General features: G+C 42.0%; 52 protein-coding genes. 26 read left to right on the top strand and 26 right to left on the bottom strand.

The genetic code is table 11. The features are described 5' to 3' along the window. Positions 1-92 precede the first annotated feature (92 nt). Positions 93-1,550 carry an Asp-tRNA(Asn)/Glu-tRNA(Gln) amidotransferase subunit GatA gene (gene gatA / locus VB620_RS17480; protein WP_323197423.1) on the bottom strand — a complete coding sequence of 486 codons (1,458 nt, stop codon included), beginning with the start codon at positions 1,548-1,550 and terminating at the stop codon, positions 93-95. A 403-nt stretch (positions 1,551-1,953) separates the two neighbouring features. On the opposite strand from gatA, the gene VB620_RS17475 reads away from it, so the two are divergent. Further along, complete coding sequence (locus VB620_RS17475) at positions 1,954-2,775, top strand: SDR family oxidoreductase (protein WP_323197422.1); 822 nt, start codon at positions 1,954-1,956, stop codon at positions 2,773-2,775. Between the two features lie 137 nt (positions 2,776-2,912). On the opposite strand, the gene VB620_RS17470 is transcribed toward VB620_RS17475, so the two are convergent. The 3 genes from VB620_RS17470 to VB620_RS17460 form a co-directional block, all read right to left on the bottom strand. Beyond that, a complete protein-coding gene (locus VB620_RS17470; RefSeq protein ID WP_323197421.1) occupies positions 2,913-3,275 on the bottom strand; it encodes an aspartyl protease in 363 nt (120 codons plus the stop codon). Further along, positions 3,272-3,589: a hypothetical protein gene (locus tag VB620_RS17465; RefSeq protein WP_323197420.1), complete on the bottom strand. Its 318-nt coding sequence runs from the start codon at positions 3,587-3,589 to the stop codon at positions 3,272-3,274. The genes VB620_RS17470 and VB620_RS17465 overlap by 4 nt, the downstream gene beginning before the upstream one ends. Positions 3,590-3,918: 329 nt before the next feature. Beyond that, positions 3,919-4,395 carry a helix-turn-helix domain-containing protein gene (locus VB620_RS17460; protein WP_323197419.1) on the bottom strand — a complete coding sequence of 159 codons (477 nt, stop codon included), beginning with the start codon at positions 4,393-4,395 and terminating at the stop codon, positions 3,919-3,921. A 1,054-nt stretch (positions 4,396-5,449) separates the two neighbouring features. On the opposite strand from VB620_RS17460, the gene psb32 reads away from it, so the two are divergent. Next, entirely contained in the window at positions 5,450-6,181 is a 732-nt protein-coding gene (psb32, locus tag VB620_RS17455; protein WP_323197418.1) for a photosystem II repair protein Psb32, read from the top strand. A 60-nt stretch (positions 6,182-6,241) separates the two neighbouring features. Here the strand turns inward: psb32 and VB620_RS17450 are convergent, their stop codons facing one another. The 3 genes from VB620_RS17450 to VB620_RS17440 form a co-directional block, all read right to left on the bottom strand. Next, a complete protein-coding gene (locus VB620_RS17450) occupies positions 6,242-6,625 on the bottom strand; it encodes a DUF4346 domain-containing protein (RefSeq protein WP_323197417.1) in 384 nt (127 codons plus the stop codon). An 81-nt stretch (positions 6,626-6,706) separates the two neighbouring features. After that, positions 6,707-7,402 carry a potassium channel family protein gene (locus tag VB620_RS17445; protein WP_323197416.1) on the bottom strand — a complete coding sequence of 232 codons (696 nt, stop codon included), beginning with the start codon at positions 7,400-7,402 and terminating at the stop codon, positions 6,707-6,709. Positions 7,403-7,574: 172 nt separating this feature from the next. Then, entirely contained in the window at positions 7,575-8,909 is a 1,335-nt protein-coding gene (locus VB620_RS17440; protein ID WP_323197415.1) for a TrkH family potassium uptake protein, read from the bottom strand. A gap of 134 nt (positions 8,910-9,043) precedes the next feature. Between VB620_RS17440 and VB620_RS17435 the strand changes: the two genes are divergently transcribed. The 4 genes from VB620_RS17435 (at position 9,044) to VB620_RS17420 (ending at position 12,829) form a co-directional block, all read left to right on the top strand. Further along, complete coding sequence (locus tag VB620_RS17435) at positions 9,044-9,886, top strand: methyltransferase domain-containing protein (protein WP_323197414.1); 843 nt, start codon at positions 9,044-9,046, stop codon at positions 9,884-9,886. Between the two features lie 237 nt (positions 9,887-10,123). Continuing rightward, positions 10,124-11,062 carry a homogentisate phytyltransferase gene (locus VB620_RS17430; RefSeq protein WP_323197413.1) on the top strand — a complete coding sequence of 313 codons (939 nt, stop codon included), beginning with the start codon at positions 10,124-10,126 and terminating at the stop codon, positions 11,060-11,062. Positions 11,063-11,066: 4 nt separating this feature from the next. Next, complete coding sequence (locus VB620_RS17425) at positions 11,067-11,543, top strand: tetratricopeptide repeat protein (protein ID WP_323197412.1); 477 nt, start codon at positions 11,067-11,069, stop codon at positions 11,541-11,543. 254 nt (positions 11,544-11,797) lie between these two features. Continuing rightward, positions 11,798-12,829 (top strand): hypothetical protein, encoded by a 1,032-nt coding sequence (locus VB620_RS17420; protein WP_323197411.1) that lies wholly within the window; start codon positions 11,798-11,800, stop codon positions 12,827-12,829. Positions 12,830-13,094: 265 nt separating this feature from the next. On the opposite strand, the gene VB620_RS17415 is transcribed toward VB620_RS17420, so the two are convergent. Further along, positions 13,095-13,634: a pentapeptide repeat-containing protein gene (locus tag VB620_RS17415; RefSeq protein ID WP_323197410.1), complete on the bottom strand. Its 540-nt coding sequence runs from the start codon at positions 13,632-13,634 to the stop codon at positions 13,095-13,097. A gap of 157 nt (positions 13,635-13,791) precedes the next feature. Continuing rightward, positions 13,792-14,619: a carbohydrate ABC transporter permease gene (locus VB620_RS17410; RefSeq protein WP_323197409.1), complete on the bottom strand. Its 828-nt coding sequence runs from the start codon at positions 14,617-14,619 to the stop codon at positions 13,792-13,794. Positions 14,620-14,795: 176 nt separating this feature from the next. On the opposite strand from VB620_RS17410, the gene VB620_RS17405 reads away from it, so the two are divergent. The 5 genes from VB620_RS17405 to folE all read left to right on the top strand — a co-directional run bounded on the left by VB620_RS17405 (position 14,796) and on the right by folE (position 19,713). After that, positions 14,796-15,491, top strand: a complete 696-nt coding sequence (locus tag VB620_RS17405) for an aldehyde oxygenase (deformylating) (RefSeq protein ID WP_323197427.1) — start codon at positions 14,796-14,798, stop codon at positions 15,489-15,491. A 229-nt stretch (positions 15,492-15,720) separates the two neighbouring features. Beyond that, the gene (locus tag VB620_RS17400; RefSeq protein ID WP_323197408.1) at positions 15,721-16,758 is read left to right on the top strand and encodes a long-chain acyl-[acyl-carrier-protein] reductase; all 1,038 of its coding nucleotides are present in this window, start codon (positions 15,721-15,723) and stop codon (positions 16,756-16,758) included. An 80-nt stretch (positions 16,759-16,838) separates the two neighbouring features. Then, positions 16,839-17,819 (top strand): acetyl-CoA carboxylase carboxyltransferase subunit alpha, encoded by a 981-nt coding sequence (locus VB620_RS17395; protein WP_323197407.1) that lies wholly within the window; start codon positions 16,839-16,841, stop codon positions 17,817-17,819. 371 nt (positions 17,820-18,190) lie between these two features. Beyond that, a complete protein-coding gene (locus tag VB620_RS17390; RefSeq protein ID WP_323197406.1) occupies positions 18,191-18,913 on the top strand; it encodes an SDR family oxidoreductase in 723 nt (240 codons plus the stop codon). A gap of 92 nt (positions 18,914-19,005) precedes the next feature. Next, on the top strand, positions 19,006-19,713 hold the full coding sequence (gene folE / locus VB620_RS17385) for a GTP cyclohydrolase I FolE (RefSeq protein ID WP_323197405.1): 708 nt from the start codon (positions 19,006-19,008) through the stop codon (positions 19,711-19,713). 163 nt (positions 19,714-19,876) lie between these two features. Here folE and VB620_RS17380 read toward each other — a convergent pair whose 3' ends face one another. Continuing rightward, the gene (locus tag VB620_RS17380) at positions 19,877-20,524 is read right to left on the bottom strand and encodes a phosphoribosylanthranilate isomerase (RefSeq protein WP_323197404.1); all 648 of its coding nucleotides are present in this window, start codon (positions 20,522-20,524) and stop codon (positions 19,877-19,879) included. Positions 20,525-20,648: 124 nt separating this feature from the next. Here VB620_RS17380 and psaK point away from each other — a divergent pair, with 124 nt between their 5' ends. Then, positions 20,649-20,900: a photosystem I reaction center subunit PsaK gene (gene psaK / locus VB620_RS17375; protein ID WP_323197403.1), complete on the top strand. Its 252-nt coding sequence runs from the start codon at positions 20,649-20,651 to the stop codon at positions 20,898-20,900. Positions 20,901-21,357: 457 nt separating this feature from the next. Further along, the gene (locus tag VB620_RS17370; RefSeq protein ID WP_323197402.1) at positions 21,358-22,554 is read left to right on the top strand and encodes a site-2 protease family protein; all 1,197 of its coding nucleotides are present in this window, start codon (positions 21,358-21,360) and stop codon (positions 22,552-22,554) included. Between the two features lie 28 nt (positions 22,555-22,582). On the opposite strand, the gene VB620_RS17365 is transcribed toward VB620_RS17370, so the two are convergent. The 4 genes from VB620_RS17365 to VB620_RS17350 form a co-directional block, all read right to left on the bottom strand. Then, on the bottom strand, positions 22,583-22,801 hold the full coding sequence (locus VB620_RS17365; RefSeq protein WP_323197401.1) for a hypothetical protein: 219 nt from the start codon (positions 22,799-22,801) through the stop codon (positions 22,583-22,585). Positions 22,802-22,833: 32 nt separating this feature from the next. Continuing rightward, the gene (locus VB620_RS17360) at positions 22,834-23,154 is read right to left on the bottom strand and encodes a helix-turn-helix transcriptional regulator (RefSeq protein WP_323197400.1); all 321 of its coding nucleotides are present in this window, start codon (positions 23,152-23,154) and stop codon (positions 22,834-22,836) included. Positions 23,155-23,279: 125 nt separating this feature from the next. Beyond that, positions 23,280-24,026, bottom strand: a complete 747-nt coding sequence (locus VB620_RS17355) for a lipoate--protein ligase family protein (RefSeq protein WP_323197399.1) — start codon at positions 24,024-24,026, stop codon at positions 23,280-23,282. Positions 24,027-24,056: 30 nt separating this feature from the next. Then, the gene (locus VB620_RS17350; protein WP_323197398.1) at positions 24,057-24,524 is read right to left on the bottom strand and encodes a YbjN domain-containing protein; all 468 of its coding nucleotides are present in this window, start codon (positions 24,522-24,524) and stop codon (positions 24,057-24,059) included. Positions 24,525-24,803: 279 nt separating this feature from the next. Here VB620_RS17350 and VB620_RS17345 point away from each other — a divergent pair, with 279 nt between their 5' ends. The 9 genes from VB620_RS17345 (at position 24,804) to truB (ending at position 35,876) form a co-directional block, all read left to right on the top strand. Next, entirely contained in the window at positions 24,804-25,853 is a 1,050-nt protein-coding gene (locus tag VB620_RS17345) for an aromatic ring-hydroxylating dioxygenase subunit alpha (RefSeq protein WP_323197397.1), read from the top strand. 14 nt (positions 25,854-25,867) lie between these two features. Then, positions 25,868-26,212, top strand: a complete 345-nt coding sequence (locus VB620_RS17340) for a type II toxin-antitoxin system RelE/ParE family toxin (protein ID WP_323197396.1) — start codon at positions 25,868-25,870, stop codon at positions 26,210-26,212. Beyond that, positions 26,199-26,501 carry a helix-turn-helix domain-containing transcriptional regulator gene (locus VB620_RS17335; RefSeq protein ID WP_323197395.1) on the top strand — a complete coding sequence of 101 codons (303 nt, stop codon included), beginning with the start codon at positions 26,199-26,201 and terminating at the stop codon, positions 26,499-26,501. The genes VB620_RS17340 and VB620_RS17335 overlap by 14 nt, the downstream gene beginning before the upstream one ends. A gap of 212 nt (positions 26,502-26,713) precedes the next feature. After that, a complete protein-coding gene (locus VB620_RS17330) occupies positions 26,714-27,829 on the top strand; it encodes a serine/threonine-protein kinase (protein WP_323197394.1) in 1,116 nt (371 codons plus the stop codon). A gap of 154 nt (positions 27,830-27,983) precedes the next feature. Further along, positions 27,984-30,017, top strand: coding sequence for an NAD-dependent DNA ligase LigA (gene ligA, locus VB620_RS17325; RefSeq protein ID WP_323197393.1), 2,034 nt, complete (start codon positions 27,984-27,986; stop codon positions 30,015-30,017). Positions 30,018-30,160: 143 nt separating this feature from the next. Next, complete coding sequence (locus tag VB620_RS17320) at positions 30,161-31,342, top strand: GNAT family N-acetyltransferase (protein ID WP_323197392.1); 1,182 nt, start codon at positions 30,161-30,163, stop codon at positions 31,340-31,342. Between the two features lie 179 nt (positions 31,343-31,521). Then, positions 31,522-32,439: a DMT family transporter gene (locus VB620_RS17315; RefSeq protein ID WP_323197391.1), complete on the top strand. Its 918-nt coding sequence runs from the start codon at positions 31,522-31,524 to the stop codon at positions 32,437-32,439. Between the two features lie 539 nt (positions 32,440-32,978). Next, complete coding sequence (locus VB620_RS17310; protein ID WP_323197390.1) at positions 32,979-34,718, top strand: alpha/beta hydrolase; 1,740 nt, start codon at positions 32,979-32,981, stop codon at positions 34,716-34,718. A 285-nt stretch (positions 34,719-35,003) separates the two neighbouring features. After that, complete coding sequence (gene truB / locus VB620_RS17305) at positions 35,004-35,876, top strand: tRNA pseudouridine(55) synthase TruB (RefSeq protein ID WP_323197426.1); 873 nt, start codon at positions 35,004-35,006, stop codon at positions 35,874-35,876. Positions 35,877-35,952: 76 nt separating this feature from the next. On the opposite strand, the gene VB620_RS17300 is transcribed toward truB, so the two are convergent. The 5 genes from VB620_RS17300 to VB620_RS17280 form a co-directional block, all read right to left on the bottom strand. Further along, positions 35,953-36,249 (bottom strand): hypothetical protein, encoded by a 297-nt coding sequence (locus VB620_RS17300; protein ID WP_323197389.1) that lies wholly within the window; start codon positions 36,247-36,249, stop codon positions 35,953-35,955. Positions 36,250-36,360: 111 nt separating this feature from the next. Further along, a complete protein-coding gene (locus VB620_RS17295) occupies positions 36,361-38,436 on the bottom strand; it encodes a TonB-dependent receptor plug domain-containing protein (protein ID WP_323197388.1) in 2,076 nt (691 codons plus the stop codon). A 166-nt stretch (positions 38,437-38,602) separates the two neighbouring features. Then, positions 38,603-39,217 carry an anti-sigma factor family protein gene (locus VB620_RS17290; protein ID WP_323197387.1) on the bottom strand — a complete coding sequence of 205 codons (615 nt, stop codon included), beginning with the start codon at positions 39,215-39,217 and terminating at the stop codon, positions 38,603-38,605. Between the two features lie 132 nt (positions 39,218-39,349). Then, positions 39,350-40,006 carry a sigma-70 family RNA polymerase sigma factor gene (locus VB620_RS17285; protein WP_323197386.1) on the bottom strand — a complete coding sequence of 219 codons (657 nt, stop codon included), beginning with the start codon at positions 40,004-40,006 and terminating at the stop codon, positions 39,350-39,352. A 550-nt stretch (positions 40,007-40,556) separates the two neighbouring features. Further along, positions 40,557-40,709: a hypothetical protein gene (locus tag VB620_RS17280; protein ID WP_323197385.1), complete on the bottom strand. Its 153-nt coding sequence runs from the start codon at positions 40,707-40,709 to the stop codon at positions 40,557-40,559. Between the two features lie 237 nt (positions 40,710-40,946). Between VB620_RS17280 and VB620_RS17275 the strand changes: the two genes are divergently transcribed. Next, positions 40,947-41,684: a L,D-transpeptidase gene (locus VB620_RS17275; protein ID WP_323197384.1), complete on the top strand. Its 738-nt coding sequence runs from the start codon at positions 40,947-40,949 to the stop codon at positions 41,682-41,684. A 79-nt stretch (positions 41,685-41,763) separates the two neighbouring features. Here the strand turns inward: VB620_RS17275 and VB620_RS17270 are convergent, their stop codons facing one another. The 5 genes from VB620_RS17270 to VB620_RS17250 all read right to left on the bottom strand — a co-directional run bounded on the left by VB620_RS17270 (position 41,764) and on the right by VB620_RS17250 (position 47,144). Then, on the bottom strand, positions 41,764-42,306 hold the full coding sequence (locus VB620_RS17270; RefSeq protein WP_323197383.1) for a late competence development ComFB family protein: 543 nt from the start codon (positions 42,304-42,306) through the stop codon (positions 41,764-41,766). A 107-nt stretch (positions 42,307-42,413) separates the two neighbouring features. Then, the gene (locus tag VB620_RS17265; RefSeq protein WP_323197382.1) at positions 42,414-43,352 is read right to left on the bottom strand and encodes a M23 family metallopeptidase; all 939 of its coding nucleotides are present in this window, start codon (positions 43,350-43,352) and stop codon (positions 42,414-42,416) included. 243 nt (positions 43,353-43,595) lie between these two features. Further along, on the bottom strand, positions 43,596-44,294 hold the full coding sequence (locus tag VB620_RS17260) for a DevA family ABC transporter ATP-binding protein (protein WP_323197381.1): 699 nt from the start codon (positions 44,292-44,294) through the stop codon (positions 43,596-43,598). A 222-nt stretch (positions 44,295-44,516) separates the two neighbouring features. Next, positions 44,517-45,689, bottom strand: a complete 1,173-nt coding sequence (gene devC / locus VB620_RS17255) for an ABC transporter permease DevC (protein WP_323197425.1) — start codon at positions 45,687-45,689, stop codon at positions 44,517-44,519. A gap of 249 nt (positions 45,690-45,938) precedes the next feature. Next, a complete protein-coding gene (locus tag VB620_RS17250) occupies positions 45,939-47,144 on the bottom strand; it encodes an ABC exporter membrane fusion protein (protein WP_323197380.1) in 1,206 nt (401 codons plus the stop codon). Positions 47,145-47,453: 309 nt separating this feature from the next. Here VB620_RS17250 and VB620_RS17245 point away from each other — a divergent pair, with 309 nt between their 5' ends. The 3 genes from VB620_RS17245 (at position 47,454) to prfC (ending at position 50,441) form a co-directional block, all read left to right on the top strand. Further along, positions 47,454-48,071, top strand: coding sequence for a TetR/AcrR family transcriptional regulator (locus VB620_RS17245; protein WP_323197379.1), 618 nt, complete (start codon positions 47,454-47,456; stop codon positions 48,069-48,071). Positions 48,072-48,260: 189 nt separating this feature from the next. Next, a complete protein-coding gene (locus tag VB620_RS17240) occupies positions 48,261-48,566 on the top strand; it encodes a hypothetical protein (protein WP_323197378.1) in 306 nt (101 codons plus the stop codon). A gap of 249 nt (positions 48,567-48,815) precedes the next feature. Continuing rightward, complete coding sequence (gene prfC, locus VB620_RS17235; RefSeq protein WP_323197377.1) at positions 48,816-50,441, top strand: peptide chain release factor 3; 1,626 nt, start codon at positions 48,816-48,818, stop codon at positions 50,439-50,441. Positions 50,442-50,690: 249 nt separating this feature from the next. Here the strand turns inward: prfC and VB620_RS17230 are convergent, their stop codons facing one another. Next, positions 50,691-51,554: a universal stress protein gene (locus tag VB620_RS17230; RefSeq protein WP_323197376.1), complete on the bottom strand. Its 864-nt coding sequence runs from the start codon at positions 51,552-51,554 to the stop codon at positions 50,691-50,693. A 45-nt stretch (positions 51,555-51,599) separates the two neighbouring features. Further along, positions 51,600-53,018, bottom strand: a complete 1,419-nt coding sequence (locus tag VB620_RS17225; protein ID WP_323197424.1) for a SulP family inorganic anion transporter — start codon at positions 53,016-53,018, stop codon at positions 51,600-51,602. Between the last annotated feature and the right edge of the window lie 579 nt (positions 53,019-53,597).

Here is a 53,597-nt window from a genome sequence, read left to right as displayed (position 1 = left end):
CCCCACACCCCCCACACCCCCCACACTCCCCACACCTCCCACACTCCCCACACCCCCCACACTCCCCACACCCTGCACCTTTCAGACGGAAATTAAAGCTTTGGCTGATTAATTAACCAATTAGTAGATTGCTCATAAGCATAAGCAACCTGAAATAGTTGATCTTCTCGCAACACCTGACCAATCAGCTGCATTCCAATGGGTAATCCTTGTTCATCAAAACCACAAGGGAGACTTAAGGCTGGTAAACCGGCGAGATTTACTGGAATCGTCATCAAGTCATTCAAGTACATACTTAGGGGATCACTAATTTTAGATCCGGCTTTAAATGCTGTGGTGGGAGCAGTAGGAGAAACTAAAACATCAACAGTTTTAAAGGCATTTTCAAAGTCTTGTTTAATCAGGGTGCGGACTTTTTGCGCCTTGAGATAGTAAGCATCATAATAGCCAGCTGAAAGAGCATAAGTGCCAATCATAATCCGGCGTTTAACTTCTGTACCAAAACCAGTGGAACGGGTACGAGTATACATAGATAGGAGATTATCTGCATCTTCAGCGCGGAAGCCGTATTTCACACCATCGTAACGAGCTAAATTAGCTGATGCTTCCGATGGGGCAATAATGTAGTAGCTAGGTACGCCATAGCGGAAATTGGGACAGGAAATGATATGCACTTCTGCTCCCAAACCTTGTAAAACATCGATGGCTTTAGTCACAGCTTGTTCCACAACTGAATCCAAACCATCGCCAAAGGTTTCTTTAATCACTCCTATTCGCAACTTTCCTTTGGGTCTAAAGTTGGGTTTTAAGTTACTGATGTAATTGGGGATGTCCACTTTCAGACTAGTAGAATCTTGAGGATCATAACCTGCGATCGCATTCAGGGCGATCGCCGCATCTTCCACCGTCCGTCCCAATGGCCCCACTTGATCCAAAGATGAAGCATAAGCGATGACACCATAACGAGAAACCAGCCCATAGGTAGGTTTAATTCCCACCACACCACAAAAAGCCGCAGGTTGGCGAATGGAACCCCCAGTATCAGTACCCAGAGACACCACACATTCATCAGCCGCCACCGCCGCCGCCGAACCCCCAGAAGAACCACCGGGAACCCGTGATAGATCCCAAGGATTAGCCGTAATTTGGTAGGCAGAATTTTCTGTGGAACTACCCATCCCAAACTCATCTAAATTGGTTTTGCCGATAATTACAGCCCCGGCATCAATCAATTTTTGTGTCACAGTTGATTCATAAGGCGGCACAAAATTTTCTAAAATGCGAGAGGCGCAAGTAGTCGGAATCCCCTGAGTACATAAATTGTCCTTAATCCCAATAGGAATCCCCGCCAGCAGTCCTATTTCTTCCCCAGCAGCGATTTTGGCATCCACAGACCGAGCCTGCTCTAACGCCTTCTCTGTCGTTACGTGTAAAAAACTGTGTAATTTCGGTTCTAATGCTTGAATACGCGCTAAAGCTTTTTCGGTAATTTCAACAGCAGAACATTCTTTTTTAATTAACTGTGCGTGCAACTCGCGGATGGATGCCATGATTGCTCTCTTTTTGATTCAAGTTATTGATTTTATTACATTTTCCAGGGTACTGGGTATTACCGCTACGCGGAAGTCAAAAGTCAAAAGGCTTTTGTTTTGTAATTTTTAACTTTTGTACTAGTATGCTTACTTACCCCGTGCTGTACTAGGGAAACTCTGGAGTATGGGATTAAAAAAAATTTGCTAACTTTCCGGAATAGTCGTGGCTGTAGTGGTACTACTTATCAGTACGGCGATTTATACAGAATTTTTATAACTCTTCGGGGAACATATCCCCATCTCTTGGTATCACAAGCCCGGTTATTATGACCGGGTTTTTGTGTGCTATGCCTCTGGCGGGCGCTTGTGCGATCGCTCTCTATAGGATTAGCATAAATTTAAACTATACTTAGGATCAGCTATGAGTGCTGTAACCGCCTCAGTCGAAGATTTAGTGCTAATTGCTGGTGCTACTGGTGGTGTAGGTCAACTTGTCACCGCAAACTTGCTAGGAAAGGGGATGAAAGTTCGTATCCTCACCCGCAACGCGGCCAAAGCCAGAAAAATGTTTCCCGAACCAGTAGAAATAGTCGTAGGTGACATCCGCGACATCAGCACACTTCCCCCAGCCATCCAAGATATTAACTACATTATCTGTTGTACTGGGACTACGGCTTTTCCCTCCGAAAGATGGGAATTTGACCCCCCACCTAACTTCCTCGAATGGGGAAGAATTTTGATTGACTCGGAATATCGCAATACTAAAGCCCAGAACAACCCCCAAAAAGTAGACGCTGAAGGTGTCAGGAATTTAATATCAGTGACACCTCCCCATCTCAAACGCTGCGTTTTCGTCTCTTCTGTGGGAGTTCACCGTAAAAACCAGCCACCTTTTAATATTCTCAACGCCTTTGGTGTATTAGATGCTAAAGAAAAAGGAGAGCAAGCCATCATCAATTCAGGAATACCCTATACAATTATCCGTCCAGGACGCTTAATTGATGGTCCTTACACATCCTACGACCTCAACACCTTACTCAAGGCCAAGACAGGCGGAAAACAAGGCGTAGTGGTGGAGACTGGTGACAATCTTTCGGGAGATGCTAGCCGCATAGACGTAGCTGCTGCTTGTGTAGAATCTCTGTTTTACCCTTCTACAGCGAACCAAGCTTTTACTTTAGTTAATAAAGGAACAAGACCACCTGTGATTAGCTGGGAAACAATTTTTTCTCAACTTCGATAGTTTGTAGTGAGGACTTCAGTCCTCTCCTCCCCCACAAAATCCTCATATACCCCACGAGGAAGAACATCATCCAAGCGCAGTTGAAGACGAGGCAAAAGCGGCGAATTAATTAATTGATTCATGCGATAATGAAGCGATTATTCTAGTGTTAACTCCCCTAACGATATATCCACGACCAAGCGTCGATTTTTTAACCACCGGCGGCCAAGTAATATTTCTGGTAGTCCTTCTCCTACATGGACAGGAATATCAAAATCTTTCCCGTCAATTCGTACTTTTCCTAAATAAATGTCAAATTCTGCATCTCCTTGGGCGGTGAGCATTGTTTGCTGTTCTACATAAATCCAATCAAGTGCTTCTAAATCTTGGTTATTAATTGCTAACCACCAGGAAAAACCTGTATCAAACAGTGCATCTACTGGTATTTCTAATCCGTCAGCAGTTATCAATTCTATTTCAAAAAATAATTCATCCTCATCACCAAAGTTGCCCAAAATCATATCCTACCGCACACCCCAGTTTCATTAATCCGGAAAACGTGTAGCCTCATATTCGGGTATTTTGCGTGTGCTTTCTGTGCAACTATAAAAGCATCTTCGTGAAGGAAGTATTCGCCACTTTCAGGTTCAACTGCCATGTACCAGTTATAGTGAGTTGTCATTAATTCTGGTTGTACCTGAGCAAAAATTGACTGACAACGCTGTTTAAATGCTTGGCGTTCAGCTTTCCATTGGGTTTTTTGGTGTTCTGTCCACTGAATTTCCGGAAAAATCCTTCCCCGGTGTACTCTACGAGTTGACTTCGCTTCAGTCATAGTTAATTCTCTGTTGAGTGCAATATTTATATTTTGCAATATTTCTCACTTGGGTGAGCGATGGTGATCAAACTTCACTCAGCCCAATATCTACAAACAATATGCTTTTAGTTAGTTGATTCTATAGGACTATTATTTGATTTTTGAACAGACACGTAGGGTGTGTTAGCGATAGCGTAACGCACCAAAGCCTTAATAATCGTGCGTTACGGATTTCATCCTAACGCACCCTACAATACTTAATTTTTTCATAAATCAAACCGGATTCCTATATGAGGCAAATACATGGAATCTCCTGGTAGTCTCCTAAATAACTTATGTTGCTATAACTATTTTGCTGTGTTGAAACATGATTTAGCTGTTGTGGAAATATGGGATAATCGAGTGGACTGGATGCGATCGCTATCTTCATCTGAAGTATTGCCTTTTTTTATTTTTAAATTCTTTTTACGAATTTCACTCAACTTAGATGGATCTTTCCACGTGCTAGGAAGAGTCAACTTGTAAACATTAGTAGTTCCTTGGCGTACTTCTTTTTCTATCATTCCAATTTCACACAAAATTCTTAGTACATCTTGAGCTTTTCTGTGACTCATACTACATACCTCTGCAATAGTTTTCTGCTTTGCAAAACATCCTTTTGCTGTTCCATCCTTTTTTTTTCCTTCTCTACGGGCAATATGTCCTAAAACACGAAATTCATAAACATCTAACCCATAATCATCTAGATCAGACCTGACAAAAATTACATTTTTATCATCAGTCATCGGTTTCCATATTTTTTCTGGTTTGGTTTTAGGAGACATAAGTATTCATTAAGTATAGATTACTACAATTAGTATATTAAGTTTTATTACATTTTTTGCTCATTTTATGAGTTTTGCATTATATTTTTTGCCCTACCATTGAGGCTATGCATTGACTTATTGCAATCAATGTTATCACAATGATTAGGAATTGCATTATAATTTATTAACTTTATACGCATTTTAAGACATAGGTGGGTATGCATACCTCAACATAGGATGCCACGTATATAAAAACATGGGATATACGCACAAAAACACATAGGGGTACGCATGAAAAGAATAGGGAGATACGTATATAGTTCGTAGGCTAGGTGCGTATACCATGCATACCCTGCTCCCTGTAACCCTTACTATAGATACTTTTAACTATGTAAATTGCTGATTTTGGAGTTATGCTAATCACAAGCGGTGATAAAACAAAATCTCCGCCCTCTCAAGATTCTCACAGAGATGACGGAGATAGTTCAAAAAACCTAATCTCAGCGTAACATGACTTCTATTAACAAAAAAAGAACCGAATCTCAGTCACCTAACGAGTCTGGAGTATCTATAAACTTACGCTTTTCCGAAACAATGATGGCTATGGTAGTAAGCTTGTGCATTTCATTTGGTACGGGAATAGCTCTCAGCAACAGTTTTCAACAAAGTCAGATTAATAACTGCACACTAGGACAACCATTTAGTACATCAGTTCTTTCTGCACCAAAGCCCTTACTGGGAAAGGATAAGTAGGTATTAATCCGAGGTACACGACGCGACAATTGTGTATCTCGGCTCAATCCTAACAGTGGCAGCTTTTGGAATTTTAACTTTATGACGTTAAGCGTCGAAGAGGTTAATTTTCGCTCGCAGCAAGCTGAACTGTATAGGGTTAAACACAAGATAAGCCACTGGCGCGATCGCTAATCGCCAAGACTAGCTGTAAGATATATGGTTACAGGAAAAATAGACTGCTGCGTATAGCCAAAATTGAATAGATGTGTAAATCAGGTGATTTTGACCTTGGTTGTGTAGTATTTTTGGTGCAAGGCTGTCTTAAAGAAATCATCCGATGAAAAAGATACTTAAACAAAAGTTTAGTGTGAAAAAATACCTACTTCAGCTAATTGCGCCCTTAGTGATGGTGATTTTAGCTTCCTCAGTGTTTGTCTCACCTGCATTGGCTACAGGTGTATATCAAATCCCCAATCTGACCGCAAACAACTGGGTTTTAGATCAAGGTGAAATTATCAGTCGCATCAACGAAGGTAAAATTAGCAGCACTTTTGAGGATTTAGCCAAAAAAACCGGAAACGAAGTCAGATTTGTGACTATTCGTCGCCTCGATTATGGTGAAACACCAGAAAGTTTTACTCAAGAACTGTTTGAGAAGTGGTTTCCTACCCCCGCAGAACAAGCTAATCAAACCTTGCTGGTACTGGATACTGTGACTAACGGTACTGCTATTTTGACTGGTGAACAGGTGAAGCCGTTGTTGACTGATGCGATCGCCGAGAGTGTAGTTTCAGAAACTTTGGGTATACCCATCCGAGACGGCAACAAATATAACCAAGCATTTGTCGATGCTAGCGATCGCCTACTGGCTGTCCTCTCTGGAGAAGCAGATCCAGGACCACCGGAAGTTACAGAAACAGTACAGGTAGAAGGTACTTTTACCAAAGCCGAAGATACTGATCAAGGTAATGCGACGGCTTGGGTAGTAGGACTGTTAATAGCTGCTACCATTATCCCGATGGCGACCTACTTTGTTTACCAAGTAAATCAACCATCATCTAATGGATAAGTTTATCAGTTATCAGTGAACAGTTATCAGTTATCAATTACCAACTAACTGTTCACTGATTCAATCCTGAATATACTCTTGACCAGTGACCAAAGCCACTTCAGCCCTGAGAAATTCGCGCCCCAAATAAGCCGCATGATCTAACTGAGTGAGTGGACAAGGCTGAGTATCTTCAAAAATTTTGACACAAAGTTCCTTAGCCGTCCTTCCACTAAAAACCGTTGTATGAGTTCTTTCCACTTTTCCCTTAGCAGGAATTACCTTCCCGGTTTCTGGATCGACGGCTAAACCTTGATCATCAATTACATTTGTGAAATGCTTGGCATAAATTAACCCCGCAGATCGATCTAAATAGATAATGAAATATCCGCCGGAGTCAAGGTCAATATAACGTTGAGAAAGTTTATTATCAATTCCCGCCAAATCTTCGAGTATTAAATCCATAAATATGCTCAAAATCAAACTTATCTGTACAGGTTTTGTACACCCATATTAAGTGTAATTCCTATCTTGCATTGATCTGATTTAAATTGGCAAGCGATTAATATCTTTATTATGGCCAATCACTACCATTGCTGTACCCCGTTCTAGACGCTTAGTAGCTTCGGGATTAATTTTAAATTTACCATCCTGACTCACAGCCAGTAAATTCAAGCCATAACGGTTACGCAGTTGCAGTTCAGAAATAGTACGTCCGTGAAATTCATCAGGTACAATCATCTCGACAATACTGTTATCTGGGTCGAGATCAAATCGGTCTAAAATAGATGGTTGGGTAAGCGATCGCGCTAAGGCTGAACCAGCTTCATATTCCGGAAAAACTACGTGATCTGCACCTACTCGTTTCAACAGCTTACGGTGAACTTCACTAGAAGCTTTCGCCACTACATGAGGTACACCACCCTCTTTGACATTCAAAGTAGTAATAATGCTTTCTTGAATATAGTTACCAATGGCGATGATTACCGTATCAAATTCAAAGATTCCTGCTTCTTTAAGTGCGGCTGGTTCAGTAGAGTCTAGTTGTAAAGCATGACCAACCATCTCTTCATGTAATGCTTCTGATACCAGCTTTTCATCCACATCTGTTGCTAGTACTTGGTAACCCAATTTATGCAATGTTGAACATACCGATCTACCAAAACGACCTAACCCAATTACCGCAAATTGGTGGTTATCTCGACGCAAACTGCGAAAAAAGCCTATCGATGACAGATTCACATTTGTTATCCTTATTTTCACTGCCTGGAATCAGGGGAAAAACTATTAAACTAGAATTTGTTAAAAGTTTTAGTTTTTGCCTATTCACTGATATTTTATCAGTTCATGCTACTGACATTGATGGATTAATTAGTGATTAATGAACAACCCATAACCTAATTTAGCTCATCAGCTATCCCACAAGTAAATTTTCTTCAGGATAGTGAATTCTACTAGGGAGGGGGTCTCCTAGTATAGCCGCCATCAGGAGTAAAACACCGACCCGTCCCACATACATGGTGACAATTAAAATCAGTTTTGCTGGTATAGAAATACTACTAGTTATCCCCGTAGAAAGACCTACAGTAGCAAAGGCCGATACAACTTCAAACAGCAGTTGAATAAAAGTGAATGTGGGATCTGTGAGGGAAATTAAAATTGTCGAGAAAAGTACCACAGCCACGGAAGCAACTACAACACCAACAGCTTTTAAAATTAAAGATATTGCTATTTTCCGTTCATATAATAAAACGTCTTCCTTTCCTTGTAAAATTGATTTAGTACAACTGGTGAGAACTCTCAATGTTGTAGTTTTTATCCCTCCTCCTGTCCCACTGGGGCTAGCACCAACAAACATAAAGGCAATGGTAATAAATAAACCAGCCGTAGTCATTTGACTGATATCAATGGTATTAAATCCAGCAGTTCTAGTTGTAACTGATTGAAACCAAGCGGCTAGAAACTGAGTAGGTAAATTAAGTAAGCCAAAGGTTTTGGGGTTTTTGATCTCTATGATCAAAAATGCGATTGTCCCGGAGAATAACAGGAGTAAAGTGGTGCTACAAGCGACTTTAAAATCTAAAGAGAATATCGGGTTTGTGGTTTTTCTTAGCAAGCGATCGCGGAACCACAAATAAACTTCTAAGATTACCTGATAACCAATACCACCAAAAATCACCAACATGGTAATAGTGAAAACCACTAACCAAGAAGACTGATATCCCATTAAACTATCTGAGAATAAACTAAACCCGGCATTATTCCAAGCCGAAATGCTATGAAAAATTGCCAGCCAAAGTCCTTGACCCCAGCCAAAATCAGGAACAAATGCCGGGAGAAGTAACAAAATGCCTGTAATTTCAAAAATCATCGTTGTGGCAATAATTGACCGGATAACTTGAGAACTACCACTCATTCCCCGTCGGTCTAAAGTTTGCTGAATGGCGATTTTTTGCCGCAGGTTAAATTTCCGCCCCACTAGCATAATCAGAAAGGTGGTAGTTGTCATGTACCCCAAGCCGCCAATTTGAGCTAACAGCAGAATACACAACTGACCCCAAAAAGAAAAATCCGTCCCAGTATCAACTACTGCTAACCCTGTGACGCAAACGGCAGAAGTGGAGGTAAATAGCGCCACAATTGGGTCATTCCAAGTACCACTGCTACTAGAGAAAGGCATCATCAGCAGGAGAGTCCCCACGGTGATTACAGCTAAAAACCCCAAGCAAACTGTGCGAGAAACGGTCATATCAAAATAAATACTTACAAATTCTTCTAGGGAACAGCCCTAGAAGCAAAACACTCTTATTCAATTAAAAACACACATGGTAGCCTACCAGTATGTTTATTTAAATTCGGCATTGTTTTAACACTGCTTTCGTCATGAGTGAAACTCTTTACCAACAAATACAGCAATTTTATGATGCTTCCTCTGGTCTGTGGGAACAGATTTGGGGGGAACATATGCACCACGGTTATTACGGCGCAGATGGTACGCAAAAAAAAGAGCGCCGCCGGGCGCAAATTGATTTAATCGAAGAAGTGCTGAAATGGGGAGAGGTGGAAACAGCAGAAAATATTCTGGACGTAGGTTGTGGTATTGGTGGTAGTTCTCTTTATTTAGCCGCCAGGTTAAATGCCAAGGCTACGGGGATTACTTTGAGTCCTGTACAAGCGGCTAGAGCCACCGAACGCGCCCAAGATGCTGGTTTGAGTGCTAGAACTCAGTTTCAAGTCGCAGATGCCCAAGCAATGCCTTTTCCTGACGATTCTTTTGATTTGGTCTGGTCTTTGGAAAGTGGTGAACATATGCCAGATAAAACTAAGTTTTTGCAAGAGTGCTATCGAGTTTTGAAGCCTGGTGGGAAGCTGATGGTGGTGACTTGGTGTCATCGTCCTACGGATATAGCCCCATTAACGGCAGATGAACAAAAGCATTTACAGGATATTTATCGGGTCTATTGTTTACCCTACGTGATTTCGTTACCGGAATATGAGGCGATCGCTCGTCAACTTCCTTTACACAATCTTCGCACTGCTGATTGGTCTACGGCTGTCGCTCCTTTTTGGGATTTTGTGATTGATTCGGCTTTCACTCCCCAGGCGCTTTTTGGGTTACTCACTTCTGGTTGGGAAACTATTCAAGGTGCATTATCTCTGGGATTAATGAGTGATGGTTATAAGCGTGGGTTAATTCGCTTTGCTTTGTTGTCCGGAAGTAAATAAGGGGACGGGGATTTTTAAGGAATAAAATATCTGGATAAACGAACCACAGAGACGCAGAGAACACAGAGAAATGAGGAATAGAGAGGTTTTTTGTGTTGGGTTTTTGGATGTTTTTTTATTTGGAAGTCCCCATTTACTATTCAATACTTGTTGATGAACCTCTCCCCTCAGCCCCTCTCCTGCAAGGAAAGGGGAGATAGTTCCTCCCGATACCCAATCCTTTATCTAGAATTTTTTATGAGTGAAATTTCTGGTCGGTCTTCTAATTTTCAAGGTAATTGGCTTTATGCTTTTTGGAAGTTTTCTCGCCCGCATACGATTATTGGCACGAGTTTGAGTGTCTGGGGCTTGTATTTAATTGCTGTTGGTGTGACATCAACTGGTTTTTCTGCTGTGCAACTTGTCTCTGTAATGGGTGCTTGGATTGCTTGTTTATGTGGCAATGTTTACATTGTGGGGTTGAATCAATTAGAGGATGTGGAAATTGACAAGGTTAATAAACCTCATTTACCTCTAGCATCAGGGGAATTTTCGCAGCAGCAAGGCCAGTTAATTGTCATTACGATGGGGGTTTTGGCGCTGGTGGTGGCTGGGCTAACTGGCCCTTTTTTGTTGGGGATGGTGGCTTTGAGTTTAGCTATTGGTACGGCTTATTCTTTACCACCAATTCGCTTGAAGCAATTTCCATTTTGGGCGGCGCTGTGTATTTTTTCGGTGCGGGGAACTATTGTGAATTTGGGGCTATTTTTGCACTTTAATTGGGCATTAGGAAAAATTGCCGCTATTCCGCCGGCCGTTTGGGTACTGACGATTTTTATTTTGGTGTTTACCTTTGCGATCGCCATCTTCAAAGATATCCCGGATATGGAAGGCGATCGCCTTTACAATATCACTACCTTTACTATCCAACTCGGACCCGAAGCTGTATTTAATTTGGCGCTGTGGGTGTTAACAGTTTGCTATTTAGGAATAGTTGTAATTGGTGTGCTGCGGTTTGCTGGTATTAACCCGGTATTTTCAGTGGTTAGTCATCTCGTAATCTTGGCGGGGATGTGGATGCGAAGTTTATCAGTAGACTTGGAAGATAAAAGTGCGATCGCCCAATTCTACCAATTTATTTGGAAACTCTTTTACCTCGAATATATTATGTTCCCCATTGCCTGTCTTTTACCATAAAACCATGTTGGAAAACTTTCAAAACACGGATATTTTCGCCATAATTCCTGTGGCGATCGCCATCACCATTCTTGCTTATTTCTCTTGGAAAACTTTGAATACCTCCAACTCCTTTCAAAAAGGGGTAAAACTTTATGAACAAAAAGACTATCAAGGTGCAGAAGCCGCATTTCGCCAAGTGATTGCTAACAACTCCACTAATGATGTCGTTCGCTTGTTATTAGGAGATATTTTAAAAGCACAGGGTAATCCCAAAGACGCAATAGAACTATATCAGGAAGTGATTCGTAGCAGTCCGAAAAATCCTGATGCTTACCTGCGTTTAGCTGACTTTTTTATGGAAGAAAATCAGCCAGAACCAGCCAAAACTAATCTAGAACAAGCAATAGCATTGTTGCAAAAACAGCGACAACCTGAAAGAGCGAAAAAAGTCCGTCATTTGTTAGATAAAATCACCGCTAAAACTGGTAATAACATTTAATTAGGACTTACGCAAAAACTCTCTCAAACCCTCTTGACTTCGTGTTCTTTGTGTCCTTTGTGGTTCGTTTTTTCATAATTTCGCGTAAGTCCTGTTAATAAATCTAGGATTTATTCAGGAAATAAAAAATCCCCTCTTCTGAATTAGGAGAGGGTGGGGGTGAGGCTTAATCTGTGACAAAATATGTAATAATTAAGCCCATTGCGCTCCGCGCAGAGCCGAAGAAAATCGCATACACTAGTTAGCTATCAATTGTGCAAGATACCGAATCTATCAACGACCTGGCTGCGGCGTTACAACAACCAGCCGACCTCAGCTTTGAACTACCAGATCCAGAAGATGAAGAGATTTTAGACTCAGACTTTCAACAACAGCTGGATGTAGCATGGCAGGTATGCGATCGCTTTGACCTGCAAACCGAAATCTGGCGGGGGCGCATCTTACGGGCTATCCGCGACCGAGAGAAAAAAGGTGGCGACGGACGAGGTACGGGATTTCTCAAATGGCTCAAAGAACGAGAAATTAGTAAAAGTCAAGCTTACGCCTGGATTCAACTAGCTAATAGTGCTGATACTCTCCTGGACGAAGGAAGACTAGACCCAGCATCAGTGAATAACTTTAGCAAACGGGCATTTATCGAAACCTCCAAAGCCGTCCCAGAAGTGCAACAGATGGTGAGTGAAGCCGCGCAAAAAGGCGACCAGATCACTAGAAGAGAGGTCCGCCAACTCACCGACGAATGGACAGCCATGTCCTCGGAGTTACTTCCGGAATCGGTGAAGGTAAAAGCCGCCGATAACTCCCTTCCCTCGCGCTACATTGCCCCTCTGGTGAAGGAAATGGAAAAACTACCAGAATCACATCAGAAGATGATTCACACCGAAATTGATGCCAATCCCGACGTTGATACTCTTAAACAAGCAACTTCAGAAGCGCGTCACCTAGCGAAATATCTCAAATCTGCCGCCCAAGTCCAAGCACTGACACAGGCAGATATTGACATCGAAACAGCCTTAGAAGAAGCCCAAAGAATCGGCTGTTTGAGTATAGCCGCCGATTTAGTCAATCAAGCCTCACAGATAGAACAAACCATTGCCAAGTTATACATGACTTGGAAACGCATTGGTAACTTAGCAGACCGCTTATATGTCGATACTGGTGCAAGTACACCCAATTTGCGATCGCTCCTAACTTGCATCGAACCCCTGGGTGGTGAAATCATGGAATTACAATTGAGTGGCGGTACTGAACACACAATCCGTTTGCAAATTCAGGAAACGAATTAGTCATTAGTCATCGCCGACAAAGAATGTAGAGATGTTCCATGAAACGTCTCTACAAGGGATAAGTTGATTAATGTTGGGTTTCGTTCCTCAACCGAACCTACGAAGAATTGCGATCGCACTTGAAGATATAACTGGCTATAATTTTTTCTCTAATATTCCTACAGATATTCAACAAGCAATTGAAAATCGTAATGTTACAGATATTAGAACAAAAATAAATATTATCGAACCTGCTCCCTTAATAGCTGCAACGGAGTCAGAACTATTACCATTTACAGTAGGGACCTTCTTGGATAGTACCATCGGGCATAGTAGTATGCCAAATAACATTAAACCAGCGACAAAGAGCATACTCACCGGCAGTAGAATCTCGAAAGTCAGCGTGAGTCAAATCACCGCGTTCAAAGCCAGGGACTTTAGCACGGATGAAACTAGCACCAATCGCTTTCATGTGGCTCAAATCAGCCCCAGTCAAATCGGCCTCATTCAAAGTAGCACTACTCAAATTGGCGGAGAACAAATTGGCATCTCTCAAAATCGTTTTTACCAAACCAGCCTCGCCCAAATAAGCACCGAACAAATCGGCTCCAGTCAAATCAGCCCCACTCAGATCGACTGTTTCAAGATTAGCTCCCCGCAGGTTAATACCCCGCAAGTCAGCACCTTCGAGTCCAGTAATCTGACCATCAACCCCGTCTATTTCGCCCATTTCGCCGACAATTCGCAAAATTTCGACACCAGCAAAGTTACGCTCCCCAGCGTTGTACCGAGCCAACAATTCATCAGTAGTAATTTTCCAAACCATAAATTAACCTCCAATTTCTTTTCTAATCTCAATTAGAATGCAACTAATCTCTGGCGAAGCCAATCGCTTGCTATGCAAAAGTTCGAGAATTGGGAAATTGCAAATGTTTTCGGAGAGTGACAGAAGAGGGTGATTCCTCCCTCCTCTGTGACCAAACTCAATTCTTAATCCCTGTTGCGGCTATACCGCGTATAAACTGACGTTGACCGATGAGGAACACTACCATCACCGGCACAGTCGCTATAGTTACCGCAGCCATCATTAGAGGCCAATTATTCGTGAATTGTTCTTGAAATTCTGCTAAAGCCAATTGCACCGTTCTTAATTCCGGTCTGGTGGTAAATACCAAAGGCTTAAATAAATCGTTCCATTCCGCAATGAAGGTAAACAAAAATAGCGTCACCAAGGCGGGACGGGCTAAAGGTAACATCACTCGCCACAAAATTTGCAGTCGGTTCGCGCCGTCGATGGTTGCTGCTTCTTCTAACTCTACGGGAATTGTCTGGAAATATTGACGTAACAAGAAAATTCCAAAGCCATTGACAGCTGTGGGTAAAATCAGCGCCCCGTAAGTATTTATCAGGTGTCCCCACTTTAAAACTAGGAAGATGGGAATTACCAATAATTGAAAGGGAATCACTAAAGTAGCTAATACAACCAGTAACAGCGCTTGTTTACCGCGAAACTTCAATCTGGCCAGGGCGTAACCGGCTAATGCAGAAGTGACCATCTGAAAAGCCGTCACAGCGATCGCCACTAAGGTAGAATTAGCAAACGCCAGTAAAAATTTACCCCGCTCCCAAGCATCACGGTAATTAGCTAAAGACCAGTTCGTTTTGGCTGAAACTTCTAAACTAGCTCCTGGAGGCGCAAAAGAGGTGAGAAAGACCACAAGCAACGGTAATAGGACAATAAATGCCCCAAATAGCAGGACTCCTAACCTGAAAAGATTGGTAGATTTGAGATTCCAGTTTGTTTTGGACATGAGTTGAGTGTTAAAGCATTTGTGTTCTCTGACTAGAGCATCGCCCCCAGCAAAGGCTAATCTATAACATAGTGACTTGTTAAGTTAAATTAAACCATAGTGATCATTACCCTAGATAAATAGGGAAAATCAAATTTTTGTATCAAATGATTCCAGTTTACCGGAGTAAACACACCATGCAACAACTCGCCACCGAATTAAAAATTGATTTCCAGAGTGAAGAATACAAAGATGCTTACAGTCGCATTAATGCCATTGTCATTGAAGGCGAACAGGAAGCTCATGACAATTACATCACTTTGGGGGGAATGCTCCCAGACCTAAAAGATGAACTGATTCGTTTATCCAAAATGGAAAGTCGCCATAAAAAAGGTTTTGAAGCCTGTGGGCGGAATCTTTCTGTAGAACCAGATATGGAATTTGCTCAGAAGTTTTTCTCTGGACTACACGAAAACTTCCAAAAAGCGGCGGCTGAAGGTCAAGTGGTAACTTGTTTGTTGATTCAATCTTTAATTATTGAGTGTTTTGCGATCGCCGCATACAACATCTACATTCCCGTTGCCGATGATTTTGCCCGTAAAATCACAGAGGGAGTCGTAAAAGATGAGTATAGTCACCTCAACTTTGGAGAAGTTTGGTTGAAAGAAAATTTTGCTGAATCCAAAGCAGAATTAGAAGCAGCCAATCGCCAAAACCTACCCATTGTTTGGAAAATGCTCAACCAAGTCGCAGATGATGCCCTGGTCTTAGCAATGGAAAAAGAAGCTTTGGTAGAAGACTTCATGATTCAATACGGTGAAGCTTTAAGTAACATTGGTTTTACTACCAGAGACATCATGCGGATGTCAGCCTACGGACTCATAGCCGCTTAAATTAAGTGCAACATCCTTGCTCCTAATTCATCTGAAGCTGTGTTTACTCTTTCTGAGAGTTGTATCCATTTGAAGCCATAATCCGACAGATACCAACAGGGAAACCAGGATAGGTCGGATTTTCTTAATTACGAATTACGAATTACGAATTACGAATTACGAATTTGTATTTAATTTTTGCCCACTTATTCAACGCTTTCGACAAAGCACACGCCTAATACATCAATACATGTTTGGTCTAATTGGACATTTGACTAGTTTAGAACACGCACAAGCGGTAGCCAAAGAATTAGGTTATCCAGAATATGCCGATCAAGGGCTAGATTTTTGGTGCAGCGCCCCGCCCCAAATTGTCGATGAAATTACAGTTACCAGCGTAACTGGACAGACAATTGAAGGACGGTATGTAGAATCTTGTTTTTTGCCGGAAATGCTCGCTAATCGCCGCATCAAAGCCGCAACACGCAAAATTCTCAATGCAATGGCTCATGCTCAAAAGCATGGCATCAATATCACTGCTTTGGGAGGATTTTCCTCAATTATTTTTGAGAATTTTAAATTGGAGCAGTTTAGCCAAGTCCGCAATATCAAACTAGAGTTTGAACGCTTCACCACAGGGAATACTCACACTGCTTACATTATTTGTCAGCAGGTGGAACAAGCTTCGCAACAAATAGGACTTGATTTGTCGAAAGCGACTGTTGCTATATGTGGCGCAACTGGAGACATTGGTAGTGCTGTTACACGCTGGCTAGATACCAGAACAGATGTCAAAGAACTTTTGCTCATCGCCCGCAACCACGAACGTCTCCAAGAGTTACAAGCAGAACTGGGGCGGGGAAAAATTATGGCTTTGGATGAAGCACTACCCCAGGCTGATATTGTCGTTTGGGTAGCCAGTATGCCCAAAGGCTTGGAAATTGATTTCACAGTCTTAAAGCGCCCTTGTTTGCTCATTGATGGCGGCTATCCGAAAAACTTAGCTACTAAAATTCAGTATCCTGGTGTTCATGTGCTAAATGGTGGGATTGTCGAACATTCTCTAGATATTGACTGGAAAATTATGAAAATAGTCAATATGGATGTGCCGGCACGTCAGTTATTCGCTTGTTTCGCCGAATCGATGCTACTGGAATTTGAGAAGTTATACACGAACTTTTCTTGGGGGCGGAATCAGATTACCGTAGAAAAAATGGAGCAGATTGGTCAAGCATCAATAAAACACGGTTTTAGACCCCTGCTAGTTGAGTCTTTAGTCGTTAATTAGTGATTTACCGATAAATCACAGGCCATAGTTCATGCCCTACATCCCCACTTTAAAATAACTCCACACTCTTAACTTGTACGATGGCAACTACCGAGCGTAAACCACTACTGTTAGATTTTGAAAAGCCACTAGCAGAACTGGCAAACCGAATTGATCAGATTCGGCAACTTGCAGAAGAAAATGGCGTTGATGTTTCTGGTGAAATTCGCAAACTAGAAACACGGGCTATGCAATTACGAGAGGAAATTTTTAGTAATTTGTCACCGTCTCAGCGTCTGCAAGTAGCTCGTCATCCTCGTCGCCCTAGTACTCTTGATTACATTCAGGCTATTAGTGATGAATGGATGGAGTTGCATGGCGATCGCTGCGGTGGTGACGATCCAGCTTTAGTTGGTGGTGTAGGTCGTTTGGGCGGACAACCAGTGGTGATGTTAGGTCATCAAAAAGGCCGCGATACTAAAGATAATGTCGCCCGGAACTTCGGTATGGCTTCCCCTGGTGGTTACCGGAAAGCCCTGCGCTTAATGGAACACGCCAACAAGTTTGGAATGCCGATTTTAACTTTTATCGACACCCCAGGCGCTTGGGCAGGTATCGAAGCCGAACATCAAGGACAAGGGGAAGCGATCGCCTACAATTTACGGGAAATGTTTTGCTTTGATGTGCCAATTATCTGCACAGTCATCGGCGAAGGTGGTTCTGGTGGTGCTTTAGGTATTGGCGTAGGCGATCGCCTAATGATGTTTGAACACGCCGTTTATACCGTTGCTACCCCCGAAGCCTGTGCCGCCATTCTCTGGAAAGATGCCAGCAAATCACCCCAAGCAGCTGTCGCCCTCAAAATCGTTTCCCATGACCTGAAAAACTTAGGCATCATCGACGAAATATTAACAGAACCCACTGGTGGCGCTCATTCCGACCCACTGGAAGCCGCCAAAACTCTCAAGCAGAGCTTATTAGACAACTTAGATCAACTCAACCGCTTAACATCTCCAGAACGGCGACAACTCCGCTACGAAAAATTCCGCAAAATTGGTGTTTTTACCGAACTAGCTCACTGATAACCCTAGATAATCACACCTTTGCTGATCAGCAATGTTATAATACCTATGGCTAAGTAAAGATTTTTAACAATCTAAACAGCCATAGGTTTTTGTATTTTAAGCAAATCAAATTGATTTGATCAGTGATTTGCCTGTTATTCAGTAATCAAATTTAAATCTATGACATAATTTCCCAGTTAAACATTCGTTATCCTGACTGGGAAAACACCTGACGGGAAAAAATACCCACGCTGACCACAAAAATTACTAGTTAGTTATCAACCAGAAATCAACGGAAATTTAGGTTAGTTAAATTTAACACTCCGCCAGATTTGGATAATTAGCTGCTGAAAAAAGCTTTCGGAACTACCAAAAAATTGGAAAAAAGCATGAGTTTTGAGAAACGACGCGCCCTAATTACTGGGGCTAGTAGTGGAATTGGTAAAGCAACAGCCTTAGAATTTGCCAAGGCGGGAATTGATGTTGCCTTAGTCAGCCGTTCTTTAGATAAATTAGAAACAGTAGCAGCAGCAGCTAGACACACAGGAGTAGTCGCCAAAGCTTACGCGGTTGATCTTGCTAATATATCCGAAGTTAAAGCAAAAATCCAGGCGATCGCCCTTGACTTTGGGGACATAGATATTTTGGTAAACAATGCTGGCATAGCATACACAAGCAACTTAAGTGATATCCCCTTAGAAGATTGGCAGCAAGTAATCAACTTAAACCTCACCAGCGTATTTCAGTGTATCATCGGCATCTTACCCGGAATGCGCGATCGCCACACAGGAACAATTATTAATGTAGCCTCAATTGCCGCCAAGCAAGCCTTTCCCGGTTGGGGAGCATACAACGTCAGCAAAGCAGGTGTCATGGCACTTTCCCAAACCCTGGCACAAGAAGAACGCGCCCACGGCATTCGAGTCACTGCCATTTGTCCTGGTGCTGTGAATACCGAACTGTGGGACACCGAAACCGTACAGGCCGATCTTGACCGCACCAAAATGTTAACCCCAGAAATTGTTGCCCAGTCAATTCTGCACACCGCATTACTACCACAAAAAGCCGTCATTGACGAATTGATTTTAATGCCCAGTGCTGGCGCTCTTTAACTCTAGAGTGTCTCTACGCAAGCCAGTTGCGTGAAATTAAGATTCTCAATCAGCAACTTTAATAATTCCCATCATTACCAAGTAATCACATCATGACTACTGTAAATTCCAACGGTTCCAACAGCGCCAAATCTCCTCTCAACCCAGATTTAGTAGAATCCATCAGATCCAAACCAGACCGCAACACCCATAACGGACGACAAGCGGATTTCCACCCACCCACAGAGGCAGAAATGGAATCAATGATGGATGGCGTAAGAGCGATAATAGTAGGAGTTGGAGAAGACCCCGAAAGAGAAGGACTGCTGAAAACACCCAAACGTGTAGCAAAGGCCATGCAGTTTCTCACCAGTGGCTACAACCAATCCTTAGAAGAACTCCTGAATGATGCCATCTTTGATGAAGGACATAACGAGATGGTCTTAGTCCGAGATATTAACTTCTTTAGCCTCTGCGAACACCATATGTTGCCCTTTATGGGTAAAGCACACGTTGCTTATATCCCCAACCAAAAAGTTGTTGGTTTAAGTAAACTTGCTCGCATTGTCGAGATGTATTCTCGCCGCCTACAAGTCCAAGAAAGATTAACCCGTCAAATAGCCGAAGCAATTCAGACCATACTCGAACCTCAAGGTGTCGCAGTAGTAATGGAAGCCACCCATATGTGCATGGCAATGCGGGGTGTGCAGAAGCCCGGTTCTTGGACTGTCACCAGCGCAATGGTGGGTGTATTTGAAGAAGAACAAAAAACGCGGGAAGAGTTCTTTAACTTGATTCGTCACCAACCTTCATTCTTTTAGGGACAGGACTTACGCAAAATTATGAGAAAACGAACCACAAAGGACACGTAAAGCCTTCGGCATAGCTTCGCTTACCGCGTAGCGTCTCCCCTTGGGAGAAGTAAAGAGGGTTTGAGAGAGTTTTTGCGTAAGTCCGAAGGGATTGGGGATTGGGAATTGGGAATTACTCTAAACTCAGGGCTTTCCATTTCCCTAACTTCTCAAATAGCAGAGCTACTTTATTTAAATCTTTATCTCCTGGTTGAATTTCTACACCACTAGATAAATCTATCCCGTCGGGTTTGACTTGATTTAAAGCAGTGACTACATTATCTGGCGTTAGTCCCCCAGCTAATAACCAAGGACAACTGGGTTGAAACTGCTCTAATATCTGCCAGTCTAGAGTTTGTCCAGTACCCCCCAACTGTTGGGGATGATAGGCATCAAGTAGTAGTGTATCTATATATTTGGTGTAATCAGAGACTTGAGCCAGATGTTCAATACTGCGAACTCTCAAAGCCTTAATAATTTGGATATTTGGGAGACTTTCACGTAAAAGTGAGCAAAATTCTGGTGATTCGTCTCCGTGTAACTGAACACAAGTCAACCCAGTATCCCTGACTATCTGGCTAATTTCGGGAATGCTGCTGTGAGCAAAAACTCCAACTTTGTCAATATTTTCCGGTAATTGCGCTACTATCTCCCGAATTTCCTCCGAGGTAACATAGCGCGGTGAGGCGGGTACACATATAAATCCTAGTGCAGTTGCGCCCAGATTGGCGATCGCAACAGCTTGTTCTGCTTGAATAAGGCCGCAAATTTTCACCCGCATATAAATTTCAGATATTGGTAACGGAAAAAAATATCAAAGTTTAAGTAAAACTGTTGGGTTGTTTACTCTGGAACTTTATAATTTTGGAGGACTACATTAATTTTGTCATCTAGGAGATACCAACTTGATTTTATCAACCTTACTCGCCGCCGCATCAGTTCCCGTTACACCCGAATGGACTCCTACAGTCGGAATTATTATTAGCGTTAGCAGCTTGGTCGTTCTGTTACTTAGTCTCACCATTAAGTATCCTCTAGTAGGCCCCAAGTTTCCTATTTTACCAATCAGTGTTCCCACCTTCATCGGGGCTATGGCTTTCGGTCATGTGATCGGTATTGGTATTGTGTTAGGGCTGACTAATATCGGTCGTCTGTAAGACTAGATTGGGGACTGGGAAGAGGCAGAGGGGCAGGGGGCAGGGTGCAGAGGAGAATAAATTGGAATAGAACAAAATTCTGCTTATTTTCTCCCCGCTCCCATTCTCCCCTGCTTTTTACTCCCCAGCAATTGAATTGAGCATGGTTAGAAGAAGAGGATTCCCATACCTTTTCCAGCACTCACTGTTCAGTAATCCCAGCGTTGGTTCGTTCCTGGCGGCTATGAGTGCTGGCCATCGGATTCAGTGTAGTTTTGGGATTGACTAATCTCGGTGTTATTTGACGGCGGAAATCCTCACCCTCAGTTCTTAGTTCTGGGGGTCGGAATATGTCAACCTAGAAGTTAGAGCATCTGATTCTATTTTTAATTTGAGATTTACCATTGCAAGTTTTATTGATAACAAACGCACATTTTAAAGATTAATCTCTGCAAATATCTAGTTTTAGGATAATCGAATGGAAACAAATTGGCGCATCGGGTCTTTATTAGGCATTCCTCTATTTTTAGACCCACTATGGTTTGTAATTTTAGGGCTAGCTACCCTGAATTTTGGTTTAGCTTACCAGGAATGGGGTGCTGCTATCGGTTGGAGTGCGGGGATGGTCATGGCACTGCTGCTGTTTGGTTCGGTGTTGTTACACGAGTTAGGTCACAGTTTGGCGGCGCGATCGCAAGGTATTAAGGTAAACTCAATTACTCTATTTATGTTTGGCGGTGTTGCGTCTATCGAAGAAGAGTCAAAAACTCCAGGAAAAGCCTTTCAAGTGGCGATCGCCGGACCTCTAGTTAGTATTGCTCTATTTTTGCTCTTGACCCTAGCTACTAATATTACACCGACATCTAGCCCCCTCTCCGCAATGGTGACAGATTTGGCGAGAATTAATTTAGTAGTCGCCCTATTTAACTTGATTCCCGGCTTACCTCTAGATGGCGGACAAGTTTTAAAAGCTGCACTGTGGAAAATCACAGGGAACCGCTTTCAGGCTGTACATTGGGCTGCTAAGTCTGGACAAATTTTAGGTTATGCTGCGATCGCATCAGGATTAGCTGTAGACTTCTTTACCAGAGAGTTAATTACTGGTTTGTGGATTGCCTTAATCGGTTGGTTTACTGTGCGTAATGCTAACAGCTATGATCGGTTAACCACATTACAAGAAACCCTACTCAAAATCACCGCCAGCGAGACTATGACTCGTGATTTTCGCGTAGTGGATGCTGACCAAACTTTACGAAGTTTTGCCGACTCCTACTTATTAGACATCAACGCCCCAAGTGTCTACTTTGCTGTTTCCGATGGACGTTACCGGGGTATGGTAGCCATTGATGATTTACGCTTAGTAGAAAGAAGTGAATGGGACAACCGGACTCTGCAAAGTATTGTGCATCCTTTAACCGAAATTCCCAGTGTACCGGAATCCACTTGTTTAGCTGAGGTGATCAATAAGCTAGAAAATGAGCAATTACCTCGAATTACTGTGCTTTCCCCTGCGGGTACAGTAGCTGGTGTTATCGACCGGGGGGATATTGTCCGGGAATTAGCCCAAAAGTTAAATTTACCCATTACCGATGAGGCAATTAAGCGGATTAAAGAAGATGGTAGCTATCCGCCAGGGTTACAATTGGGGGCTATTGCAAAATCAGCGACAAATTAAACTAGTCTTCTCATCTTTATTTAGGTTGTCAACTTTCCCCGGTGAAAAACTTACTGAAAGTTTGCGGTAAGTTGGTAATTTCTTCTATGAGATCATCGGGACTAAAGCCAAACATATTAAGAATTACGAGAATTACAAAAATTGCGATCGCACTACTAATAAATGTCTTTAATACTTTCAACGCAGCTTTGAAGATAATAAAGGCGACAATTAAAGCAGCAACGAGAATAATGAGATTGGTGGGCATAAAATAAGTAAGTCTGGATAAATCTAAGTTTATTAGGTCTGGATAGCAGCAATTGCGATCGCCACATCCTCACAAGTTCCCCCTACAGCTAAAATTGTCCGTACAATCAAATCTAGAGAAACTGAAGGATCTCCCGCTTCCATCTTAGCTACGCGCGATTGACTAGAATTAATTCTCTTAGCCAAATTCGCCTGAGAAAGCTGGTTTTTTAACCGTAGTTCCTTCAAATATCTACTTAAAGATAGCTTCATTTCAATAAAAGCTACTTCTTCCGGTAAAAGTTCTAGAAAGTCAGCCGCATCTCCAACTCGCCAACCAGCTGCTTCCAAACGTTGACGCTTTGCTATATCCATATATGTTCTTCAATAAATTAACTCTCCTGAGAAATTTATTGTGTTAATGTCAAATCTGACATATAAATACTGTAGCAGCAATATGATGGCGCACAAACATAAAACCCAAGTTGCGTGACGCTGATTCAGACTATTGTGAGAATTTCATCCCATTCAGACTGGGAGAGGGGTTTTACTTCTATCTGCATCGCAAAACAATCACAAGCTGCGCTAATTAAAGTAGTAATTATCTGATCTAAACTCAAATTGGGCGACAGTTGTATACTGCTGGAAGTTTCTACGCCAAAGACTTGAGTAAATAATTCGACATCTAGCTGTAAACGGATGGAACCATGTTGCAAAATCACCTCACCCTTTCGCAGTTGGGCGCTACCAATGAATTTATTTCCATCTGGTAAGATTAAATCTGCACTGGTGGCTGTCCCGAAACAGTTAGGGTTGTGGATATAGCCCCGCCCAGCTGTACCGTAGCGCAATTCTACGCCCAGCGATCGCCATCCTTGAATTAAAAACTCACAAATTTTTTCACATATCTGGAAACGTCTCCCAGGTATACCAGAAGTAATCACAGCATAGGTTAAATCACCTTGATGTAATACCGCCCTCCCGCCAGTGGGACGAGTCACCAAATCTAGTTTCTCTCCCCGCCAAATCAAATCTCTCCAAAATTCCGGGTATTGGCGTTGGTGATAGCCAAGAGAAATTGCAGGTGGCGACCAAGTATAAAATCGCAGAGTCGGAGGGTGGTTCCCAGATTTGTGCTGTTCTAACAACCATCTATCAATGGCCATCTGCACATCACCAGAAGCTTCTAATAAAGGAATTAGTCGCCAAACCTGCTTACTATCAAAATTGTCAATTGGGTTCAACACTAATATTTAGAAGGGTACAAGCAATACAGTTTAACTCGCACCATACTGAGATTGTAAAATTTCATCGTTATCATCAGCAATGTTAGCCACAATGGTAATTAGTCGTGAAACTTCGGCTGGTGACAAATCTTCTAGGGTGCGAGTCGAGATTACTACTACCCGATTTTCAATAATACCAAAGCGCGCTTCTAAGGTGCTAGAGCAGTTCATTTCCAAAATATGACGCATCAAATTGAGTTCATCTTTGGCGGGTAACTTTAGCACCGATGACCAAACTGTGATAGTGTCCTCATCGCTAGTTCCAGTGAGTCGGATAAAAACTTCCACACTCCCGTAGTTAAATTTCCACAGATAACCATCCTCTGCACTGTGGCTGACCATAGCGCTATCATCTTGTTCTAGAGTCCCGATGACATTTTGAATCACATCCACATGGTTAATACTCACCGTATTCCCGTTGACTTCATTGCTTGCTAGGTTTTCTTGGTAATTTGTCATACAGATTTTTTCCCAATTTAGTCAAAGTTTTATCTACACATACTTTATCGCCTGTAGGCAAGGTTAGTTGTAGAAGCTGCCCAGAATATCTTAATTCAGGCGATCGCAGTCATACAATTTTAGATTTTAGATTTTGGATTTTGGATTGATTTCACAGATAAATCTGAAGGCTTATACAACTCAGGAAGTATTAGTTATAAATATTACATTTTATTTAGACAAAAAATACCTGTAAAATATCTCTTACTACACCTCCAATATTTCAGGATGTTTGATAATATGTCCTCTTTATCTCCCACTGTCCAAACTCGTGATGTCCGTCAATTAGGCATAAACCCCAATCATTGGTATGTAGTTGCACGGAGTAGTGAAGTAAGCAATCAGCCGATAAATGTGGTATTATGGGGACAGGCGATCGCACTTTATCGAGATAGTACAGGTAAAATTCACGCCCTAGAAGACCGTTGTCCCCATCGCCAAGTTAAACTTAGTCACGGACAGGTAATTGGTAACGAATTAGAATGTGCATATCACGGTTGGCGCTTCAATTCCACCGGAGAGTGTGCGGCTGTTCCCTACCTAGCAGAAAATCAGAAATTACCCAATTGTCAGCTTCGCCATTACCCAGTCACAGAAAAAGACGGATTTATCTGGTTATTTCCCGGAAAAGATCAACCATCGGTCGAACCTTTAGGCTTACCAGAATGGGAACATCTCAATTATATTGCCACAGTTTCAGTTATTAATACTCAAGCCCATTATTCATATTTAATTGAAAACTTAATGGATATGTATCATGGACATTTACATGAAGATTTACAAGCCTGGGCAGAAGCATCACTACAAGACATTGACGAAGATAATCATCGTGTAGATGCCCATTATATCGCCCAAAGTTATTACAAAATAGACAAAATTTGGTCAATCTCTCAATTATTTTTTCCCGCATTGCGGCGACTACATCCTGAACCATTAGATGTAAGTTATGTTTATCCCCATTGGGTTTCCACCTTGGGCAAAGATTTTAAAATTTATTGTTTATTGTGTCCCATTAGTGAAACCGAAACCAAAGCATATTTAATCCATTTTACATCATTAAATGCCTTTTGGCGCTTACATAAATTACCTGTATGGTTTCGCCGATTTATTAAAGATAGTTTATTTGGTGCAGCCCAAAAATTACTTGATGGTTTGGTAGTTCAAGATGTGAAGATGATAGAAGAAGAACAGCAAGCCTATTTACAGAATCCCCACAGGCGCAACTTTGAGTTAAATCGAGCCTTAGTCAGTGTACAACGTTTGATGCGGAGTCAAGTGGAACACGGGTAATTCCTGATGAAATTATGGAAGCAAAACCAAGGGAGATTCGGCGTTACATTACAGCTAACGGCAAAATTCCTTTCTCAGAATGGCTGGATGGGCTGCGAGATAGGAGAGCTAAAGCTAAAATTAAGGAGAGGCTAAAACGAGTTACTCTTGGCAATCTGGGGGATTATAAGTCAGTAGGAGAGGGTGTTTTTGAACTCAGGATTAATTATAGTTCTGGCTACCGAGTCTACTTTGGACAAATAGGTACAACAATTGTGCTTCTGCTGTTGGGTGGAGATAAAAGCAGTCAAGAAAAAGATATTTGTCAAGCACAGGAGTATTGGGCAGATTATGAAGAAAGTGAAAATGCCAACCAGTGATAGCTACCAGGACTATCTAATTGAATCACTTCAAGACCCTGAAGAGGCGGCTGCTTATATTGAGGCAATATTAGAAGCGGAAAATCCTGAGACTGAACTGTTAACCTCAGCCTTAAAAGATGTCATTGATGCACAATTGAAGATGAACAATCTTTCTGCACAAGCAAAACTAAAGTGGGAACAACTTAATCAGATGCTGTTAAAAAGTGGTGGGGCTGAAATATACAGTTTGGTGGGGTTATTGGATACTTTGGGATTTAAACTAGAGGTCAGGGAAAAATCATTATAGCCATTCTGATTCAAGTGAGTTACAAGCAGTAATAATTAAACGCAGGTGGACGCACGCAGATAAACGCGGATAGTTTTGTGCTTTCTTTTTCCTACCTTTGCGCCTAACGCACTTCGTGCTTCGCTACGCTAATGCGCCTTTGCGTGAAACTAATTCATCACCCTTCTGTCTCAGACAAGGCAAAATAAGGATAGTAAGAGTGCCAAACCTCCATGAGTTATTGCCTAAATTCCCATTGTTCCCAGCCAGAAAACCCCGATAATGTCAAGTTTTGCTTGAATTGTGGTTCCAAATTACTGCTGAAAGACCGCTATCGCGCCATTAAACCTATCGGACAAGGTGGTTTTGGTAAAACCTTTTTGGCGGTGGATGAGGATAAACCTTCTAAACCGCCCTGCGTCATTAAGCAATTTTACCCCCAAGCCCAAGGTACTAATACTTTGCAGAAGGCTGTGGAGTTATTTACTCAAGAGGCGGTACAGTTGGATGATTTGGGACAACATCCCCAAATTCCCGCACTTCTGGCGTATTTTACCCAAGATGACCGACAGTATCTGGTACAGGAATTTATTGATGGGCAAAATTTAGCTGATGAGTTGGCGCAAAATGGGGCTTTTAGTGAGGCGCAGATATGGCGATTACTTAAAGATTTATTGCCAGTGTTACAATTCTGCCATTCTAGAGGTGTGATTCACCGGGATATTAAGCCGGAAAATATTTTGCGGGATTCCCATGCTAAATTAGTCTTGGTGGATTTTGGCGCTTCTAAATCTGCGACGGGTACGGCTTTAAATAGAACAGGTACAAGTATTGGTACTCCGGAATATGTCGCCCCAGAACAAATCAGAGGTAGGGCGATTTTTGCCAGTGATATCTACAGTTTAGGTGCTACTTGTATTCATCTTTTAACTGCGCGATCGCCTTTTGATTCTTATGATATTAATAATGATAGTTGGATTTGGCAACAAAATCTACAAACTCCCCTCAGTCCCCAGTTAAATCGCATCCTGGAAAAGATGCTAGTCAGTATTCCTGTTCGCCGTTATCAAACAGCAGATGTAGTCCTCAAAGATTTAAATCAATCTCCCTCTGTCGCTATACCAGCAACCATAGCTAAACCAAAGTCACCACCACAGTCTGTACAGAAATCTCCTAGTCAAATTGAGTTGGAGTTGGAAGAAGTGAAAACTCAAATTTTGGGTGGTGGTAAACCTCAGCCAAGTCCAGCACAACCACCAAAACCAATTTCTCCCCCTGCGAAGAACAACGCTATGGATAAGGAATTGGAGGAGTTAAAGGCTAAGTATCTGGGGAATAATAATGGTTAGAGGATTTTTTTTCTCACGCAAAGGCGCAAAGTCGCAAAGGAGGAGTGGAGTTGGATTTCTCTGTTTTCGTTCTGGTGATGGAAGTATGACTGGCATTACTGCTAGTAATCTGGGAAAATTAAGTTTGTTAGCTAGGTAATTTGCGATCGCTATAATGATACAAAGTCAGTCGGAAGTTAAGCGTGTAGAAGAATTGCGCCAGTTGTTGCAAGAAGCTAGCTATGCTTATTATGTCCTGGATGCACCGATGATGGCAGATGCTGTCTATGACCAGCTTTATCGGGAGTTACAAGAGTTAGAAATTGAATATCCAGAGTTAGTTACACCGGATAGTCCGACTCAGCGCGTGGGTGAGAAACCAGCTACACATTTTACTTCGGTACGTCATAATATTCCTCTCTACAGTCTGGAAAATGCTTTTAATGTTCAGGAATTGCAAACATGGGATCAGCGTTGGCGGCGACAAGTACCTAAAATAGATGGGGTGGAATATGTCTCGGAACTGAAAATTGATGGTTCGGCTTTGGCTTTGACTTATGAAAATGGTGTTTTAGTCCGGGGTGTGACTAGGGGTGATGGGGTGGTTGGTGAAGATATTACCCAAAATGTCCGGACTATTCGTTCTATTCCTTTACGGTTGAATTTTGCTGGTGCGAAAAGTTTAGAAAAGATAGAAGTCCGGGGTGAGGCTTTTTTACCTTTGGATGTGTTTAAAGAAATTAACTCCGAACGCCAAAAGGCTGGGGAAAATTTATTTGCTAATCCCCGCAATGCGGCAGCTGGTACACTTAGACAATTAGACCCCCGCATTGTTGCGGCGCGAAGGTTGGATTTTTTTGCTTATACTCTGCACATTTCGGGGATGGATGATGCAAGTATTGCGAATACTCAATGGGAAGCTTTGGAATTATTAGCAAAGATGGGTTTTCCTGTTAACCCCAATCATAGGTTATGTGCTTCCGTCGCAGAAATAGCTGAATATTATGAATATTGGGATACGAAACGCCTAAATTTACCCTACATGACTGATGGGGTGGTGGTGAAGTTAAATCCTTTTAAGTTACAAGAACAGTTAGGTTTTACTCAGAAGTTTCCTCGCTGGGCGATCGCATTGAAGTACGCAGCTGAGGAAGCACCTACTAGGGTGGAAAATATTTCGGTGAATGTGGGACGCACTGGGGCGTTAACTCCTTTGGCTGAGATGCGTCCGGTACAATTGGCGGGGACGACTGTTTCTCGTGCTACTTTACATAATAGCGATCGCATCCAGCAATTAGATATCCGCATTGGTGATACTGTGATTGTTCGCAAAGCTGGGGAAATCATTCCGGAAGTGGTGCGGGTGTTAACAGAACTCCGTCCCGATGATACTCAACCTTTTATTATGCCCACCCATTGCCCAGTCTGTGATCAACCAGTGGTCAGAGAATCTGGAGAAGCGGTGACGCGCTGTGTAAATGCTTCCTGTCCCGCTATTCTCAAAGGGGAAATTGAACATTGGGTAAGTCGGGATGCTTTGGATATTAAGGGTATGGGGGAAAAGCTAGTACATCAACTGGTGGATAGACATTTAGTGCATTCCGTCGCTGATTTATATGAGTTGACAAAAGAACGTTTGTGTGTATTGGAAAGAATGGGAGAAAAATCAGCCCAAAAATTAATTGATGCGATCGCCCAATCCAAAAATCAGCCTTGGTCTAGAGTATTATATGGTTTAGGCATCCGTCATGTTGGCAGCGTCAATGCTCAACTATTAACTCAGAAATATCCCACCGTCGAACAGTTAGCGACCGCCAAGCAATCAGATATTGCAGGTATTTATGGTATCGGTGCAGAAATCGCCCAATCTGTATTTCAGTGGTTCCGCATTCTTGCTAATCAACTGTTAATTGAACGTCTGCAAACCGCAGGTTTACAATTGGCGACTACCCCGGAAAGTACCACAAATCCTAGTAGTTCTAAATTAGCTGGTAAAACTTTTGTAATTACTGGCACTCTCCCTAGTTTATCACGAGATGAAGCTAAAGCATTAATTCAAAAAGCTGGGGGTAAAGTCACTGGTTCGGTGAGTAAAAAAACTGATTATTTACTATTAGGTGAAGATGCGGGTTCTAAGTTGGAAAAAGCTGAAGCTTTGGGAATTACTCAGTTAACTGAATCGCTGTTATTAGAAATGCTGGAAGATTAACCAACCACAGAGGCGCAGAGGACACAGAGAGAAGAGAAAATATTTTCTCTAATTATTATAAGTCTTATGAGGGAGGGTATCTTTGTCCGCCGTTATGTATGTATATGACTGTGCTGTACACTGAAATCTTTAACTGACTACAGATGAACAGAGATAATTTTACATATAGTCATCTTTCTCAGGCTGAGGATATGCAGCAGCTGGGATATATCCTTGAGCAATGTTTTATCATGTCTGCTGGTGATAGCGCTATCTACATGAAGCGTCTGGGTGTGGATAAGTTTCGCGTTATCCATCAAAATCAGCAAGTGGTCGGTGGACTAGCAATGATTCCTATGGGTCAATGGTGGGGTGGTGAGTCTGTACCAATGACTGGAATTGCAGCAGTGGGTATTGCTCCAGAATACCGTGGTAGTGGCGCGGCGATCGCACTCATTCAAAAAACTCTACAAGAACTGCATCAGCAAGAAGTTCCCATTTCCGCACTCTATCCCGCAACTCAAAGACTTTACCGCAAAGCAGGATATGAACAAGCAGGAAATTATTCCACTTGGCAAATTTCTACTGAAAATATCCGGTTAACAGCACCATCTTTACCTTTACATCCTGTAGTTGCTGAACAACATCACATTTTTCACGACTTATATCAGCAACAAGCCAAACTCACTCACGGTTCTTTAAACCGACATCCCGCAATTTGGCAAGGATTAACTCAACCAGATGCTCAAGAAACAGTTTACGCTTATTTAATTGGGAACCCAGACCAACCCCAAGGCTACATCATCTTTACCCAACAACGCACCCCAGATAGTACAATCATGCTGGTGAAAGATTGGGTAATGCTCACCAATGCAGCTATCACAACTTGGTGGTCATTTATTGCGCGTCATCGTTCCCAAGTTGACCAAGTGCAATGGAAAAGTTCTGTAATTGATTATCTCACATTAGCGCTCCCAGAACAAACTGCTAAAATTACCAGTCATCAGCGCTGGATGCTGCGAATTGTCAATTTAGTCAAAGCCTTAGAAATACGCGGTTATCCCCCAGGAGTTTCCACAGAATTACACTTGCAAGTTCAAGATGACTTACTACCTGCTAATAATGGTAAATTTATCCTCTCTGTGACTAATGGAAAAGGTAATGTCATCAAAGGTGGTAAAGGTGAGTTGCAGTTGGACATTTCAGGATTAGTACCTTTATATACCAGTCTTTTTACTCCCCACCAATTACAGCTAACAGGACAAATCCAGGCTACAGAAACAGCCTTATTAGCCGCTACACAAATATTTGCCGCTTCCTCTCCAGGGATGACTGATTTCTTCTAGTATTTATTACGAACTACGTTCGCGCAGCGTTTCCGAAGGAAATATTACGAATTACGAACTACGAATTACGAACTACGAATTACGAACTACGAATTACGAACTACGAACTACGAATTACGAATTACGAATTACGAACTACGAACTACGAACTACGAACTACGAATTACGAATTAAAAACTATGCATCAGAGTTCTGGTCGCTGGCGTTTGGGTCTAGCATTATCGCTGTTGACAGTTTTTTTGTGGGGAATTTTACCGATTGCACTCACAGTCACTCTGCAAGTTCTAGATGTTTATACCATTATTTGGTTCCGCTTTGTGGTGTCCTTTGGGCTACTGGCTGTGTTTTTAGGAGTCAGGGGGAAATTACCTACACGGACACAATTATGGTCTAGTTCAGGAATCTTATTAGCGATCGCTACTTTATTTTTAGCATCTAATTACTTCCTGTTTATGCAAGGTCTAGCCTTAACCTCCCCTGCTAACGCTGAAGTTCTCATTCAAGTAGCACCCCTATTATTAAGTTTCGGTGGTTTAGTAATTTTCCAAGAACATTATACACCACTGCAATGGCTTGGTGTCAGTATCCTCACCTCTGGTTACATTGTATTCTTTCGTGACCAACTGACCAATTTAATTACAGCCCAGAATACTTATATTTTTGGAAGTAGTTTAATTATTTTAGCCGCAGCAGCTTGGGCGATTTATGCCTTATGTCAAAAACAATTATTACAATCTTTATCTTCCGCTCATATTATGCTGATTATTTACGGCGGATGTGCTTTATTATTCACCCCTTTTGCTCAATTACAAACAATTTTTACATTGAATAGTTTCTATTTATTAGTTTTGCTATTTTGTGCTTTTAACACCTTAATCGCCTATGGTGCTTTTGCCGAATCCTTAGCACATTGGGAAGCATCAAAAGTTAGTGCTATCTTGGCTTTAGCACCCATGGTCACATTAATATCAGTGGCGATGACATCAGTATTTTCACCTTCTCTAATTGCCACAGAACACCTGACAAAAATTGGCATATTTGGCACAGTTTTAGTAGTAATTGGTTCAGTAGCGATCGCCTCACAAAAAGCTAATTAGATATATTAAAATTTACCTTAAAATACTGAGGCAAATCAAATTATCGTTTGTTATCATTTTGTAATAACTGCCATCTGGGAATCTACAAGTTTAGGATAAATCATGAATACAATTGATTCATGAATATCCGGGTGATCAATCTGCGCTTCAATACAGCAGTTTACCAGTAAGTGGAAATAAAGTTAATTAGTAGAGGTTTTAATTGGTAAGTATTTACAGTGTATTTACCTTTCGGAATATGGTTCATTTTTTTCCTGTTTATCTATTTAAATTAAGTACAGATATAAATATGATTACTCTTAGAAGATAGTCCTCAAGGTAGATGAATCATATCAAGTAGACTGTAAAACTTGAATCTTTAACCAACTGTAAAATTACTCTATCTATGTATCTTGATCATATTTAAGTTTCCCCTTTCTCCTCCCTATACATCCAGAGGAATTACTAAAAATTAGGCAAACAATCGGCATTATCCAGGGCGCATGAATAACTACTAAAACCAACACCTAGTGCAAAAAAATCACCACAACAGTTGAGCGATGAATAGTTTGTTTGATAATTGGACAAGCACCCTGAAAAGAAATTCGCTCGTGCTAGTTCTAGCAATACTGCTGGTAACATTAGGAATTAATACTTCTATAATGACCGCAAAGCGAATTTATGCGACTCTTTCCGCCACATCCATTTCAGTCACAGCTTTAGAAAAATACGCCGAAGATGGTGTAATTAATCAGGAATTAGCACTTTATCAGCAATACCTACCACCAAAACAATTTGAAAAATTGCAGGGAATTTTACTCACCCCAGTGAAAGTTAGTCCTCTGCTACTTTCTCAATTTCTCTACACACCCCAAGGTGAATTTCTCCTCCACCGTTTGGCGCAAGTAATTCAACCCCAAAGTCATCAATCACAAGAGGGAATTAATAGTTTAAGATCAGCATTAATTGCAGCTGCTGATGAACCAGGAGGTTTAACACTCTTAAATCTGTTACGCAAATATCCCTATAGCAACATTCATATTAATTTAAGGCGTAGCTTTTCCCTCGCCAGAGAACTAGAAAACGTCATTAATCAAACTGAAAGCGCTATCACCGCAGTCACAAAACAATCTTATTTAGAAGCCGCAACCATCCCCAAACCTGTAAACTTCTTAGAATTAGCAGATTTACGTCATCCGGGGAAGTTTCAGTTGCAAAAACACAGACTGAAATTCTTGGACTCCACACGCCATCGTCTGTTGCTAACTGATGTTTACATCCCCTATGTCCAGACTCCCGCACCTGTAATTGTGATTTCTCATGGTTTGGGTACAGACAGCAGTAACTTTGAATATTTAGCCACACATTTAGCTTCTCACGGCTTGGCTGTAGTGGTTCCTAATCATCCTGGTAGTACATCATTGCATCATCCCAGCAATGCAGTTATCGAACCAGATGAATTTCAAGACCAGCCTTTGGATGTGAAATATATTTTAAATCAACTGGAACAAATTAACGATTCTGACTCGCGGTTTCAAGGTCGGTTAAATCTGCAACAAGTCGGAGTTTTTGGTCAATCTTTAGGCGGTTACACAGCCTTGGCTTTAGCTGGTGCGGAAATCAACTTTCCCCAATTAGAAAATGACTGTACACCAGAGGCTCTGAATCAATCCTGGAATATGTCATTATTATTTCAATGTAGTGCTTTAGCTTTGAAACAGGACTCTCATCAAGAGTATAACTTGCAGGATGACAGAGTAAAAGCAGCGATCGCCGTTAACCCCATCACCAGTTCAATTTTTGGTCAAGCAGGTTTTAGCCACATCAAAACCCCTGTCATGATTGTCAGTAGTAGTGGAGATAGTGTCGCCCCAGCATTATACGAGCAAATTCAACCTTTTTCCTGGTTGCAAAATGCCCCTAAATATCTCGTCATGCTGTTAGGTGGAACCCACTTTTCTACTATTGGTGAAGGAAACCCCGCCAGTCAACAAGTCTCATTACCCACAGACATAACTGGGGATGCTTCCCAAGCTCGTGACTACATCAACCTCCTAAGTTTACCCTTCTTTCAAACCTATGTAGCCGCGAAATCACAATACCTTCCCTATCTGGATGCAGCTTATACTAATAGTATTTCCCGTGAATCGCTGGGCTTAAAACTCGTCCAAACTTTCAGCCAAACCCAATTAGCACAAGCCATTAGCGGTGACAGCTTCAAATCAAAACCCGCCAACCCCATCACAGATTTTGGCTTCTGGATATTAGATGTTGTTATTGCAATACTGCGTCAGAGATAGGTTGGATGGTAAGCAAATTACGGAATAATTAACCACAGAGACGCAGAGGACGCAGAGGAATCTGGATTTGAAGTGAGAGTTTTTGGTAAGCAGGAAAAAACTAAACTACATTAGGAATGCTAAATACACCGGAAATCCTTATACCATTTCTGTGTAAAGCTGCGCTGAATTTCTTTCCTTCCTTCCTTCTTTCTTTGTGTACTTCGTGTTCTTCTCCCAAGGGGAGACGCTAACGCGAACGTGGTTCGTTCCTCCTATTTATCTGTTAAATTAGATAATTTAACTGTGCAAGGTTTTCTCAACTTAAACAAACCCTTTGACTGGACATCTCACGACTGCGTGGCGCGGGTGCGAAAACTCTTGCGCCTCAAACGTGTAGGACACGCTGGAACTTTAGACCCAGCAGCTACGGGAGTGTTACCCATCGCCTTGGGTACAGCTACCAGACTATTACAATATCTGCCAGGAAACAAAGCCTACAAAGCCACTATCCGCTTGGGTGTGCAAACCACAACCGATGATTTGCAAGGTGAAATCATTACATCTCAATCTTGTCCGGGATTGGATTTTGCTGAGGTTAAGACAGCGATCGCCCAATTTCAGGGTAAAATAGAGCAGATACCGCCGATTTACAGCGCTATTCAAGTAGATGGCAAACGCCTCTACGACTTAGCCCGCCAAGGTCAAACCGTAGAAGTACCTAAACGGACGGTAGAAATTTTTTCCACAGAAATTTTAGATTGGCGAGACGGAGATTTCCCGGAATTAGATGTGGCGATCGCCTGTGGAAGTGGTACATATATTAGAGCGATCGCTCGTGACTTAGGCGCAATCCTACAAACTGGGGGAACCCTGGCCGCCTTAATCCGCACAGCCAGCAGTGGTTTTAACCTCACAGATAGCCTCACCTTAACAGACTTAGAAAACCAACTACAAGCCGGGACATTTCAACCCAGCATCCCCGATATCGCCTTAGAACACCTACCAAGCGTTACATTACCCACCCTGTCCGCACAAAAATGGTGTCATGGGCAAAAAATCCCTCACACTCTCGATTTTTCCGGTATAGTCAGAGTCTACGATCAAGAAACTGCCTTTCTCGGTATCAGCAAACTAGAGGATAACTTACTCATACCCACAACAGTCTTAAAAAATTAACCAACTTCCACCCCAACTTCTTTAATCTCTAAAACTCTGATTTCTTTGCGTACTTTGTGGTTCCTATTTTTAGGATTTACTCCCAAGTCGCAGCATCTTTTAACACAGCCGGAATTTCTCCTTGGGATAGAGGAAACTCTAACAAAGTTTCCCTATAACCCAAATATCCAGACTCAGCGAAGGACAACAGCATTCGCCTTAATGCTAACCACACCTCTGGTTCATACTCCCAATCATGATTACGGGTAGCCCGACCAGCAATGGAATGTAGCGCCCAAAAGTATGAATTTCTCACCACCGACCCACCCTTTTTAAAGGCTGGTAAGTCCTCTTTATTAATAAATAGGATAGTATTTTCAATTCTGGCTCTCATTCAGCCATTATACAGCGATTTCCAATTATATTATGTACCTCATAACACCGGGAAGTGATGTAATTGATTGGGTTGAGAGAATATGTAGAGTCAAGTTCTTACTACAAATCATTACAAATTTGAAGTGACACCCACACGCAGAGTTAACCCAGGACTATATATCCGATTAACTCGTTCATATTGCTCACCCAGTAAATTTTCTAAATAAATCGTCAGTCCCAAATTACTGTTAAGAGGAATCCTACCACTCAAATCTAAATTTAAGAAAGCAGGTGCAAAATCTCGGCTGGTTTCACCAGGGACATTAAAAAAGGCGCGGCGAGTCCCACTGTTATAGGTAACATATAAATTAGCATTCCAGCCGGAATTTTGATAACCCACACCAGCTTGAGCCACAGAATAAGGAATAAAACCTAACTGTAAACCCCTTTCTGCTCCGCTTTTGATGTGAGCATCTGTATAAGTGTAATTCACAAAACTTGACCAGTTCTGAGCTAGTTGTAACCTTAAAGCCGCCTCTAAACCATTAGTATTAACTAAACCAATATTTTCCCATCTTCCCGCAATAATCCCCAGACGATTATCTAAACTACTACCAAAATAAGTAAACTGGCCAATTAAATTATTTGCTAATTTGACATCCACTCCCGCAGTCCAAGAGGAACCTGTTTCCGGTGTTAAATCTGAGTTAGGTTCCCAACCGTGAACAGTATCATAAACATATAATTGATCTAAACCAGGATTACGTTGTCCCCCAGCCCAACTTCCGCGCATTGCAACTGTTGGCGACAGCGCATAACGTAACCCAGCGCTAGGGTTAAGATAATTACCAAACTCTCCATCAAAGCTTTGTCTTAACCCCAAATCAACCTGGAAATTATTACTAATATTTAAAGTATTCACAGCAAATAAAGCTGTATTTAACACATTTCTATTTTCAGTCTCGTTCAGAGAAATTCTATCAGGTCTGGTACTAAAAGTATCACCATTTAAATTAGTATTCTGCAAATCTAATCCCCAGCGTAATTGATTACTGGGTGTTAATTTCCATGCATGATCTACTCTAGCTGTTAGTTGTTGTGTATCTAAAACACCTGTACGGTTAAATTCTTGCCCCGCAAATACCGTAGGGCCATAAGTGCTGAAGTAATCTTTGTTATAACCGAGTGTGGTGGTGAGATTAGAACTTTCTCCTTCGCCCAAGCGGGTTTTCCAAGATAAGCCCACATTTAGTCCATCATGGTCTAATCTATCCCTTTGTAAAGGAAAACCGAAATAAATTAAGCCGCGACGACTGCTGAGGGTTTTAACATCGAAATTTAAAGAGTTTTTACTATCTAAATCTAATCCAATGCTGCCAAAGTAAGTACTGGTGGCTGTGTCTGCATTCGATAAAAATCCTTCAGGATCACGATTAGCCGCACCCAGGGGAACGCGATAACGATTATCGATAAAATATCTTTCAAAGCTGAAGTTATAGCGAGCATCACCCACAGAGCCAGCATAACTCACCTGTTGATTATTTAAATTTAAGGAGCCAAATTCTGTACTTCCAGTTAATCTGGGTTGACCATAACCCTCTTTGGTGATGATATTAACTACACCACCGAATGCCGATGCACCATACAAAGCAGAATTTACGCCACTAGACAATTCTACTCGTTCAATAGCCTCTACCGGAATGCTATTTAAATCAGTTCCGCCATGATAGGTATTGACATTATTATTAATTGGTCTACCATTAATTAAAAATACTGACTGATTAATTGAAGCGCCGCGATAGTATGTACCTGTGTGAATATCTGCACCGTGTCCCACATTATTGATGGTGAAACCAGGCATTCTTTTTAAGATATCGGCGACACTTGTCGCACCCTGTTGTTGAATTTCTGCTTGGTCGATTACATACACAGGGGTAGACTCAGGCACAGTGTCTTGTTCTGCGGTGACTTCTAGAAAAATATCTGGCTCATCGCTGGGAATTGATTCTATTTCTGGCTGAGTTTCCGGTTTAACTTCAATTGGTATAGATTCTTGAGTTAATAATTCAGCACTAGTAACAGGTAAATCAATTTCACTCAAGTGCAAAATTCTTGAGTTAACCTGTTCTGTGTCACTACCCAGAGAGGGAGAAGCTATGAATAAAATTTGTAAGGCCGCTGATAGGAAAAAAAAATACTTGCTCACTTGGTGTTCTTACTTTAAGTAAAAATTACTAAGTAGTATTTTTGCTTCCACTATAAAATAATGTCAAAAGACATCCTGTCATAGTTACTGTTACAGCCATATTCAAACAAATGGATTGTGAGCGAGTTGACTAACAAGGTAATTAACCCGCTCATTCCAATGCTGATTAGTTGATGTTTGGTTCAATTTCACCTAGTATCGGCAAATCCAAATTCACCGAATTTTCCGGGGAGGCTATGGCCGCTTTAGGAATTTCTATGACTGGGTTATTTAAAGCCACCATCAGGGGAGAATTGGAAACCACAGGCTGCGCCTTACCTGCTGTTGGCTCCAATGGTTTTTGCGCTAGTTGCAGTGTTTTGAATCCACCACCGGGGATAAATCCAGATACTGCACCAATCATACAAGCTGCTATAGCAGCTCCGCCAAATGCCCAAATGGGAAGGGAGCGGCGGCGCAGACGCTGTAGTACTTGCTGGGAAGTTACTTGTGGCGACTGTGAGGGTGCGGGGACTGGTATATTCCGTAAACCCTGCCGTAGATTTAGTAATCGGCTATACAGGAGTTGGACTGAGGCATCATTTTTTAGCCATTCCTCCACTTCCCTGCTTTCGCTAGCTGTCACCTCGCCATCGAGGTAAGCACTTAATAACTCGAAGCGATCGCGCTTCACCATATCCATAGCACCCGTTGATTCATTGGTATGCTGACCTGTCTCATCAGAAAAATCTTGTGAATTTAGCCGATGGTCACGATCATCAAATGGAGAATTAGTATTCATTGTAGCATTATGACCAATTCATATGCGGGTAAAATCAGCGAGAAATACTGATAATTTTAGGAAATTTTATCGAGATGGTTCCGGGACTCTAAACAGAGATCATTATTCTGAAACATTGTTTAAATGTCACCGTTAGGAATCAAGATAATTTTGTAACTGAGTTTGCAACCTGGATCTAGCTCTGGCGATTCTCGATTTCACTGTTCCCAAGGAAACGCCTGTAATTTCGGCAATTTCTTCATATGCCATACCTTCAATTTCTCTGAGGACAATGGTAGTGCGAAACACCTCTGGTAAATCCGCGATCGCTTCTCGCAGTTGCTCGTAAAACTCTCTGGTTGTGAGTTCTTCTTCTGGTCCGGGAGTATCGCCAGCAATTTCCCAATCCATCTCGCCATCTTCTAAGGTGCGGGGCGCATCTAGGGACAAGGGACTGGCTACGCGCTTGCGTTTACGTAACTCGTCATAAAACAAGTTAGTTGCAATCCGGCTTAACCAACCACGAAACTTGACTGGCTCTTGTAAGCGGTTAATGTTTCGATAAACTCGAATCCATACCTCTTGAGCTAAATCGGCTCTGTCTGGCCAATCTGGAGCCAGGTGGTATAAAACTCGATCAACTTGACTTTGATAGCGGCGCAATAGCTCTGCAAACGCGGCACGGTCTGGGCGCACTCCGACTTGACAGCTTAAAATCAGATCGTGGTTAGAGAGTTTGTCAACTGAAACCGAAGCTTCTGGGTATCTGGTATCAACAGTTGACCAGGATACAGTAATCGATTGGCTCATAGATCGTACTGAATTTTGAATCATCCCTATCTATTAGACAAGCTATTGAGTGCAATGTTCCGGAAAAAGTGCCGGATTTATTATTGGTACATCAATGTATATAAAGTGAACCATATTCATCGCTACAGCCAAATACTGTTGTAGCTCCTAACAACTGTATTGCTGGGTTTTGAGCCATGATTGAGCAGCGATTGAACTTTAGTGATTATACGTACATTGTGCCATCAACATCATCTGACTCCCTGCAATTGACAAACCAGATAGTATATGTAGTCAAGAAATACGGTAACAAGCACCACTATCACTGCTAATCTTGGTCGTGACCGGGAATTTTAGATTTTAGATTTTAGATTTTAGATTAAAACAATTTGGTACAAGCCCCGTCCTTGAGGACGGAAAAATCGTAAATCCCAAATTTTCCAGATCTACACTTTAGGGTGGAGTCAATCGTAAATCCCAAATCGAGTGGCTGACCAGGTTTTAAATAGGTTGGGAGCTTCTGCAAGGTCAAGTTTCACATCTGTTAATATAAGCAGGGCGATAAATCGGCTTATTTTTTCTCGTTTTTCATCATAATTGGGGTTGATGTTTGTTTCTGCTGTGGATCATAAATACCCGCATGAATAGAATTGAGTATCCGGACTTGAAAAAAGAAATTTAGGGAAAATGTGATGATGACTGCTAGGAATAGTTTTTCAAACATGATTTTTCTCTCACCCACACGATTAATGATGGATTACTGTACTGTGAGTGTTCCTGGGAATCGAATTTTTCACTCAGAATTGTGTGCTGAGATATCTTTATCGGTTTAGTTTGCCCAAAACTGTCCGCAGAGTTATAAGGGAACAAATAAGTAAATATAAATTATTGATAATTTGGGGTGTAGTGATGAACCAATTAATTAACTGGATATTTCAGGGATAAACAATAGGCGATCGCAATGGTAAGAAATGAATCTGTAGCAAATATATTTATGTTTCTCTGTTTTGGCACAGCCATCTTATCGCTCGGTGTTCATTGGCGAATGAAAATCACTCCAGCCCAGTTTGAGCAGCCAGCTAACGCCGCCGGAAGACAGGTTGAGCGTGATCAAAGGGGTTTAACTAAAACTGCTGGTGCAGCGCCTTCTACAGCTCCCGTTCAACCGACTCAGCCGTCACCTATCGAAAGGATTTCTCTACCTAAGAAGTTGGCTAAAGTCAACGCCGCTACTGAGTTGTTACCAAAGATGCGCTCGGTATTACCTGGACAAAGGCAAAATTCCCAGGCTTTCTCTTCACAAACATCATCTGAGACAGAAGTTGTCGTCAATTTAAGCGATCGCCGTACCTATGTTTATAAGGGTGGTGAAGTCATAGCTAGTTACCCTGTGGCGATCGGTAAAGAAGGTTGGGAAACTCCTACAGGTTCTTTCCGCGTCAAGGGTATGCAACATTATCCTATTTGGCAGCACCCAATCACAGGTAAAGTCTTTCCATCAGGTGCTGATAGTCCTTTGGGAGAGCGATGGATTGGTTTTTGGTCAGATGGACGCAATCAAATTGGCTTTCACGGTACGCCAGACACACACTTGTTAGGAGCTGCTATCTCTCATGGCTGCTTAAGAATGCGTAATGATGATGTCCGCTTATTATATGATCAAGTAAAAGTTGGCACACTTGTATCAGTGCGTGAGTAAATTTATTCTCCCCATTCACAGACAAAAACCCTAGTTAATTTAATCAACCAGGGTTCTCCAGAGAATCGATTTTTAAAGATTAAAATTGAGATTTTTGCTCAAAGTTGGGTGCATATACATTGAGTAGATTGCTGACTTGGCGGAGAACTTCATCACCATTATTTTTAGGAATAACTGGCGTTTTGTTGTCATTGGGTTGTTCAATGTTACGCCCTATAGACTCGCTAATTTGCTGAGAAATTAATTCTTGCAGTTCTACTTTCGCACGTAGACGCTGGTAGCTAGCACCTTCTTCTGTCGTCGCATATAAGGGTGGTAAACGGTTTAGGGCGTAAGCTGCGATATCCCCGACATCCAATGACTTTTCGCTGGTTGCTTCAATTTCTGCGGCTCTACTGATGGCCTCCGTCAGTACTAACTCTTCCATGACGTTAATGAATTGTTTGCGAGGTACCGCCACTACCTCACCAGTCAATAATGAACCCATCAGTCGATCCAGCGCCATGTACTCTTCAATTGATAGCTCGGAGGCGTTATCACATATTCTTCCCACTTCTGCTTCCATGACTGGTGTCAAATAACCATCTTGGAGAGCTTGCTCTACAATTTTTTCAATACTCATAACGCTCATTATTTTTAGGCTGGCCAAGGAGGAGAGGGACGGTATCAATGCAATTCATTTTCCCTAATTATCGTCAAAAAGTATATAAATTAATGACAATATGTTAATCAGTCAATGCCATCAAATCTCCAGGGTACTGGGTCAATACTTTGACCGTTAACATATAAACCCCAGTGTAAATGCGGACCTGTGGAAGCGCCTGTGGAACCAACTTTGCCCACTATTTGACCAGCTTTCACAAAATCACCTTCTTTGACATTAATTTGACTGAGGTGCATTAAAATACTGGTTACACCTTGACCGTGGTCAATGCCAATTGTGTTGCCGTGAACTATAAATCCTGCGGATACTTCACCGACTAAGGCGATTGTGCCATCAGCTGGGGCGATTACGGGTGAACCCGCAGCACCAGCGTAGTCAACGCCACGATGGTAGTAATCTTGGGCAAATTTACCATTGTAATAGCGACGGATACCGTAGGTTGTGGTAATCCGCCCTTGATTTGGTTTGACCATAGGACCATTCCAATGCTTTTGCGGTGTTTCTATGGCTTTGAAAGCTGCTACGCGCTGGAGTTCATGTTCTGTGGCTTTCACACCAGCTCTTCCTGGTGGTAAGTTAATCCGTTGTGTGGGAAAGGTTCGACTCCGCAAATTAACGGCTAAGTTTCGCGCTTCACCATCTCCGGTAACTTTTAGGGTGAGAGTTCCTGGTTTATCCAGTGGAGTTGTGGGAATTAAAGCCCGATATTTATTCTGGGCGATCGCAAATGCTTTATAAGAATTTTCACCTACAGTCACGGTAGGGTTACTACCATTGAGGGAATCAGCTACATTAATTACCACAGATAGGGTATCCCCCAACTGGGGATTACTGGGAGTTACCTGTGCTTGCAAAGCATCTACAGGCAAAGCCAAGATGACAACAAACACCGATGCAAATATACCAATAAACAAGTTTTTTATCTGGCGGTGGAGTTTCCCGCCTGTAAAACTAAAATAGGACAATTTTTTCAGAGATTCGTTGGTTTTATGATCGATAGTCATAGAGCTACAATACAATCTCTTAGTTCTGTTAATAAACAGACTAGCTGATGATTGCGAGTGTTTTTGACAGCTGGAGATTTTTCTGAATTTCAATAGTATATTATACTAAGTTGTTTCAATAAATACTCTCAGCACTAAACTATACTATATTTAATATATTACAGGGTAAAAAAAATTCGAGGAAGGCGAATAGCACCTCGAAACTTCGGTAAATGTGATCAGATTTTTATCCCTGGTTATAAATTAAACTTTTACCTTGACGTGAGAGGTATTGATTAATTCGCCATCTTCCATTTGAACAATACGATCAGCAATATCCAAAATGCGGTTATCATGAGTCACCATGAGGATTGTACTGCCTTGTTCTTGAGCCAATTTTTGCATCAGGTTAACTACATCTCGGCCTGACTGACTATCAAGGGCTGCTGTGGGTTCATCTGCTAAAACTAGTGGAGGATGGCTAACTAAAGCGCGGGCGATCGCTACTCGTTGTTTTTGTCCTCCTGATAATTTGTCTGGATAATAATCCAGGTGATTTCCCAAGCCTACCTGCTCTAACATTACGGCGGAACGGGTTTGGAGTTCTCGGAGGCTAATATGCTGGTGCAGTTCTAAACCCATTCTGACATTTTGTAATGCTGTCAAACTACCATGCAGATTGTGTGCTTGGAAAATATAACCGTTATGCTGTCGCGCCTGTACTAATTGTTCTGTACTAGCACCGCTAAGTTCCCTATCTAAAACTCGCAAACTACCAAATTGGACGAAACGCAACCCACCCACCAAAGTCAGTAGGGTAGTTTTTCCCGAACCAGAAGGCCCAGTCAAAATAATAATTTCCCCAGACTGAATCTCTAGATTAATGTTACATAAAACTTGCTTACGAAGTGAACCGTTTCCAAAGTAGTGATCGAGGTTCTGGATAGAAATGACTGGCGGCATAGTAAGTTTAAATCATGGAGTAGGGAACAGGGAACAGTGAACAGTGAACAGTGAACAGTGAACAGTGAACAGTGAACAGTGAACAGTGAACAGTAAACAGTAAACAGTAAACAGTATTGAAGGCGTTTTATTCAGAGGTTTTAACCCAATTAAGTCTCTGGACTGATAACTGATGACTGATAACTGATGACTGATAACTGATAACTGATAACTGATAACTGTTTAAAACATATCAGCCGGGTCAGCAGAACGGACTTTACGAGTGGCGATCGCACCGGAAATTGAACACATAATGATAGTTAAAATCAACACGTGTAAACCCCGAATTGCGGTCATATACATAGGTAGATTTGTGGCGGCGCGAGTCATTTGATAAAGTCCCAAAGAGACTACTACACCTGGAATAAAACCCAAGGCTGCTAAAATTAAAGCCTGTTCAAACACTACACTCAGCAAGTAGTAATTACGATATCCCAAAGCTTTAAAAGTAGCGTATTCCCGGACATGGGCATTGACATCAGTGGAAAGCACTTGATAAACCAAAATTACGCCGACTGCAAACCCCATTGAGACACCCAAGCTAAAAATAAACCCAATGGGAGAGTTATTTCTCCAAAAGTTATGCTCAAATGCAATAAATTCTGCGTGAGTCATGACGCTGACATCATCTCTGAGATAAGCTTGCAAGGCTGTTGCAACCTGTTTGGGGTCATAACCTGGTTTTACCCCGATTAAACCTACACTGATACTGCTAACGGGGTGTTGGGAAAATAAACGTAAGAAGTTTTGATCGCTGGTCATCAGGCTACCATCAGAACCAAAGGAAGCCCCCAGGGTGAATAAACCACTAATGGTAATTGTCCGCCCGTCTATTTCGGTGGTGAGTTTTTCCCCTTGGTCAATTTGAGCGATCGCCTCTTGGTAATCTCCTCTCGCACTGCGGTCAAACAAAACAGTATCCGGTAGTTTGATTGACTGTAATTGGCTATTCACATCCGGTAAATCCAAGACTGGCTGATCTGGATTAAAACCAATAACTTGTACCGATGTCTCGCGGCGTGTTTGGGGATTTTTCCAAATGATGTTATTCACATACATTGCTTCTGCTGAATACACACCAGGGATATCCATAGCTTGGTAAAGTCGTCGCCGAGAAAATGGCGGCATATTTTGCAGACTACGGGCTTGAGGACTGATTAAAACAATATCTGCTTGCAAACTGCGATGTATTCGCGTATTACTCTCATATAGCGCCGTCTGAAAGCCCATCTGCATGAACATTAAAACATCCGCAAAAGCAATACCTGATAAGGCTACCAGCAGACGACTTTTTTCGTGACTCAGTTGCAGCCATCCTAGAGGTGTGCGTCGCCGCAATTGTTTAATGAGTCCCATCATAAAAGTACTGAGTGAAGATGTTAAGAAACCAGGACTTACGCAAAATTATCAAAAACGTTCGCGTAGCGTGCGCGTAGCGCATACCACAAAGGACACAAAGGACACGTTCGCTTTAGCGTCTCCCCTTGGGAGAAGTCAAGAGGGTTTGAGAGAGTTTTTGCGTAAGTCCTAAAAACAATACAGAGTCTAATTCTTAATTACGAATTACGAATTACGAATTACGAATTACGAATTACGAACTACGAACTACGAATTAGATAATTGAATTACTGCCTTAACTTGCATATTGGTTAAGTTGCCAGCTTTCTCACTAGAAGTTGCATCTAGCCGGATATAAACTTCCACAACTCTGTTATCAATATTGCTGATTGGGTTAGTATTAATAACATTTTGTCGCCGCACTTGTAAGCTTTTACGCTCTACTATTCCCTGTAATTCTAGAGGGATAAAATCGCCAAATACTTGGACTTTCTGCCCGATATCAACTTTCTCGATATCGCTTTCATAAACTTCGGCAACTACATACATTTGGCTGGTTTGTCCAATGTCAGCAATACCATTAGTGGAGATTAATTCTCCTGGACGGGAGTGGATCTCGAAGATTTGTCCATCTTGGGGCGATCGCACATAGGCTTGTTGCAGATTTACTTGGGCGCTTTTCATGGCTGCTATAGCTCGATTTACTTCGGCTGTGGCGGCTTCTATCTCTACTTTTGGGACTTCTGCAATCTGTTGTAGTGTGGCTTGGGCGGCTTTAATTTCTTGCTGGCTGCTTAACTGGGTGCGAGTTAACTGTGTTTGCGCCTCTTGCAGATTTTTTTCGGCTGTTTCCAGTGTTAAACGTTTACTATCTCTTTGGGAGGCTGATATTGCTCCCTGTTCGTACAATTCTTGATATCTTTGGTTTTCTGCGGCGGCGTTACGTACTTGGGCTTGCCATCGGGATATAGTGGTTTTTTGGGCAGCGATATCACCTTGGCTTTCTGCCTCTAACTGGGTAATTTTGGCTGCTTGGGCTAAAATTTCTCCCCTTTTTGCACCTGCTTTGATGCGGTTTAAGTTTGCTTGTTCGACTTTTACCTGTTCTTCAGCCTCTTGCAAGGCCGCTAACAAAGTTAAGCGACTGTCTAAAACCGCTATTACCTGTCCGGATTGGACTCTATCCCCTTCTGTGACTAAAAGTTCCTCTATCCGACTACCTGCGGGAGAGGCGCTAGGAGAGAGTTTAATTACTTTTCCTTTTGGTTCAATATGTCCGAGGGCTGTTACCGTTTTTAACTCAGGTATTAGTGCTGCTGGATCTTGTTTCTTCTGATTTACTGTATCCTGAAATCTTAATCCTGTATAAACACTACTACCAATTACAGTTAATGATACAATTATCGCTATAAAAAACGGCGGACGTAAAATAGATTGGGAAGAAATTGATCGCTCTAGCTTTGAGTTCTGCACGATAGCATACCTTTGAAGCAGGTCTAAATAAGCTGATTAAAATCAGAAAAAATCAAATTTTGGTAAATGTCCCGCCTAACTCTTTTTTGTCACTCAGAAGAGAAAAAATCTGATTCTCTAACGGATTTGTAGATGTCTTTTACTCTACTCACTGAATATTCTGCGGTGATTTCAGCCAGTACAATTAATTGAGGTGTGCAAAACTAAACCGTTTAGTCTATATAAGGATTATACTAAACCGACTAGTTTAGTCAAGCGATCGCCAGAAGCATATATGTGAAAATGATCATAAATAAGGATTATCGAAAAATGGTACGCCCAAAAGGTGGAGAAGTAGAGCGCTCAAATTCAGCAGACAAAGCCGATAAAATTCTGCAAGGGGCGATGCAAGAATTTTTAGCTCATGGTTATGCTGCCACTAGTATGGATCGAGTAGCAGAAGCATCTGGAGTTTCTAAGGCCACAGTATACAGCCATTTTCAAGATAAAGAAAGATTATTTAAAGCATTAATCGAGAAACTGGCGAGAAAGCGGTTTAACTCTATTTTGGGATCACAACCCTTGAAGGGAGAACCTTATGTTGTGCTGCGCCGATTAGCCGCAACTGCTTTAGAACAGATGGTTAATGATCAAGAATACCAGTGTTTTGAGCGGCTGTTAATGGGGGAGTCGGCGCGTTTCCCGGAGTTGGCGCAGGTGTTTATTCACAGCATTGCGAAACCAGCCATTGAGACTATCAGTACATATTTAGCAGCTCATCCTGAACTGAAGATACCTGATCCAGAGGCGACAGCGAGGATTTTGATTGGTTCTTTAGTACATTTTGTGATTACTCAAGAGATTATGCACGGTAAGGATATTATCCCTATGGAAGGCGATCGCTTGATTGATGCTTTAACTCACTTGATTGTCAATTCTGCTGAATGAGGATGTGCGATCGCCTCTTTGGTGGTTTTGTTGGCCTTTGCGTATTGGTATGGTTGCGTTGTTTATACCGAAAAACTATAGCTACTGGATAATTCTTTCACAAACTCTTTCTTAGGAAGGAACACATTCTATCTAAGATTTTTTAGATTGTTCTTAGTAGATGTATTAACTTTGAGGGTAAAAAATATCATGGATAAGAAATTAGAAAATCAAATTAATCAACCAGTCAACCCAGATTTGGATTACACAGAACAGCCAACCGTCAATCCAGGGGATGTAATTGACGAGTCGAAATCACTAAAACAAAAAGCGCAACAATTAGCTGTGAATACGCAGGATATTACAGGCGATCAAATTACAGTTCCCACTTACTTTATTGTCGAAAACCCAGATGGGACTAAAAAAGCAGCCCACCATGTGAGAGATGCAGAAGAAATTTCTGACGTAATTCGCCAAGCACGAGTCGATGAAGATGGAAATCGGACTTGGTGGTAGTTCTAAAACTGGGGAAGATAATTGGAAAAAAAGAATGTCACAACCGTTTGTTTTTTAACCCATTTCTTCGGTAAATTGAAAAAAAGTTACTCATCTGATGGGAGAATTAGCAATCAGTGGTGACCATCGGACTGCTCTATGTTTCTTTGTCTTGTATAATCATGCAGTTGGTTTGATGATAGTCAGACTTTCGCTACATAAAATAAGTTAGATTAGCTTGACTAGAGCAGTTCTGAAAATTTTAAACTTATGCAAACAGAATTACGGGATGCGATCGCCCCGCAAGAAATAGAACGCCGTCGCAACTTTGCCATTATCTCTCACCCCGACGCAGGTAAAACCACACTCACCGAAAAACTTCTATTATACGGGGGTGCAATTCAGCAAGCAGGGTCTGTAAAAGCCCGTCGTTCCGAACGTCACGCCACCTCAGACTGGATGGCCATGGAACAACAACGGGGAATTTCTATTACCTCAACAGTATTACAATTCGAGTACCAAAGCTGTTTGCTCAATCTTCTAGATACACCAGGACACCAAGATTTCAGTGAAGATACTTACAGAACCCTAGCAGCTGCGGATAATGCCGTGATGTTGATTGATGCTGCGAAAGGACTAGAAACCCAAACCCGCAAGTTATTTGAAGTGTGCCGATTGCGATCGCTACCCATCTTTACCTTTATCAACAAACTGGATCGTCCCAGTATGTCACCCTTAGAGCTAATTGATGAAATTGAGCGCGAGCTAGGACTTTCAACCTACGTCATTAATTGGCCTATCGGTACAGGAGACCAATTCCAAGGGGTTTTTGACCGTCGCCATCAGCAAATTCATCTGTTCCAGAAAACTGCGGGTCATGGTAGTAAAAAAGCCTCAGATACGACTATCTCTTTAAATGATCCCAGGATTGAGACGCTGTTAGACCCAGATTTGTACCAGCAACTCCTAGAAGACATAGAGATTCTCGATAGTTTGGGGCCAGCCTTGGATTTAGAAGCGGTGCATCAAGGTAAAATGACACCAGTGTTTTTTGGGAGCGCCATGAACAATTTTGGCGTAGAGTTGTTTCTAGAGTCCTTTTTAGAATATGGACTCAAGCCTACTTCCCATAAAAGCAGCAAGGGTGAAATTCCGCCAACTTATCCCCAGTTTTCCGGGTTTGTCTTCAAGTTGCAAGCCAACATGGACCCAAAACACCGCGATCGCATTGCCTTTTTACGTGTGTGTTCTGGTAAATTTGAAAAAGACATGGTAGTAAATCATGCTCGTACCGGGAAAACAGTCCGCCTCTCCCATCCCCAAAAATTGTTTGCTCAAGAACGAGATACAGTAGAAGTCGCCTATGCAGGGGATGTCGTCGGGTTAAACAATCCCGGCACATTTGCCATTGGAGATACCGTTTACATCGGCGAAAAGCTAATTTATCCCAGTATTCCTTCATTCTCCCCAGAGTTGTTTGCATACCTAAAGAATGCTGACCCTACGAAGTATAAAAATTTCAATAAAGGAGTCACAGAACTGCAAGAAGAGGGAGCAGTGCAGATTTTATACTCCACAGATGAAAGCAAACGCAACCCCATTTTAGCGGCTGTTGGTCAACTTCAGTTTGAGGTGGTGCAGTTCCGTCTGATTAATGAGTATGGAGTTGAGACTTACTTAGAAGCTCTACCTTATTCAGTGGCTCGTTGGGTAACTGGGGGGTGGACTGTTTTGGAAAAGGTAGGTCGTTTGTTCAACACCTTTGTAGTTAAAGACCATTGGGAGCGTCCGGTATTGTTGTTTAAAAACCAGTGGAACTTAGATCAAATTATCGGAGAACATCCAGAATTAGAGTTAAGTCCCATTGCTCTACCTCCTAGCACTGAGAAGGGTTAATTTCTCTCCTCGCAAAGCACCAGGCCTGCTACGGTTGAATATCGCCTGGTGCAATTGTTGTTTTTAACGCAGAGGTACGCGGAGGTTAGCGCAGAGGTACGCGGAGTTTGAGGAAATAGAGGGAAGGGGTTCTTCAGAGTTTTACTTTTCCGGTTGCGCCCACAACTATAGCAATCGCCCAGGAGGTTAGGACAGAAACAGATAATGAAACCCTTGTTCCCTGTTCCCTGTTCCCTGCTATAAAAGAAGTCAACGGAATAACAATATAGGAATATTACTACTTCTCAACAGTTGGGCTGTGGTAGTGCCAATGACTAAATTACGAATGCGCCGATGTCCATAAGTTCCCATCAGTAATAGGTTGATATTGTGTTGACTAATATAGTTAGCGATCGCAGTTTCTGTTTCACCTGGTAATAGCCGACAAATTGGCTCAAAATTTGCCCTTTCTAATTGTTCTTTAGCTTCATTGAGTCTATCCATTTCTGTTGTCACTGAGTTACTTTTAGTCACAGTTAATAAATGGATCTCTAAATTGTGGAAGACAGGAGAATCTACTAAAAATTGCAAGACTTTTTTCCCAGTAGGGCTACCATCATAAGCTACTAAAATACGCGAAATCTGTTTAAATTCACGGGGAATAACTAAGCATGGCTTCTTACTACTACGGACAATCCGATCTACATTGGCTCCTAAATGTCCAGATGCAAAATCTACGGCTTCTCCCCGTTTACCTAAAACAATTAAATCAGAATCTTTTTCAAATTCATCCAAACAATCTACCAGAAATCCGGTTTTATTAGTTAACTTAAAATCTGTGATGCCCTCAGCTTTCAGAGTTGCACCAGCATTTTGTAAAATTAACCGGGCGCGTTGATTATTAAGCTTGGCTTTTTGATGTTCTAACTCTACTAACTCATGTAGCAATTGTTCAGAAGCACCAAGCCCAATACTACCGCTCAGGTTGTCAGTAGAAACTAATTTTTGACTACGAATATCTGTGACAAACAAGACATTAATGTGAGCATGAAATTTCTGAGCAAACCAAGCCCCATATTTATAAATATTTTCGGCAAAAGATGACCCATCTGTACAAAGTAAAATATTTTTCATTCTGCTGACATTCTCGGAATTGCTAAGGATTAAAAGCCAAAAATATTACTGTTTTTTCAGAGCATCGGAGTTTTGAGATATTGCTAATTTATTCACCAAGGTAGCACTAGCTTCATTGAGTCCGATGAGTTCTACCTCTGCACCATTGCGGCGAAATTTCAGCACGGCTCTATCAAGTACCTCTACTGCACCTTGATCCCAGAGGTGAGCATGAGTTAGATCAATGGTGACACGCTCGACGAGTTCTGTAAAATCAAAAGCGGCCATAAATTCATCTCTGGATAAAAAGAAAATTTGTCCAGTGACGTTGTATATGCGATGTTCGCCATCCTCACTCAGCACTTTATCCACAAAGACTAATTGAGCTATTTTGTTGGAGAAGAATACTGTACTCATCACAATACCTGTGATCACACCCAGGGCAAAGTTGCGACTAAAAACAGTGACAAGCATTGTTGTCAACATCACGGCGGTATCTGTGCGGGGGATGCGGGAAATATTTTTGAAGGATGACCAGCGAAATGTCCCGATTGATACCATAATCATCACGGCTACTAATGCGGCCATGGGCATTTGTTTGACCCAATCCTGCAAAAATAAAATGGCAATTAACAGGAAAATCCCAGCCGCGAGGGTTGATAGTCTTCCCCTTCCACCAGACTGGACATTAATCACGGATTGTCCAATCATCCCACAGCCAGCCATACCCCCAAAGAAGGCAGTCACCATGTTAGCAATGCCTTGTCCTTTGGCTTCTTGGTTTTTGTCGCTGGGTGTATCTGTGAGTTCATCTACCAGAGCCGCAGTTAAGAAGGAAGCTAATAAACCGACGATCGCTAAGGTGAGGGAATAAGGCAGAATAATTTGCAGTGTTTCCAGTTTCCAAGGTACTTGGGGGAGAGCAAAAATTGGTAAACTTGCGGGTAGTTCTCCCATGTCTCCAACGGTGCGAACATCAAGTTTGAGGGCGATCGCCGCGATGGTCATCACCGCTAAAGCTACTAAGGGTGAGGGAATGGCTTTGGTAAACAGAGGTAGGATATAAATAATACCCAATGAAAGACCAGTCAGTATATATACAGTGAAGGGAACATTAGTCAATTCCGGTAACTGAGCCAGGAAAATTAACACCGCGAGGGCATTAATATAGCCAATCATTACCGCTCTGGGGACAAATCTCATGTAGCGGCCTAGTTTAAACACCCCAAACAAAACTTGCAAAATGCCGGTTAAAAAGGTGGCGGCGAATAAATATTCCAAGCCATGATCTTTGACTAAATCAATCATTAACAGCGCCATTGCGCCTGTAGCGGCGGAAATTGAACCGGGTCGCCCTCCTAAAAAGGCGGTGATCACTGCAATCATAAATGAGGCGTAAAGCCCAACTTTGGGATCAACCCCGGCAATAATGGAAAAGGCGATCGCTTCTGGAATTAGCGCCAGTCCCACAACCGCCCCGGCCATAATGTCTCGCTGAGTGTTAAAAAACCACTCTCGCCTCAAAATCCTCAAAATTGTTCCGTTCAATTTTCCTCCTAGCGCTGTTATTCATCTAAAGTTACCAGTACCTTGGCACACTTCTAATGGTTCACTAGTCAGGCAGATTTCGGTAATTAAGCATACTGATTTGCAGAGTCAGACAGTATACATAACTCTGGTGAGGTAGATAGTTTCAAGCAACTATTCCCAGCCAAATCTCTAGGCTAAAGTCGTGATGTGCGATCGCCACCAAGCTGAATGATAGTTGGCTTGGTTTCCTGAAAAACTAGCTTTAATACTTCTGATTAGCCAGACTCAGGCGGCATTTTTAGGTGGAAAATTCCCACTATTTAACGCTACCGAAGAGATGGTTACCTGGAACATCACCCGAATCTGCTGACTACTGAACAATTACCAAAAAATGGGGTGTAAAGCCGCGTCTCTTCAGGACGGCTTTCGAGAGCGTGATTTAGGCAAAGAATCTTGATGCATCATAGTCTGTAATCGTTGTAAAATAAATGGCAAGTTCTTCGACATACTTAAGGTATAGGGTTCGACCCAGAA

It is taken from the genome of Nodularia harveyana UHCC-0300 (assembly GCF_034931085.1).
GTDB classification, from domain to species: domain Bacteria; phylum Cyanobacteriota; class Cyanobacteriia; order Cyanobacteriales; family Nostocaceae; genus Nodularia; species Nodularia harveyana.
Note: the sequence above shows the minus strand (reverse complement) of the source record. Positions and strands in the feature narration are given on the sequence as shown.

What these genes read in the sequence shown, in the direction of transcription:
- gatA (WP_323197423.1), bottom strand. Translation starts at nt 1,550, where the DNA reads ATGGCATCCATCCGCGAGTTGCACGCACAGTTAATTAAAAAAGAATGT.
- VB620_RS17475 (WP_323197422.1), top strand. Translation starts at nt 1,954, where the DNA reads ATGAGTGCTGTAACCGCCTCAGTCGAAGATTTAGTGCTAATTGCTGGT.
- VB620_RS17470 (WP_323197421.1), bottom strand. Translation starts at nt 3,275, where the DNA reads ATGATTTTGGGCAACTTTGGTGATGAGGATGAATTATTTTTTGAAATA.
- VB620_RS17465 (WP_323197420.1), bottom strand. Translation starts at nt 3,589, where the DNA reads ATGACTGAAGCGAAGTCAACTCGTAGAGTACACCGGGGAAGGATTTTT.
- VB620_RS17460 (WP_323197419.1), bottom strand. Translation starts at nt 4,395, where the DNA reads ATGTCTCCTAAAACCAAACCAGAAAAAATATGGAAACCGATGACTGAT.
- psb32 (WP_323197418.1), top strand. Translation starts at nt 5,450, where the DNA reads ATGAAAAAGATACTTAAACAAAAGTTTAGTGTGAAAAAATACCTACTT.
- VB620_RS17450 (WP_323197417.1), bottom strand. Translation starts at nt 6,625, where the DNA reads ATGGATTTAATACTCGAAGATTTGGCGGGAATTGATAATAAACTTTCT.
- VB620_RS17440 (WP_323197415.1), bottom strand. Translation starts at nt 8,909, where the DNA reads ATGACCGTTTCTCGCACAGTTTGCTTGGGGTTTTTAGCTGTAATCACC.
- VB620_RS17435 (WP_323197414.1), top strand. Translation starts at nt 9,044, where the DNA reads ATGAGTGAAACTCTTTACCAACAAATACAGCAATTTTATGATGCTTCC.
- VB620_RS17430 (WP_323197413.1), top strand. Translation starts at nt 10,124, where the DNA reads ATGAGTGAAATTTCTGGTCGGTCTTCTAATTTTCAAGGTAATTGGCTT.
- VB620_RS17425 (WP_323197412.1), top strand. Translation starts at nt 11,067, where the DNA reads ATGTTGGAAAACTTTCAAAACACGGATATTTTCGCCATAATTCCTGTG.
- VB620_RS17415 (WP_323197410.1), bottom strand. Translation starts at nt 13,634, where the DNA reads ATGGTTTGGAAAATTACTACTGATGAATTGTTGGCTCGGTACAACGCT.
- VB620_RS17410 (WP_323197409.1), bottom strand. Translation starts at nt 14,619, where the DNA reads ATGTCCAAAACAAACTGGAATCTCAAATCTACCAATCTTTTCAGGTTA.
- VB620_RS17405 (WP_323197427.1), top strand. Translation starts at nt 14,796, where the DNA reads ATGCAACAACTCGCCACCGAATTAAAAATTGATTTCCAGAGTGAAGAA.
- VB620_RS17400 (WP_323197408.1), top strand. Translation starts at nt 15,721, where the DNA reads ATGTTTGGTCTAATTGGACATTTGACTAGTTTAGAACACGCACAAGCG.
- VB620_RS17395 (WP_323197407.1), top strand. Translation starts at nt 16,839, where the DNA reads ATGGCAACTACCGAGCGTAAACCACTACTGTTAGATTTTGAAAAGCCA.
- VB620_RS17390 (WP_323197406.1), top strand. Translation starts at nt 18,191, where the DNA reads ATGAGTTTTGAGAAACGACGCGCCCTAATTACTGGGGCTAGTAGTGGA.
- folE (WP_323197405.1), top strand. Translation starts at nt 19,006, where the DNA reads ATGACTACTGTAAATTCCAACGGTTCCAACAGCGCCAAATCTCCTCTC.
- VB620_RS17380 (WP_323197404.1), bottom strand. Translation starts at nt 20,524, where the DNA reads ATGCGGGTGAAAATTTGCGGCCTTATTCAAGCAGAACAAGCTGTTGCG.
- VB620_RS17370 (WP_323197402.1), top strand. Translation starts at nt 21,358, where the DNA reads ATGGAAACAAATTGGCGCATCGGGTCTTTATTAGGCATTCCTCTATTT.
- VB620_RS17365 (WP_323197401.1), bottom strand. Translation starts at nt 22,801, where the DNA reads ATGCCCACCAATCTCATTATTCTCGTTGCTGCTTTAATTGTCGCCTTT.
- VB620_RS17360 (WP_323197400.1), bottom strand. Translation starts at nt 23,154, where the DNA reads ATGGATATAGCAAAGCGTCAACGTTTGGAAGCAGCTGGTTGGCGAGTT.
- VB620_RS17350 (WP_323197398.1), bottom strand. Translation starts at nt 24,524, where the DNA reads ATGACAAATTACCAAGAAAACCTAGCAAGCAATGAAGTCAACGGGAAT.
- VB620_RS17345 (WP_323197397.1), top strand. Translation starts at nt 24,804, where the DNA reads ATGTCCTCTTTATCTCCCACTGTCCAAACTCGTGATGTCCGTCAATTA.
- VB620_RS17340 (WP_323197396.1), top strand. Translation starts at nt 25,868, where the DNA reads ATGGAAGCAAAACCAAGGGAGATTCGGCGTTACATTACAGCTAACGGC.
- VB620_RS17335 (WP_323197395.1), top strand. Translation starts at nt 26,199, where the DNA reads ATGCCAACCAGTGATAGCTACCAGGACTATCTAATTGAATCACTTCAA.
- VB620_RS17330 (WP_323197394.1), top strand. Translation starts at nt 26,714, where the DNA reads ATGAGTTATTGCCTAAATTCCCATTGTTCCCAGCCAGAAAACCCCGAT.
- ligA (WP_323197393.1), top strand. Translation starts at nt 27,984, where the DNA reads ATGATACAAAGTCAGTCGGAAGTTAAGCGTGTAGAAGAATTGCGCCAG.
- VB620_RS17320 (WP_323197392.1), top strand. Translation starts at nt 30,161, where the DNA reads ATGAACAGAGATAATTTTACATATAGTCATCTTTCTCAGGCTGAGGAT.
- VB620_RS17315 (WP_323197391.1), top strand. Translation starts at nt 31,522, where the DNA reads ATGCATCAGAGTTCTGGTCGCTGGCGTTTGGGTCTAGCATTATCGCTG.
- VB620_RS17310 (WP_323197390.1), top strand. Translation starts at nt 32,979, where the DNA reads ATGAATAGTTTGTTTGATAATTGGACAAGCACCCTGAAAAGAAATTCG.
- VB620_RS17300 (WP_323197389.1), bottom strand. Translation starts at nt 36,249, where the DNA reads ATGAGAGCCAGAATTGAAAATACTATCCTATTTATTAATAAAGAGGAC.
- VB620_RS17290 (WP_323197387.1), bottom strand. Translation starts at nt 39,217, where the DNA reads ATGAATACTAATTCTCCATTTGATGATCGTGACCATCGGCTAAATTCA.
- VB620_RS17285 (WP_323197386.1), bottom strand. Translation starts at nt 40,006, where the DNA reads ATGAGCCAATCGATTACTGTATCCTGGTCAACTGTTGATACCAGATAC.
- VB620_RS17280 (WP_323197385.1), bottom strand. Translation starts at nt 40,709, where the DNA reads ATGTTTGAAAAACTATTCCTAGCAGTCATCATCACATTTTCCCTAAAT.
- VB620_RS17275 (WP_323197384.1), top strand. Translation starts at nt 40,947, where the DNA reads ATGGTAAGAAATGAATCTGTAGCAAATATATTTATGTTTCTCTGTTTT.
- VB620_RS17270 (WP_323197383.1), bottom strand. Translation starts at nt 42,306, where the DNA reads ATGAGTATTGAAAAAATTGTAGAGCAAGCTCTCCAAGATGGTTATTTG.
- VB620_RS17265 (WP_323197382.1), bottom strand. Translation starts at nt 43,352, where the DNA reads ATGACTATCGATCATAAAACCAACGAATCTCTGAAAAAATTGTCCTAT.
- VB620_RS17260 (WP_323197381.1), bottom strand. Translation starts at nt 44,294, where the DNA reads ATGCCGCCAGTCATTTCTATCCAGAACCTCGATCACTACTTTGGAAAC.
- devC (WP_323197425.1), bottom strand. Translation starts at nt 45,689, where the DNA reads ATGGGACTCATTAAACAATTGCGGCGACGCACACCTCTAGGATGGCTG.
- VB620_RS17245 (WP_323197379.1), top strand. Translation starts at nt 47,454, where the DNA reads ATGGTACGCCCAAAAGGTGGAGAAGTAGAGCGCTCAAATTCAGCAGAC.
- VB620_RS17240 (WP_323197378.1), top strand. Translation starts at nt 48,261, where the DNA reads ATGGATAAGAAATTAGAAAATCAAATTAATCAACCAGTCAACCCAGAT.
- prfC (WP_323197377.1), top strand. Translation starts at nt 48,816, where the DNA reads ATGCAAACAGAATTACGGGATGCGATCGCCCCGCAAGAAATAGAACGC.
- VB620_RS17230 (WP_323197376.1), bottom strand. Translation starts at nt 51,554, where the DNA reads ATGAAAAATATTTTACTTTGTACAGATGGGTCATCTTTTGCCGAAAAT.
- VB620_RS17225 (WP_323197424.1), bottom strand. Translation starts at nt 53,018, where the DNA reads ATGGCCGGGGCGGTTGTGGGACTGGCGCTAATTCCAGAAGCGATCGCC.